This window comes from Acidovorax sp. LjRoot66 (assembly GCF_964253305.1).
In the GTDB taxonomy this organism is placed as follows: Bacteria; Pseudomonadota; Gammaproteobacteria; order Burkholderiales; family Burkholderiaceae_C; genus Acidovorax.
This window is the reverse complement of sequence record NZ_CAXUQU020000002.1, coordinates 337,435-394,960: the sequence shown is the minus strand read 5'-3', so window position 1 is coordinate 394,960 and position 57,526 is coordinate 337,435. Positions and strand designations below refer to the sequence as shown.

Genomic DNA, 57,526 nt, shown 5'->3' with positions numbered 1-57,526 from the left:
TCACCTTCGATGGTGCCGAGCGCGACGCAATCAATGCACGCCGAGGTGATTCCCACAAGCTTGGTCTGGCGCTCCATATTGGTTTCCTGCGCATGAGTGGGCGTTTGCTCGGTGCCTTTCGGGTAATTCCAGTAGCCTTGTGGCGCCACCTTGGCAACGAGCTTGGCATTGCAGCACCAGAAGTCGCCTCGCTGAGAGCCATGTATGAACGCGGGCGCACGCTATTCGATCACCAACAAGTAGCCTGCACGGTCCTTGGATTCCAGTGGATGAGCGAGCACCAGCGCCGCTCACTGGTACGTGAACTGCGCGACGAAGTGGCGCGCTGCGCCGACCGCGATCAGCTACTCGTGCGGGCGCGTCAATGGCTGTACAAGAACAAGCTGGTGATCGTGCACGAGCGGGCAATTCGGACACTGATTGCGGCGGCACTTGCCCAGCTTGAAGTTGAAACAGGCACCGCCATCGCCGCCAGCGTTGATCCAGCAACACTTGATCGCTGGCGAGCCTCAGTTTCAGAGCTGCGCCCAGATGGACAAACCCAGCAGAGTTGGCTATGGGCTGCACCGGCGAAACACTCAACCCGCCAAATCAGCGAGGTACTGGAGCGCATCGACCTGCTTTACACGCTGGACGTTCATAAGCACCTGGCAGACATCCCCGATCTCATCTTGCGCCGCTACGCGCGCCGACTTGTCTCCAGGCCGCCCTCAGCCGGAGCCAAGATCAAAGAGCCAGCGCGCACCGTGGAGGTCGCATGCTTTCTTCGGTATTGCCTGTTCACCACCACAGACCAGTTGATCCTTATGGTGCAGCGCCGGATCGCCGATCTGTGGCGTCAGGCTGCCGCCGATGTCCCCGCTACCGTCAATTGGGCCGCAATGTACAAAACGCTGCTCGGCGAACTTGTTGCCTTGAGCGCGCAAGGTGCGGTGCCAGATGCTGAGTTGCGTGCCCGTCTTGAAGCCTTGATCACCGAAACCCAGAAACGCAAACCACCGAGCAGGGCCTCCCTGGTCCGCGAGGGATTGATTGATGGAATTCGCCCCGTGCGGTCGTTGCTCGTCGCCATTGCAAAGCTGCCCTGGCAGGCCACCGGCGAGCATCCTGCCATCGAGTACCTTGCCAAGCTGCAAGCTTTATATCTCAAAGGATCCAGAAAGCTGCCAGTTGAAGTGGTGGCACCAAGTCTGGGAATGATCTGGCAGGTTTCGATCTCCAGCCCAGACCGGGAACGGGCGTTTCAGGCGTTGGAGGTGGCCACCCTGTTTGCCCTGCGCCGCGCGGTGCGCAATGGCTCGGTCTGGATTGAGCACAGCCTGAGCTTTCGGGGTCGTGCGCGCTTGTTCTTCACGGACGAGCGTTGGCAGGCAGAGTCCAAGAAACACTATGCCCGTCTATCGTTACCCAGCAAGGCTGCCACTTTCTTGAAGCCTTTGCTGGCCAGAGTAACTGCCGGTGTCGATGCGGTGGCCGCTGCAGCCCGCAGTGGCGTACTGCGCGTGGATGATGAACTCCATTTGTCGCCATTGCCCGCAGAGGACGAAGACCCAGAAGTGACCAAGCTGCGCGCGGCTTTGGATCACCGCATCGGTGAGGTTCAATTGCCGGAAGTGATTCTGGCCGTTGACGCCCAGGTGCGCTTTAGCTGGATCATGCTCGGACGTGAGCCGCGCTCTACCGACGAGCTGCTGATGGTCTATGCCGGCATCATGGCCCACGGCACCAGTCTGACTGCGGTCGAATGCGCGCGCATGATTCCGCAATTGTCTGCCACCAGCATTCGCCAGGCCATGCGCTGGGCGCGGGACGAACGGCGTCTGAGCCAGGCCTGCCAGGCTGTGCTGGAATTCATGCAGCGACACCCGATTGCCGCCACCTGGGGGCGGTCCGATTTGGCATCTTCTGACATGATGAGCATGGAGACCACCAAACGGGTGTGGCAAGCCCGGCTTGATCCTCGGCGCAACACACCTTCCATTGGAATCTACTCCCATGTAAAAGACCGGTGGGGCATCTTCCATGCGCAGCCCTTTGTGCTCAATGAGCGCCAGGCGGGCGTGGCCATTGAAGGTGTCATCCGCCAAGAAAAGCTGGAGACCAGCCAGCTTGCTGTGGATACCCATGGCTACACCGACTTTGCCATGTCACATGCCCGTTTGCTTGGTTTTGATCTTTGCCCGCGGTTGAAGGAACTCAAACAGCGCCACCTCTTTGTGCCACGCGGCACCAAAGTGCCCGCAGAAATCGCTGCGGTGTGCGAAGCCAATGTCGACGTCGCTTTGATCGAAAAGCATTGGGATAGTCTGGTGCACCTGGCAGCCTCGGTCATGAGCGGACATGCCAGTGCGGTGGCAGCTCTTGCGCGGTTCGGTTCTGCCGCCCAGGGCGATCCAATCTATGAGGCTGGCGTGCAATTGGGGCGGTTGCTGCGTACGGCGTTTTTGGCTGACTACTTTGTCAAGGACGCTTTCAGGAACGAGTTGCGCCGGGTGCTCAATCGGGGCGAGGCTGTTAACGCCCTCAAGCGCGCCATTTATACCGGCCGGATCAGCCCGGCGCAGGCCAAACGTGTCGATGAAATGCAGGCTGTGGCCGATGCGTTGAGCCTGATGGCCAACATCGTGATGGCGTGGAATACCTCACAGATGCAGGCGGTCCTGGATCGCTGGTCGAACCGCCGCCAGGTCATTCCACCGGAACTGATCGAGAAGATTGCGCCCACCAGGCTGGAGAGCATCAACTTGCGGGGTGTGTTTCGCTTCCCGGTTGACCGCTATGCTGACCAAATCCTGCCTTCGCGGCCAAATGCATCGATAACTGGCACCAATGGATGAAACCGACCACGGTTTGACGCCACGAATCGCAGATTTGAAAGTGAACAGGAAAGTCAATGAAATCAACGATCTACCAACACCACCTCCGCGCCAGTGCTAGCTTTTCGTACCGTCACTTATTGCACTGAAAACGAGGAGACCCCATCGATGGCCTCCTGCTCGGTCTTGAAACGGAACACCGGGGCAAACGGCCCGAAGGTCTCCTCGCGCGCGCACAGCATGTCGGGTGTGGCGTTGGCCACCACCGTGGGCTCGAAGAACTGGCCCGAGCCCAGGGTTTTGAGGCGCTGGCCACCGGCCAGCACCTTGCCACCCTTGGCCACGGCATCGTCGAGATGGCGTTGCACCTTCTCCAGCGCCGCTTCCTCGATCAGTGGCCCCTGGTTCACCCCCTCCTCGAAGCCATTGCCCACCTTGGCCGTCCGGACCTTGGCAGCGAACTTCTGCACGAACTGGTCGTACACCCCGTCCTGCACATAGAAACGGTTGGTGCACACGCAGGTCTGGCCGGCGTTGCGGTACTTGCTGGCAAAGGCCCCTTCGACGGCCGAATCGATGTCGGCATCGTCAAACACGATGAAGGGCGCATTGCCGCCGAGTTCGAGCGACATCTTCTTGATCGTGGGCGCACTCTGCGCCATGAGGATGCGGCCCACCTCCGTGCTGCCGGTGAAGCTGATGTGGCGCACCACATCGCTGGCGCACAGCACCTTGCCGATGGCAATCGAATTGGCGGCATCGGCCGAGAGGATGTTGAGCACGCCGGCCGGAATGCCCGCGCGCACCGCCAGCTCGGCGGCGGCCAGGGCCGTGAGCGGCGTCAGCTCGGCCGGCTTGATGACCACCGGGCAACCGGCGGCCAGGGCCGGGGCCACCTTGCGCGTGATCATGGCCAGGGGGAAGTTCCAGGGCGTGATGGCCGCGCACACGCCGATGGGCTGCTTGAGCACCAAGAGGCGCCGGTTGTTGTCGAACTGCGGCAGGGTCTCGCCATTGACGCGCTTGGCCTCTTCGGCGAACCACTCGACAAAGCTGGCGCCATAGGCGACCTCGCCCTTGGCCTCAGGGAACGGCTTGCCCTGCTCGGCGGTCATGATGCGCCCCAGGTCGTCCTGGTTCGCCATGAGCAGGTCATACCACTTGCGCAGGATGATGGAACGCTCCTTGGCCGTCTTGGAGCGCCAGGCGGGCCAGGCGGCGTTGGCGGCGGAAATGGCGGCCTGGGCATCCTGGGGGCCCAGGTTGGCGACCTCGGCCAGAAGCTGGCCGGTGGCCGGGTCGTGCACTGCGAAGCGGCTGGCGCCGCTGATCCATTGGCCGTCGATCAGTGCGTCGGTCTTGAGCAGGCTCGGGTCTTTGAGCTGGGCGAGGGGGCTGTGGGCTTGGGAGGTGGGCATGGGGGCTCCGACGGTGCGAATGGAACAGAAAACAGGAACTTACCGCAAATGGCAAAGGGCGAAGTAAACACAGGTGACGCTGGCCCTGTGTCGAAAAGGACCTTCTACAGGAACTCGATTTCGATGAAGGCCACTTCCTGGCCCGTGGGGTTGATGACGTTGTGAGCCGTGCCCACGGGGCGGGTGTACGACTGGCCGGGCGCAAGCGGCACGCGCCGCTCGCCTTCGGGCGTCTCCAGCAGCAGCTCGCCGCCGGTGGTGGGCACCACCACGTAGTCGTGGCCGTGGGTGTGCCAGCCGGTTTCGGCGCCCGGCGGAAAGCGCCATTCGGTCACCACGGTACGGGCGTTGCGGATCTGCTCGGTGGCGATGGCGGCGGGGCGCGAAGGGGTGGCAGTCATAAAATGCTATTGAAAATGTAGCTATTGGCGCTTGATGGATGGGCTCTGCATGCCGTTTTGGCTGATAACCAGCGAATTCACTTGCTCCGCCCGCGCAGCCATTCGAGCGTCATCATCAGCGCCGTGGTGAACAGCGTCAGCAGCGTGGCCACGGCGGCGATCACGGGCGAGATGTTCTCGCGGATGCCGGTGAACATCTGGCGTGGCAGCGTGACCTGCTCGGGGCCGGCGAGGAACAGCGTGACCACGACTTCGTCGAATGAGGCGGCGAAGGCGAACAGCGCGCCCGAGATCACTCCCGGAGCGATCACCGGCAGGGTGATCTTGAAGAAAGTGCGCACCGGCCCGGCTCCCAGGCTCAGGCTGGCCTTGACCAGGTTCTGGTTGAAGCCCTGCAGCGTGGCCAGCACCGTGGTCACCACGAAGGGCGCGCCCAGCGCGGCGTGCACCAGCACCAGGCCGAGGTAGGTCTCGGACAGGCCGATGCGCGCGAAGAACAGGTACGTGCTGACAGCCACCACGACGATGGGCACCACCATGGGCGAGATCAGCAGTCCGCTGATGAGCCCCTTGCCCACGAAGCGTGTGCGCGCCAGCCCCATGGCCGCGAGCGTGCCCAGGGCGGTGGCCAGCACCGTGGCCAGCGGCGCGACGATGAAGCTGTTGCGCGTGGCGCGCGCCCACTCGGCCGAGGCAAACAGTTCCTCGTACCACTGCAGCGACCAGCCCGGCAGCGGGTACGACAGGAAGGAACCGCTGGAGAACGACAGCGGAACGATGACGATGATCGGCAGCAGCAGGAACAGCAGCACGCCGATGCAGAAGGCGCGCAGCGCCAGCCAGCCGAGCTTGTCGCTCAGTTGGTAATGCGCGGGGAAGTAGGCGGTTTTCATGGTAGGTAGTCCGCGCAAGGTTTAGCCGAGGTTGAGTTCAGCCTTGCCGAACTTGCGGTAGATGGCATAGAGCACCAGCGTGGTCACCAGCAGCACCGAGCCGAGCGCGGCCGCCATGCCCCAGTTGACCTCGACGTTGGTGTACTGCGCCACGTAGTAGCTCAGCATCTGGTCGCTCGGGCCGCCCAGCAGGGCGGGCGTGACGTAGTAGCCGATGGCGGTGATGAACACCAGCAGGCCGCCGGCGGCCACGCCGGGGTAGGTCTGCGGCACGTAGACACGAAAGAACGCGGCCAGCGGCGTGCTGCCCAGCGAAACGGCGGCGCGCAGGTAGTTGGGCGGGATGGACTTCATCACGCTGTAGAGCGGCAGGATCAGGAAGGGCAGCAGGATGTGCACCATGGCGATGACCACGCCGAGCCGGTTGAACAGCAGCGGCACGGGGGTGTCGGTCAGGCCCAGGGACATCAGGAAGCGGTTGACCAGGCCGTTGCTTTGCAGCAGCACGATCCAGGCAGCGATGCGCACCAGCACCGAAGTCCAGAACGGCACCAGCACCAGGATCATCATCAGGTTGGCGCGGCGCTCGCTCAAGGTGCTGAGCCAGTAGGACAGCGGGTAGCCGATGAGGATGGCCAGCAGCGTCACCGTGGCGCTCATCTCGAAGGTGCGTACCAGGATGTCGCGGAACGCGGCCGCTTCGGCGGGCACCTGGGTGATCCGCCCCTCGGGCGTGCGCTGCAGATCCACGGCGGCCAGCAGGTAGTCCGGCGTCCAGCGCGAGGCGTTCTTGGCGATGGCCTGCCAGTACGGCAGTTCGCCCCAGCGGGCGTCGAGCGCCAGCATCTGTTCACGGGTCTGGGTATCGGTCAGTCCGGTGCCCAGCGGCAGGGCGCGGTAGGTGCCCATGATGAGCGAGCGCGCGCCGCTGACCTCGCTGTTCAGACGCCGCGCCAGCGCACCGGCCTGCGCCGTCTCCTGCAGTGCCGAGAGGTCCCGCACCAGCGCGGCATAGGCCGCGTCGGGCGGGGCGCTCTGGCGGTCCCAGCCTTTCAGCGCCGGGCCGGTATGCACCAGGGTGTCGGCCACCTCGGGGTTTTCCACGGCGCGGATCAGCAGGCCCGCCAAAGGCACCATGAACACCACCAGCAAAAAGGCCAGCAGGGGCAGGGTCAGTGCCATGGAGCGCAGGCGGCGCCTGCGCTCGGCGGTGCGCAACTGGCGCCCCAGATCGGGGGGCGCGTCCTGGTCCTGGGGGACTGCCATGGTGGCGGTGCTCATGCGGGGGCCTTCATGCGGGTGGGTGTTTGGCGGTGTGTATTCCGTGTCCGAATCATGCGTGTCCAGGCGCGAAGCCGCAGGCAGTGCTGTGGCACGACAAGGCTGAGCAACAACGACACGCGTGATTCAGACAGGGAATCATTGGGCGGCCCAGGCGGCGAAGCGTTTTTCGAGCGCCTCGCCCTGGTCGGCCCAGAAGGCCACGTCGAAGCGCAGCGCATCCTTGCTGTTGGCGGGCGAGGTGGGCAGCAGGGCCTGCGTCTTGGCGTCGATCTTGGCCATGGCCTTGTTGTTGGTCGGGCCGTAGGAGATGTGGCGTGCGTACTCGGCCTGGGCGTCGGCGCTGCTGGCCAGGGCGATGAACTTCATGGCCGCTTCCTTGTTGGCGCCGCCCTTGGGCATGACCCAGAAGTCCAGGTCGTAGATGCCGCCGGTCCAGGTGATCTTGAGGTTCTGGCCTTCGCGCTGCGCGGCGTCGATACGGCCGCTGAAGGCGCTGGTCATGGCCACGTCGCCGGCCACCAGGAACTGCGGGGGCAGCGCGCCGGCTTCCCACCACTGGATGTGAGGCTTGAGTTCGCCCAGTTTCTTGAAGGCGCGGTCGGCGCCATCCTTGGTGCCCAGCACCTTGTACACGTCGGCAGCCTTCACGCCGTCGGCCATGAGCGCGAATTCGAGGTTGTAGCGCGCGCCTTTGCGCAGGCCGCGTTTGCCGGGGAATTTCTTCACGTCCCAGAAATCGGCCCAGCCGGTGGGGGCGGTCTTGAGCTTGTCGCCGTTGTAGGCCAGCACGGTGGACCAGACAAAGGCGCCCACGCCGCATTCATGCACGGCGGCGGGCAGGTAGTCGGATTTGCTGCCGAGCTTGCTCCAGTCCATGCGCTCGAACAGGCCTTCGTCGCAGCCACGGCTGATGTCCGGACCCTCGACCTCGACCACGTCCCAGGTCACCTTCTTGGCTTCGACCATGGCCTTGATGCGGGCCTGTTCGCCGTTGTATTCCACCTGGGTGATCTTGCCGCCCGTGGCCTTTTCGTAGGCCTCGAAATAGGCCTTCTTCTGCGCGGCTCCGTTGGCGCCGCCGAAGTTCACGACGGTGATGTTGTGCTGCGCCAGGGCGGGCAGGGCCAGGGCCGCGGCGGCGGCCAGCAGCAGGGGTTGGAAAAGCTTCTTGTGGTTCATGGTTGTCTCCTCGGGGTTGGGTGTGGAAGGAAAGGGGGAATCAGAGGCTGAGAGCATTTCGGCCGTGCCCGAAAGGCGCGCCAAAACGCGCCGGATCGAGGCGCAAAACGCAGCCATAGCTCGGGCTATGGCGAGTATTTGCAACGACGAGCCGGTGCGTTTTGGCGTGCAAGGCGGGCATGGATGAAAGACTCTCAGCCTCTTACAGGTACACGCGCATGTGCTGCGCCGGTGCATGCAGCTGGACGGTGTGGCCGGGCGTCGGAACGGCATGGTGGTTGAGCGAGAGCTTGACCATGACCTCGGCCTCGCTGGCCATCTTGCAGCGCAGGCGCAGGTGGTCGCCGAAATAGATCACGTCCATCACGGTGCCGCTCAGGGTGTTGCCACTCTCGCCATCGGCCAGCTGGATGCGCTCGGGGCGCACGCTGCACTGCACCGCATCGCCCACCGTGGCGCGGTTGACATTGAGGCCACGCAGGCGGGTGCCGTCCTTCAGTGCCACCACGCACTCCTCGCCGTCGGTGGCGTGGACCTTGGCTTCGAGCACGGCGTTGTCGCCGACGAAGTTGGCAACGAAACGGTTGGTCGGGGTCTCGTAGAGCCGGTCCACACGGTCGATCTGCTGGATGCGGCCGTCGTTGAATACCGCCACGCGGTCGGACATGGTCAGTGCCTCGGACTGGTCGTGCGTCACGTACACAAACGTCACGCCCAGGCGGCGGTGCAGCGCCTTGAGCTCGATCTGCATGTGCTCGCGCAGCTGCTTGTCGAGCGCGCCCAGCGGCTCGTCCATCAGCACCAGCTGCGGATCAAACACCAGGGCACGTGCCAGCGCCACGCGCTGTTGCTGGCCGCCCGACATCTGCGCCGGGTAGCGCATGCCCATGGTGTCCATCTGCACCATCTCCAGCGCGCGCGCCACCTTGGCCTCGCGCTCGGCCTGGGGGAGCTTGCGCACGCGCAGCGGGTAGGCGATGTTCTCGGCCACCGTCATATGCGGGAACAGGGCGTAGTTCTGGAAAACCATGCCGAAATTGCGCTTGTGCGGCGGAGTGCGTGTGATGGGCACGCCGTTGAGACTGATCTCACCGGCCGTGGGGGACTCGAACCCGGCGAGCATCATCAGCGTGGTGGTCTTGCCTGAACCCGAGGGGCCCAGCAGCGACAGGAATTCGCCGCGCTGGATGTCCAGGTTCAGGTCACGCACCACCAGGCTGGTGCCGTCGTAGGTCTTTTGCACCCCTCGGAACGTTACGAGTGCGTCGCTTGCGGTCATGGCAGGAGTCGGGTTGTGGATGCGATGGCGTGAACTGTAGGACGTTCACACGCCCGCCGACATATCACATTGACCATCGTGGTTTTGCCGGCCCCGTTGGGGCCGATCAGGCCCAGCACCCTGCCGCGTTCGAGCGACAGGCTCACGGACTTGAGCGCGCGCACCCCCGAGAAGGTGAGGCTGACCGCTTCGGCGCGCAGCTGCGCATGCAAGCTTCTAAATTTCGAACCCTCGGGGCTCCGATACCGGCCCCCGATCCGGTCCCTTGTTTATCCAGTTGCAGGAGATTTCGCTTATGTCCACCCGGAACGTTGATCCGATCACACTCGCCGTTGTGCGAGGAGCCCTGGAAACGACGCAGAGAGAGATGACGCTGACGCTCGAGAAGACGGCGCGCTCCAGCGTGTTCAATGTGGCGCACGACTACAGCAACGCGCTGTTCAACCACCGCGCCGAGATGATCCTGCAGGGCCAGGACATCCCTATTCACCTTGGCGGGCTGATGCCTGCCATGAAGGCCGTGGCCAACTACTTCGGCGACGACATCCACGAGGGCGATGTCATCTACCACAACGACCCCGTCATGATGGGCAGCCACATCCTCGACTGCTGCATGTACAAGCCCATCTTCTACAAAGGCAAGCTCGTGTTCTGGAGCGTATCCAAGGGACATGTGACCGACATCGGCGGCCCGGTACCGGCCGGCTATAACCCGGATGCCAAAGATCTGTACGCCGAAGGCCTGCGCATCCCGCCGGTAAAGCTGTGGGACCGTGGCCAGCCGCGCAAGGACGTGATCAACTTCATGCTCACGAACGTGCGCTCCCGGCGCGACTGGGAGGGCGACCTGTACGCGCAGCTCGGCGCCGTATCGATCGGCGAGCGCAATCTGCTCGCCCTGCTCGACAAGTACGGTGTCGAGGAAGTCCAGAACTGCGTGGACGAACTGCTGGACATGGCCGACAAGTCGATGCGCTCGCTGATGGCCAGCGTGCCGGACGGCACGTATGAAGCGACGGCCGTTCTCGAAGACAACGGCCACGGTCTCGGCGAGCTGGCCATCAAGGCCACCGTCACCATCGCCGGCGACGACTGCCACATCCGCATCGACAGCCCGCCGCAGGTCCCCTACTTCATCAACAGCTACGAGGGCAACTCGCATTCGGGGGTCTACCTCGGCGTGATGATGTTCGCGCGCGTCCCGCCGCCGTACAACGAGGGCCTGTACCGCTGCGTGAAGCTCGACCTGGGGCCCAAGGGAACGCTGTGCAATGCACAGGAGCCTGCGCCCCACGTCAACTGCACGACCACGCCCATGGAGACTCTGGCCGACGCAGTGCGCCTGGCACTGGAGAAGGCCCTCCCGGAACGCGCGGTCGGCTCCTGGGGCCATACCAGCGGCCTCAACATCGCCGGCAAGGACACGCGCAACAACGAAGACTACGTGACCATGGTGCTGGCCACCCTGATCAGCGGCGGTGGTGCAACGGCCAAACTGGACGGCTGGAACTCGGTCGGGCCGCAATGCTGCTTCGGTGCGCTGACCTCTGGCGACATCGAGATCCTGGAGTACTCCTATCCGATCGTGATCCACCGTTACGGCCTGGTGACGGACAGCGGCGGCGCCGGCAAGAACCGCGGTGGCTGCGCCACGGTCTGGGAGGTCGAGCCCATCGACCACGAGATGACGGTGGTGAGCTTCGGCGAGGGCCGCCAGTACCCCGCGCTCGGCGCGCAAGAGGCGGAGAACGCAAGGCCTGAGCTGAAGATCGGGCGGGTGGAGCGCACCGAGGGCGGCAAGATCCTGGAGACGATGGACAAGAACGCGATCCAGACGATTCGGCCGGGCCAGCGCGTGTCCTCGTTCAATCCAGGCGGCGGCGGCTGGGGCAGCCCGCTCGACCGCGACATCGCCAAGGTCGTCCACGACGTACGCAACCGCTATGTGTCCGTGGACGCCGCCAAGGACGAATACGGCGTGCTGGTCGACACCGCCAACTGGCAGGGACGTCCGACCGCGGCCCGCGGCTGACCGCGCTCGCTTCCACCCGTCCTGTACCTCTCGCTCGCGGCGCGCGCGAGGGGACACCCTCAACCTTTTTTTAATCCACACCCATCATGAAATACCGACTTGGAGTCGATGCTGGCGGCACGTTCACGGACTTCGTGCTCGCAGACAGCGAAGGAAACGTACACCTCTTCAAGGCCACCTCGACGCCCGAAGATGGAACGCGGGCGATCGCCGACGGCTTCGGCCAGATCGCCGAAAAGCTCAGAATCCCGATGTCCGACATCCTGGCGAACACGGAACTGTGCGTGAACGGCACGACCGTCGGCCTGAACGCGCTGATCCAGCACAAGGGCGTCAAGACCGGCCTGCTGTGCACTGAGGGCCACGAGGACTCCCTGGAGATCCGGCTGGGCCACAAGGAAGAAGGCTACCGCTACGACGATGCCTACCCGCCTGCCAAGATCCTCGTCGAGCGCCACCTGCGCGTTCCCGTGCGCGAGCGGACCCTCTCCGACGGCACGGTGCGCACGCCGATGGACGAGCAGCAGATCCGCGATGCCTGCACGCTGTTCAAGCGCGAGGGCGTGCAGGCCGTCGCCATCTCGTTCCTGTGGAGCGTTGCCAACGACCGCCACGAACGCCGCGCGGCGGAGATCGTGCGCGAGCTGATGCCGGACGCCTATGTGTCGGTGGGCGTGGAGGTGCTGCCGCAGTTGCGCGAATACACCCGGACCTCGACGGCCGTGGTCAACGCCTACCTGGGCCCGGTGCTCAACGCCTATGTCACGCGCATTGACAACTTCTACAAAGAGTGCGGCACGCGCATCCCCGTACGCTACTTCCAGTCGAATGGCGGCATGGCGTCGCGCAGCGTCATGGTGTCGCGCGCGGTCAACGCCATCAACTCCGGGCCGGCTTCCGCGCCGATGGCCGGCCGCCACGTCGCGCACCCGCTGGGCTTCGAGAACTTCATCACGGTGGACATGGGTGGCACCTCGTTCGACATCACGCTCACCCACCAGGGCAAAACGAACGTCACCAAGGACCAGGACTTCCTGCGCTACCGCATCGGCACGCCGATGATCCAGGTGGAGACGCTGGGCGCCGGCGGTGGCTCCATCGGATGGATCGACGGTATGGGCGTGATGAACGTCGGCCCGCAGTCGGCCGGCGCCAGCCCCGGCCCGGCCTGCTACATGCGCGGCGGCACGCAGCCGACCGTCACCGACGCCAACGTGGCGCTGGGCTACCTGAACCCCGTCTCCCTGCTCGGCGGGCGCCTGCCGATCGACGCCAAGGCCTCGCGCAGCGCCATCGAGAAGCAACTTGCTGAGCCGCTGAAGATCTCCGTAGAGAAGGCCGCACTGGGCATCTTCAACATCGTCAACAACAACATGGTCAACGGCATCCGCCGTGTATCCATCGAACGCGGCTACGATCCACGCGATTTCGCGCTGATCGGCGCTGGCGGGGCCACCGCGCTGCACATCACCGCCCTGGCCAGCGAGATCGGGATCCGTACCGTGCTGGTGCCGAAGCTGGCGTCGGGTCTGTGCGCGCTCGGCCAGGTGCTGTCCGATGTGAAGTACAACTACATGGCAGCGACACCCTTGCGACTGGATGCGGGCGCGGACTTGGCCAAGTTGGAGCAGCGCTTCACGGAACTGCAGCGCGAAGGCGAGGCAGCGCTGAAAGAAGAAGGCATCGCGGCATCGCGCATCTCGTTCAAGCGCAGCATCGACATGCGCTACATCGGGCAGGTCCATGAATGCTCGGTCGACATCGGCGAGACCGTGGTGAGCGCCGTAACGATCGAGGAGATCAAGCAGGCTTTCCACAAGCTGCACAAGCAGCTGTTCACCTACGACCAACCCGAGAACCTCATCGAGATCGTCAACATCGAGATGACAGTTCTCGGCAAGACCGGCGCGCTGGAGACGGCTCCGCTGCCGAAGGGAGGCGACGTGGCGGCCGCCATCCACACTCGGCGCCCGATGTTCTTCGGTCGCAGCACGGAGCCAGTGGACACGCCGGTTTACGACGGTACCAAGCTGGGTGCGGAGTCTGTCGTGCACGGTCCCGCGGTGATCGACGAACCCACCACGACCATCGTGGTGCAGCCGGGCTGGAGCGCCCGCCTGGACGCCACCGCCTGCTACGTGATCACGTCACAGGACTGACAGACCACGCCGTGGAACCGCGCACCGCGGCAGGTGCGCATCCACAAGCTCGACCGCGCACGCCGCCTTCGCGAGAAGGCGGCGTGCGGTCATTCTGGCGCTAGAAAGCCGGCGCTGCTGCGCATCGCGCCAAGCCCCACCTCGGCCCCGAATATGTGTCATTGCCGGCAGGACATTATCTCCAGCGGCTAGGAGTCATTTCCGACAGCCGCTGAATATTCAGGAGTCCAATCTGATCTAGCTGGCGGTCGCAGTCGCATCTCGGCGCCCTCCCAGCGATCCATAAGCTTGGCTCTTCCATTGATAAGCGCGACATGCACCAAACCGATGCACGCGCGCAGTTTACCGCTGTTCCACGCACCGGCTAGGGGTATTTCCGGAGGCTCCACGCGGGCACGAACCATGCATAACTGGGAAAATCTTAGGTGGGCTGCACGCAGTGCGGCGGCTCATGCATCGACGAGGCAAGCATGGACAAGTCCTTTTCTACGATCGAACAGCGTCACGACTCGACATTCTCCTACTGGAACAAAGCAGTCGCGGATACTTATTTTGATATGCAGTTGTGCTATCAGAATGACGACATTTTCAACGGGCAGTTGGAATCTTGGGATTTGTCCACAGTCCAGCTGTCGCGCATGGCTTCCGACGGCGCGATCTATAAACGCTTGCAAAAAGATTGCAGTACGAACGAGCGCCAGGTATTGGTCACGGCACCGGTGATCAGCGAGTTCGAATTCAGTCAGATGGGCCGCACCACGCGCTGCGAACCGGGTCAGTTTCTGCTGGAGCTTAGCGAAGAACCATTCGTGTTTGGTCACAGCAAACACAACGAGGTCTGGGTTCTGAAGATTCCGGTCACGGCCCTTCGCGCGCGGATCGGTGAGCCGAAACGGTTTTGCGCACGCTCATATGGCGCCCAGGAAGGCGTGGGGGGACTTCTCGGCGATTATTTCCGCCTGATGATGCGGCACCGCGACATGGCGCATGACGCCAATGTGCGCGCGCTGATGGGCACCCATTTCGTCGATCTGCTGGCGATGAGCCTGCAGAACCATCCTGACGCACTGCAGTCCTCCCAATCGGCGGTGCGTGACGCCCATTTGGCACGCATCGAGGAGTATGTACGGCTGCATTTGTGCGACCCGGATCTCTCGCCAGATCACATTGCACAGGCTTGCGGAATTTCATTGCGCTATCTGCACCTGCTGTTCAAAGGCGCAGAAGCTTCGGTTTGCCAATGGATACGCGAGAAACGCTTGCAATCGGCGCATGAAATGCTCCGGAGCGCCACTCAGCGCACGTCCATCGCACAGATTGCCTACGCGGTGGGTTTCAGCGACCACGCGCAGTTCTCCAATGCGTTTCGCAAGCGTTTCGGCCATGCGCCCAGCGAGATTCGACCGGCCCGCAGCTCAGAGGCTTCAGTACCCTTCATGGGAGTTGATGGAATCGATATCGAGAAAGCACGCTCGAACCGGCGGCTTCACCATTGAGCAGGGGTGCGCCTCCTGTCACAGGCGGAGCGCCACCCCAAAAAAAAAGAAGCCGGGCATCCAACCCGGCCTCTTCGCCATCAATGAAACAGTCGTTTAGTGAATCTCGCGTTCGAAACGATCCAATGCGCGATCGAATCGTGAGAACAGTTCATCCACCTGCTTCGGCTCGATGATCAACGGCGGGCAGAACGCAACGGCATCGCCCAGCGCGCGAACGATCAAGCCTTCTTCCTGCGCGTACTGCGCCACTGTGACACCTGACTTGCGATCGGTAAACCCGACCTTTTTCTCTTTGTCCTGCACCAGTTCGATGGCGCCGATCAAGCCGATGGTGCGCACCTCCCCGACGTGTCGGCGCTGCGCGAGGCGGCGCAGGGCTCCACCGAACTGTGGAGCCAAGTCCCGCGTCCGCGCGACGATGTTGTCCTCCTCGTAGACCTTGAGGACTTCCAGTGCCACCGCGGCGGCGACCGGATGGCCCGAGTACGTGTAGCCGTGGCCGAAGCTGCCGTGGCGGGCGCTGTTCTGGGCGATGGCCTCGTAAACCTGCGCGCTCACCATCACCGCCGAGATCGGCATGTAGGCCGACGACAGGCCTTTGGCGCAGGTCAGGATGTCGGGCTGGATGTTGAATGTCGTCGAACCGAACATGTTGCCAGTGCGCCCGAAACCGCAGATCACCTCGTCGGCAATCATCAGCACGTTGTACTTGCGGAGCACGGCCTGCACCTTCTCGAAATACCCCGCCGGCGGAACGATGACGCCACCGGCCCCCATTACCGGCTCGGCGATGAATGCCGCGACCGTCTCGGGCCCCTCCTGCAGGATCTGCTGCTCCAGTAGCCCGGCCAGGCGCGTCGCGAAGGCTTCTTCCGTTTCCCCCGGCAGCCCATTGCGATACAGGTGCGGACATTCGGTGTGCAAGAACCGGGTGGAAATGGGCAAATCGAAGTCATTGTGGTTGCTTGCCAAACCGCCCATGCTAGCCGCCACTGCCGTGACGCCATGGTAGGCATTGCGTCGGGCAATGATTTTCTTCTTCTGCGGCTTTCCAATGGCATTGTGGTAATACCACACCATCTTCGCCGCGCTGTCGTTCGCTTCGGATCCTGAATTGGCGAAGAATACCTTGCCCATCGGAGCGGGCGCAACGGCCAACAAGCGCTCGGCAAGTTCGGCCACTGCATTGTTCGTCCGGTGATAGAACGTGTGGTAGTACGGCAGCGTATTCAAGGCCTGCGTCGCCGCCGCAATCAGCCGCGGGTGGTTGAATCCCAGGGACGCGCACCACAGACCGGACATGCCCTCCAGATAGCGGCGACCCCTATCGTCGACGACATGGATGCCATCGCCCTGAACGATGACCAGGGGCTCGACCTGACCGGCCTGAGCCAGGTTGGTGTAGGAATGCAGATGGGCTGCGACATCCTTTTGCGCAATGCTGCTGTTCATGGTGTCTCTTTCAAAATGGTCATGAGTTCGGATCAACGGAGCACATCGCCCACGCAGATGTATTTCATCTCCAGGTACTCGTCCATGCCGTGGCGCGAGCCTTCGCGACCTAGCCCGGATTGCTTCACACCGCCGAACGGCACGTGCTCGGTGGCGATCACCCCGGCATTGACGCCCAGAATCCCGCACTCCAGCGCTTCGGCCACCCGGGTAATGCGGCCGATGTCGCGGCTGTAGAAGTAGCTGGCGAGCCCGAACTCGGTGCTGTTGGCAGCAGCGATAGCATCAGCCTCGGTCTTGAACCTGAAAATTGGCGCCAGCGGGCCGAAGGTTTCTTCGCTCGCGCACAGCATGTCGGCCCTGGCCTCGGCCAGCACGGTCGGCTGGAAGAACTGCCCCTGCAAGCGGCTTCCGCCGACCGTGACGCGCGCGCCCTTGGCCTTCGCGTCGTCCAGGTGACGCTGGACCTTGTCCACTGCCGCCGGCTCGATCAGCGGCCCCTGGACCACCCCCTCGTCGAAGCCGTTACCAATCTTGAACGCGCTGACCTTGGCGCTGAACTTCTCGACGAAGGCGTCGTACACCGCCTCCTGCACGTAGATCCGGTTCGCGCACACGCAGGTCTGACCCGCATTGCGGTACTTGCTGGCGATGGCTCCCTCCACTGCGGATTCGAGGTCTGCGTCATCGAACACGATGAACGGGGCGTTGCCGCCGAGCTCCAGAGCCAGCTTCTTGATGGTCGGTGCACTCTGCGCCATCAGGATCCGCCCCACCTCGGTCGAGCCGGTGAAGCTGATGTGGCGCACGGTGTCGCTCGCGCAGAACACCTTGCCGGCCTGGACACTGTTGTCGGCATCCGCCGTCAGCACGTTCAGCACGCCGGCAGGAATGCCTGCGCGCACGGCCAGTTCCGCCGCGGCCAGCGCCGTCAACGGCGTGAACTCGGCCGGCTTGATCACCACGGTGCAGCCTGCCGCAAGGGCCGGCGCGACCTTGCGCGTGATCATGGCCAGCGGAAAGTTCCAGGGCGTGATCGCGGCACACACGCCGATCGGCTGGCGCAGCACCGACAGCCTGCGGTTGTTGTCGAAGTGCGGCAGGACTTCGCCGGACACGCGCTTGGCCTCTTCGGCGAACCATTCGACGAAGCTGGCGCCGTAGATGACTTCGCCCCTGGCTTCCGCGAAAGGCTTGCCTTGCTCGGCCGTCAGGATGCGGGCCAGGTCGTCCACGTTGGCCATCAGTAGGTCGTACCAGCGCCGCAGGACGTTGCTGCGCTCTTTGGCCGTGGTCGTCTTCCATGCTGCCAGTGCCGCGTCGGCCGCTGCGATCGCAGCCTCGGCGTCAGCGGGCCCCAGGTTGGCGACATCGGCCAGCTTTTGACCTGTTGCAGGGTCGGTCACGGCAAACCGGGCGGTCCCGGACAGCCACTGGCCGTTGATCAGCGCCGAGGTGCGCAGCAGCTTGGCGTCCTTGAGTTGGAGAAGGGGTGAATGGGCGGTGGTCATGCAGATGAATCCGATAGCAGAATGGCCGAAGCACGGACGCCGCATGCGACGTCATCGATCCGGCAGGCGAAGGTGCAGAGCACGTATGTCTGGGGGTCAGCGCTTGAGCAGGACGGGCAGAGGCACCGGGTTGGAAATCGTCCACTCGTCCACGATGCCGGGTTTACCCGCCCTGACTTCCGAGATCAGCAGGCGAGCCTGGTTCTGGTGGTGGATGTCCTTGCTGAAGGTGCGCGGGCCGACCAGCGTGGGCTCGCCGCGCATCTTTTCCAGTTCGGCGGTGACCTTGTCGGCGTCCAGGCTCTGGGCTCGTTGCACGGCCTTGGCCCAGACTTCGATCAGCACATAGCCGGGGTAGGCGAAGGTGTTGGACGGGCGGGCGCCGTAGCGTGTGGCGAAGGTCTTGTTGAAGGCCTCGACCTGGGGATTGGGGTCATCGCCATACACCGAGCCCTGCACCGGGACGGCGAAGTTCGACAGCCCTGGCACCGAGTCCAGCCAGTAGCTGCCGTCGACAGCGGCGCCGTTGAGGATCAGCGACTGGATGCCCGCCGCGCGCAACTGGCGCACGGCGCTGGCGGCGCCCGGAATGTAGGAGCACAGCATGATCGCGTCGGGCTCCCTGGGCAGCGCCTTGATGCGCGAGATCTGCGCGGCGATCGAGGCGTCGCCGTTCTTGAAGTTGTCGCGCCCGACGATGGTTACACCCTTGAGCTGCGGCGCCATCCAGTCGAAGCCGGTGCAGAGGCCCTTGTTGTACTCGATGGTGGTGTCCAGCAGCACATAGGCCTGGCGCATGTTGCGCTTGTGGTAGGCCCATTCGGCCATGGTGGCCCCCTGTACGGCACCCAGGACGGAAGAGCTGAAGGCGTATTTGCCCACGCCTTGCACCCCCGCCTTGATGTCTTCGGCGCAGAGGAAAAAGGACACCTTGCCCTTCTTCTGCGCTTCCAGGGCTGCCGGCGCGCCGAAGTCGTAGTCGCAGCTCACCACCAGCAGCTCGGCGCCCTGGTCCAGCGCCTCGAGGCCCGCCTTGGCGCTTTGCGCGCGGTCGGACTTGGTGTCGGTCTCGACGACCTTGAGCTTGCGTCCCAGCAGGCCGCCGGCGGCATTGATTTCGTCGATGCGGATCAGTGCAGCACGGCGCGCCGGTGTGTCGTAGGCTTCCAGCCAGCCGGATTTGGCATTGGCGAAGCCGACGACGATGTCCTTGCCGGCCTGTGCGCAGGCCAGACCGCTGGCCAGCAGGCCGGCGCACAGGGCAGGCAGCGCGCGGCCCAGGGGGGATGGAAAATGGGTTCTTGGCATGGAGGGTCTCCTGGTGGTTGTTGTGGAAAAGGGTGCGGAGTGCTCAGCGGGGCTGCATCTCCAGGGAAGCGGCGGGCAGGGGTGCTGATGGGTGGGTCAGGCGCGGCCACTGCCATTCGCGCCCCTGCATGAGTCCGGCGGGTCGCCGGATCAGTGTCAGCACCATGACGAGGCCAGTCACGACTTCCTGGCTGCCACTGGGCAGCTGAATGGCCATGCCGCCGAGCGAAACGCCGGTTTCCAGGCGGATCAGCAGCTCCATCAGCGCCGACAGCACCAGCACGCCGGTGACGGCGCCGCTCAGGCTCGCGCTGCCGCCGATCACCAGCATGGTCAGACAGGTGAAGGTGCGGCCGAGGTAGTACGCATCGGGGTTGACCACGCCAAGGAACTGCGCGTCCAGTGCGCCGCCCAGGCCGCAGACGAGCGCGCTGAGCACAAAGGCCACGAGCAACTGACGCCAGGCGTTGATGCCGCAGCTGCGCGCGGCCACGGGTTCCTCGCGCACGGCGCGCAGGGCTAGCCCGAAGCGCGAGATGCCGTGCCAGTGCGCCAGCGCGATGGCCCCGGCGGCAAAAAGGAATGCCTGCCAGACACCCACCGGCGTGGGAATGCCGACGATGGAGCTGGAGCCGGCGGTGACGCTGTCCCAGTTGGAATACACCACGTTGAAGATGGCCAGCAGCGAAAACGTGGCGATGGAGGCGGCAATGCCGCCCAGCCGCAGGATCACCGCGCCCGCCAGCAGCGCCACGGCGGCCGCCAGCAGGCCGGCCAGCAGCGAGGCGGGCACCCAGGGCATGCTGCTGTGCAGCAGGAGGTCGGGCAGGCCCGTCAGCACGTACTGCTTGATGGACGGCTCCATGGTGGTCCAGGCCACGCCATAGGCGCCGATGCCGACGAAGGCCATGTGGCCGAAGCTGATCAGCCCCGAGTGGCCGATGAAGATGAACATGCCCACCACCATCACGACGCGGATCAGCACCTCGGTGGTGGTGCGCTGCAAGCTGTTCGATCCGGCCAGGGACAGCACGGCCAGCAGCGCCAGGGCCAGGCACAGCAGCACGGGGGTTTCAAGGCGGTGGCGCAGCAGGAAGTTTTTCATGGCGGGTCGGTGAAGGATCGGGAGGAAAGGGTCAGACACGCTGGCGCGAGGCTCCGGTGATGAAGAGGCCGTTGGGCCGCCAAAGCAGCAGGGCGATGACGCCGAGGTAGACGAAGGCGTCGCGGAAGGCGCGGGCATCGAGCGGCAGCCAGGCCTGCAGGGCCGTGCTGACGAAACCGATGAGGAAGCCGCCGAGCACGGCGCCCATCAGGCTGCCCAGGCCGCCGATGACGGTGGAGACGAAGGCCACGAGCATCATGGGCGCGCCCATGCGGATGTCCACCAGCCCGGTCTGGTTCACCATGAACAGGCCGATGAGCGCGGCCAGCGCGCCGCTCATGCCGAAGGCCACGAGGATGACGCGGTTGGCCTTCACGCCCAGCATGCGTGCCATGTCGAAGTCCTCGGCGGCGGCGCGCATCTCCAGCCCGGCGCGGGTGTGCCGCAGCATCCAGGCCAGGCCCAGCAGCAGGGCCATGGTGATGCCGATCATCAGCATCTGCAGTGCTGGCACGCGCGCCCCCCACAGGTCCACCGGCAGGTTGAGCTGCGGCCACAGGTTCACGGCCTTGGCGCGGCTGCTGTGCAGCACGAGCAAGGTGTTCTGGATGACGAAGCCCAGGGCGAACGCGGCCATCATGGTGGTGGCGGGCGTGGCGTGGCGCAGGTGGCGGAAGACGGCCAGCTCGGCCAGCACCGCCAGGGCCGCGCCCACGCCCAGCACGGTGAGCACGATCAGCGGCGTGGCCCAGGCGCCCACCCACAGGGGGGCCACGGCTTCGGTGGTGGGCGCGATCAGCACGAAGATGGCGAAGGTCATCACATCGCCATGGGCGAAATTGACCAGGCGCATCACGCCGAAGATCAGCGCGATGCCCAGTGCGCCCAGCGCGTAGAGGCTGCCCAGGCTCAGGGCGTCGAACAGGTATTGGAGTGCGGCGGTCATGGTAGGGTGCGGCGTGGGGTGGGGAACGTCAGGCGTGCATGGCCGCTGGCGCGGCGTCGTAGCCGAAATAGGCCTGCTGCATCTGCTGCGCCGTGATCTGGCGCGGATCGCCTTCGAGGACGATGCCGCCCTCGCGCAGCATCACCATGCGGCCGCCGGTCAGGAGGGCGCGGCTGGCGCTCTGTTCGACGATCAGCAGTGTCAGGTCGCGCTCGGCGCGCAGGCGCAGCAGGGCCTCGTATACTTGGTCGGTCACGCGCGGCGCCAGGCCGAGCGAAGGCTCGTCGATGGCCAGCAGGCGCGGCGCGGCCATGAGGGCGCGGGCGATCACCAGCATCTGCTGCTGTCCGCCCGAGAGCAGCCCGGCCTGCCCGTGGGCGCGTTCGCGCAGCAGCGGGAACACGTCGAGCAGGTATTCCAGGTCGGCGGCCACGGCCAGGGCGTTGCGGCGCAGGCCGGTGCCGATGCGCAGGTTCTCCAGCACGGTCATCGAGCCGAAGACCTGCCGGCCCTCGGGTACCAGCGAGAAGCCGCTCGCGGCCACGGTCTCGGGCGCGCGGCCGGTGGTCAGCTGGCCGTCGAAGACGATGCGGCCCTGGCGCGGCTTGACCAGGCCGGCGATGGCCTTCATCAGCGTGGACTTGCCCGCGCCGTTGGGGCCGGTGACCATGACGGTCTCGCCAGCATGGATGGTGAGGTCGAGGCCGCGCAGCGCGGCGATGCCGCCGTAGCGCACGTGCAGGTCCTGGATGCTCAGCAGGGGGGTGGTCATGCGCAGGCCTCCTCGGTGGTGGGTGCTGGCAGCGCGGCGTCGCCGCCATCGGCCGTGCCCATGTAGGCGTGGCGCACGCGCTCGCTGCCACGGATGGCGTCCGGGTCGCCCTGGACGATCACTTCGCCCGCGTCCATCACCACGATGTGGCTGCAGATGCTCAGCACCAGGCGCACGTTGTGCTCGATCAGCAGCACGCCGCAACCGATGTGCTCGACGAGCTGGGCGATGGTGGCGCGCAGGTCGCTGGCCTCGTGGTCGTTCATGCCGGCGGCCGGTTCGTCCAGCAGCAGGAAGGCCGGGCCGCCGACCACGGCGCGGGCGATGCCCACGCGGCGCTCGTCGGTATAGGGCAGGGCGCTGGCGGGCATGCTTGCCAGGTGCGCCAGCCCCAGCCAGTGCAGGATGCGCCGCGCCTCTACGCCGGCGTCGCGGCGCGACATGCCCAGGCCGACGCCGGCCGCCTCCAGGTTGTCCTGCACCGACAGGTCGCGAAACAGCCGACCGCCCTGGAAGGTGCGGGCCACGCCGATGCGCCGGAAACGGTCAGCACCCAGGCCTTGCAGCGGGCGGTCGTCCAGCAGCACCCGGCCCGCGCCGGGCGTGTTGAAGCCGCTGAGCACATTGACCATCGTGGTCTTGCCGGCCCCGTTGGGGCCGATCAGGCCCAGCACCCTGCCGCGTTCGAGCGACAGGCTCACGGACTTGAGCGCGCGCACCCCCGAGAAGGTGAGGCTGACCGCTTCGGCGCGCAACTGCCGGGGCAGGGCGGATGGGGCGTGGGCGTTTGGCATCAGAGGGCGTTCCGGGTGATGACGTAGGTGCCGCTCTCGTCGAGCCGTGCCGTCCATCCGGGCGAGATGACCACGGTGGTGGTGGGCTCCTCGATCACGGCCGGGCCCTCGACGACGTCGTCAGCCCCCAGCTTCTCGCCGTCGTACACGGGGGTCAGGACGGTGCTGCCCTCGGCGCTGAAGATCATCTGCCGGCGCGTGCGGACGGCTTCCTGTGCCTTGCCGCCGGCTGGCATCCGGGGCGGGGGCAGCAGCGCGCTCTTGCCGAACACGGTGGACTCGATGTTCACCACTTCGACCAGGCTGTCGGGCTCGTTGTAGGTGAACAGCTGCTTGTGCAGGTCGTGGAACAGCTGCTTGATGTACGGCAGGTTGGCGGCGTTCACCGGGGTGTTACCGATGTCCACCGTGCACTCGTGCACCTGGCCGACATAGCGCATGTCGATGCTGCGACGGAAGGCGATGCGGCTCAGCGGAATGCCCTCGGCCTGCATGACGGTGATGCCGTCATGCTCCAGCGAGCGGAAGCGGTTTTCCAGGTCCGCCAGCGGGGCGCGGTCGTCCAGCCGCATGGGGGTGGCCGCCATGTAGTTGTATTTGATGTCAGACAGCAACTGGCCGAAGGCGCACAGGCCCGAGGCCAGCTTGGGCACCAGCACCGTGCGGCAGCCGATCTCCTGGGCCAGCGCCGTCAGGTGCAGGCCGGTGGCGCCGCCCGCGCCGATGAGGGCGAAGTCGCGCGGGTCGTAGCCGCGCTCGATGGACACGCGGCGGATGCCGTTGACCATGTTGTTGTTGACGATGCTGAAAATGCCGTAGGCGGCCTTTTCCACGCTGATGTACAGGGGCTCGGCCAGATGGTGCGAAATGGCCTGGCGCGACGCGGCCGCGTCGATGGGCAGGCGACCGCCCAGCAGCGATTCCGGGTTCAGGTAGCCCAGGACAACGTTGGCGTCGGTCACCGTGGGCTGCGTGCCGCCGCGCTGGTAGCAGGCCGGCCCGGGCATGGCGCCGGCGGACTGCGGGCCGACGTTGAGCACGCCCATCTGGTCGATCCAGGCGATGGAACCACCGCCCGCGCCCAGCGTCTCCACCTGGATCATCGGGGAGCCGATGCGGTAGCGCAGGAAGTCGATGTCCTTGTCGATGTTGGTCTTGTCCTCGTGCGTGAGCGTGATGTCGAACGAGGTTCCGCCCATGTCCACGGTGATGAAGTTGCGGATGTCCAGCGGCCGCGTGATGTAGCGCCCGGCCATGGGGGCCGATGCCGGGCCGGAGTTGATGGCGTTGACGGCGCGCGAGACCATCACGTCGCGCGCGGCCATGCCGCCGTTGGACTGGAAGTAGCGCACGGGCACCTGGGTGCCCTGTTCGCGGTAAAAGGTGTCGATGCGCTCGACGTAGTTCTTCAGCACCGGCCCCAGGTAAGCGTTGACCACGGCGGTGGAGGTGCGCGTGTATTCGCGCATCTGCGGGAACACCTCGATGCCGACCGAGACGTACACATCGGGCAGCAGCTCGCGCACGATCTGCGCGGCGCGCCGCTCATGGGCGTCGTTCGATACCGACCACAGGAAGGAGATGGCCACGGCCTGCACGCCTTCCCGGCGGAACAGCTCGCAGGCGGCGCGCACGTCTTCCTCGTGCAGCGGGGTGCGGATGCTGCCGTCGGCCAGCACGCGCTCGCGCACCGGCACGCGCAGGTGGCGCTCCACCAGCTGGCGCGCCGGCGGGTACTCGGCGTCGTAGCGGTAGCCTTCCTCCTTGTGGCCGAGGCGGATTTCCAGCGAGTCCTCGTGCCCGGCCGTGCAGATCAGCCCGGTCTTGACGCCCTTGTGCTGGATCAGCGCGTTCAGCGCCACGGTGGTGCCGTTGACGCACAGGTCGGTGCGCGCGAGGATCTCGTGCATCGGCTTGCCGAGCTTTTCCGAGATCTGCGCGAAGCCGTCGGCGATGGCGCGGGTGCCGTCCTCGGGGGTCGAGGTGGCCTTGAAGAGGTGGGTGTTGCCCTGGTCATCGGCCAGGACGAAGTCGGTGAAGGTGCCGCCAGCGTCCACGCCCAGTCGGTAGGTAGTCATGTGTGTCTCTCAGTCGTTCGTGTCGGTTCAGGGGCGGGCTCAGGCCTTGGCGAGGCGCGCGCCGCAGGCGGTGCCGGTCCAGGTGGCGGTGTCCACCGCAACGCCGTATTCGCGTGCCGCTGCCTCCAGCGACACATAGCCGTTGCGTACGTCGTGGACCACGCGCGAGATTTCGCGTTCGAAGGCGTTGCCCCAGCCCCCGCCGCCCGGATTGATGGTGGCCACGCGCTCGCCGGGCTGCACGGTCAGGATGGCGTTGCTGCGCATCACCTCGGTGATTTCCTCGCCCTGCTTGCGCTCGACGCGCCCGAGCTTGAGGTCCGGACAGGCGCTCTGCGCGCCGTTGGCGCCCAGGGCCGGGTACAGGCGCCCTTCGCCGAAGCTGATGGCGGTCATTTCGTGGTCCAGGGGCTCGACCTCCCACACCGTGGCGCAGCCGCCGCGGTGGTAGCCGGCGCCGCCGCTGTCGGGCACCAGCCCGTAGCGGTGGATCTGGATGGGGTAGGAGTACTCCATGATCTCGATGTCGCCCGAGCTGAGCGCGCCGAAGCTGCACTGCGGGCCCACCGAGTTCCAGCCGTCGAGGTGCGCCGTGGCGCCCGCGCCGCCGATCAGCGAGGCCAGGATCATGGTCACGTAGGGCTCTCCGGTGCGCTGGTCGTGGCCGGCGATGTTGATGCCGCTGGCATGGCACCAGGAGCCCACGGCGCGCTCGGGCGCGGCCTGCTCCAGCGCCAGGCGCACGGCGTCCGCCAGCGTTTCCATGGGCGTGGTGGTGCAGTTGACGTGCGGCGCCGGTTCGGCCGCGTTGCACAGCGTGCCCTTGGGGCCCATGTCCACCGTCACGCAGCGGTACAGCCCTTCGTTGTACGGGGGAGGCACCTTGGCGAACATCATCAGTCCCAGGTACACGCCCGAGTAGGAATTGCCTTCATAGGAGTTGATGAAGTAGGGCACCTGGGGCGGGCTGTCGATGCGCACATGGCAGGTGTCGCCGGCGATCGTCACCGTGGCCTTGATGGTCAGCTCACCCAGGCCGTGGCCGGCATCTTCGAGAACGGCGCTGGCTTCGTAGGTGCCATCCTTGGTGCTGGCGAACAGGTTGCGCATGGAGCGATCGGCCATGTCCATCAGCTCGTCGATGCAGGCCTGGACTTCCTCGACGCCGTATTTGTCGAGTAGCGCGAGCAGGTTGCGCTCGCCGATCTGCACAGCACCGTATTGCGCGCGCAGGTCGCCTTCCCAGTCGCGGCGCGCGCGCACGTTGGAGAGGATGAAGTTGATGACATCCTCGCGTGGCCGGCCCTTGTCCCACAGCTTCACGGGCGGGATGCGCAGGCCTTCGGCGTAGATTTCCTTGGCATCGGGGTTGTAGCCCGCCGGCACGGGGCCGCCGATGTCGGTCACATGGCCCTTGCACACGCTCCAGAACACCAGCTTGCCCTGGTGGAACACGGGCTTGTACATGCAGCAGTCCAGGATGTGGCTGCCCATCATCACGGGGTCGTTGTGGTAGATCACATCGCCTTCGTGGATGTCGTCCCCGAAGTACTTCGCCACCGCCTTCATTGCGGGCATCAGGCCGCCGAGGTGGACCGGGATGTCCTGGCCCTGCAGGATCATCTCGGCGCGGTGGTTGAACAGCGCGTTGCTGTAGTCGTGCGCCACGTTGAAGACGCTGGAGCGTGCCGTCTTCTCCAGGGTCAGGGTCATCTCGCGCTGCGTCGTCTCCAGTGCGCCGCGCACCACGGCCAGCGTGATCGGGTCAACTTTTCTCGGGTTTTTCATCGGTTCTCTCCTGTGCGCGCCGCGAGCCAACGGCGAGCGATCCATGGGTCGTTTCAAGGGACTGAAACGAAGCTCGGTACAGGAGAAATTCTGGGTTTTGAACCCGTTTCTGGCTTGTGTTTGCGTGCACCACGGCTTGTGGCTGCGTGCACTGCGCGTCGGGACTTTCCCTATGAGCGCACGCTTGGCGGCATGTCTGCAGGAGGATTGACCGGCGTTTGGCAGTCAAGCGCGTCGCTGCGCGCTCCCGGAGCTGGGCGGATCCGTGCATCAATGAGATGCATGCCGCCCGGGTGATGGCACCAGGGGTGTTGAACCTGGAGGCGGCTACCCACCGCCCCGGGATGCCTGTATGGCTTTGCGCCCTGACTACTGGCGCCGCTTCAGCACTTCGCTGGGTGTTTCGCCATAGCGCCGCTTGAAGGCGTGGCTGAACTGGGTCTGGTCGTTGAAGCCGCAGGCATAGGCGATCTGGGCGACCGAGCTGCCCGTGGGCGCCTGGGAGAGCTGTTCGTAGGCCGATTGCAGGCGCAGGTCGCGGATCCACTGCGATACGGTCTGGCCTGTGTCCTTGAACAGGTCGTGCAGGTAGCGCAGCGAGATGCCGCTTTCGCGGGCGATGGCTTCTGGGTCCAGGTGCGGATCGGCCAGCTGCTGCCGGGTGTAGGCCTCGATGCGTGCCAGGTGGGCCGTGCGCACGATGGAGAGCGAGGACTGCAGCACCGAGGGCGCTTCCTTGAGCGCGACGCCGAGCAGTTCGATCAGCTGCATGCCCATGAGCGCGAGGGCGCCCTGGCTTTGCTGGGGAGTGCAGTGCCGTGTGATCAGCTGCAGATAGTCGCTGAAGAGCTTGCCCATGCCCGTGGTGGTGTCGAAGTGCTGCGCGCAGAAACGGTTGGTGTTGCCCACGCGCGCCTTGAGGGCAGTGTCCGGCAGCTTGAGCACCCACATGTCGTTGTGCGCCGCGTGGCTGAATTCATAGGGTTCGTCGCTGTGTTCCAGAATGAATTGCCCGGGCGCGCAGCGCGTTTGACGCCCCAACTGGGAAAACTCTACCTCGCTGCGCAGGGGGACGGTGACCAGAATTTGCGGCGCGGCGGCCCGGCAATGCTGGTTCAGCCGCTGGTATTGCAGAGCGTTGCAATCGAGCCGCGACAGGGATACCAGCCCCAGATCCCAGGACTCCAGGGTGCCGCTGAACCGGTGCTGGTCGCGGAAGTTGAGCTGGAGATGGAAGTACGCATTGGCAATGACATCGCGCCAGAAACCGAATTCATGGTTTCGTGGGACATCGGCCGTGGAAAAGCGCTGGTACATGGCGCGTGCCTCAGGAGTGACGTACAGCCTGTCTGCCGGGCATCTGCTTCGATGTGCGGTCCGAACCTTGCCGTTGGGTAGGGGCGACTCTAAAGGCGGAAGAATTTCGGGGCATTGGGTTTTCTACCTATTCACTGGAGCCGCTGATACGGCCGGCGTCGGCGCATCGAAACGGCCGCAGCCCGATGCGGCGCAGGCTGCATCGGGCTGACGGCGGCCTGGCGGGCAGGCCGGGATCGGGGCAGGTTCAGCGTGGGGCGATGGCGGCCTCCAGGGATGCTCCGATGATGGCCAGGCCTTCGTCGAGCAGCGCGTCGCTGGCCGTCAGCGGCACCAGGATGCGGATCACGTTGCCATAGGTGCCGCAGGTCAGCAGGATCAGGCCGCGTTTCGTGGCCTCGGCACGCAGACCTTGACGGCGAGAACGGTGTGCAAGGATGAAGGGATCAGCAAGCCAGCCCCACCACACCTGCAGGCGTGAAACAGGCAAGCGCAGCGCGCAGGCCGGGACGGCCGGAGCGTCAGGGATCGAAGCCGCATGGCCGCGACCCGGTACGGGGCGCGGGGCGAAGCCCGCAGAGCCCGACGGCGGTACGCCGGGACGCGTCAGCGAACTTCCGAGGACTCAACGAGAATCATGTTGTCGTGAACGTCGAGGCACACAGCCCTCAAAAAGCCCGGGACACCCCTGACCTCATCGAAGTTTTCTGTCCGCGTGCAAAACACCATGAAAATTCTCTTCTCCCCTTTCTCCCCCTTTGTTCGCAAGTGCCTGATCACAGGCCTGTCGCTGGGCTTGAATGAACGCATCACGCTGCTGCCCTGCAGTGCTCACCCGATCAACCGAGACCAGGACATCATCGTGTCCAATCCGCTGGGAAAGGTGCCCACCTTTTTCACCGACGAAGGACAGGTCCTGTACGACAGCCGGGTGATCTGCGAATACCTCAACGATCTGGCACACGGATCACTGATCCCTGCAACAGGCCTGGCACGCTGGGAGACGCTCACCTTGCAGTCATTGGCCGACGGTATGCTGGACGCAGCCGTGCTGGCGCGCTACGAAGACGCCGCACGTCCAGAGGCGTTTCGCTGGGCCGAGTGGAAGGCGGCGCAACTGGACAAGGTGGAAACGTCGCTAGCGGCGCTCAATGATGACCCGCAAAAGCTGGCCGACCGTGTGGACATTGGGACGATCGCTGTGGGCTGTGCATTGTGGTACCTGGATCTTCGCTTCGCTGACTTGGGCTGGCGTGAGCGACACCCCTATGTGGCTTCCTGGTATGCGGGATACAGCCAGCGCCCGGAGATGGCGGCCACCTGGTCGCTGGACTGAGTGATCTCTCCCACATGCAAAGCGGGCGCCTGCAAGGCGCCCGCTTTTTATTCATATTCAGGGTACTTACAGCGCACCCGCTAGTTCCGGCACAGCGGTGAACAAGTCGGCCTCCAAGCCGTAGTCGGCCACCGAGAAGATCGGTGCCTCGGGGTCCTTGTTGATCGCCACGATCACCTTGCTGTCCTTCATGCCGGCCAGGTGCTGGATGGCACCCGAGATGCCACAGGCCACATACAGCTGCGGCGCCACGATCTTGCCGGTCTGGCCGACCTGCCAGTCGTTGGGCGCATAGCCCGCGTCCACCGCAGCACGGCTCGCGCCGAGTGCCGCACCGAGCTTGTCGGCCAGCGGCGTCATGACCTCGTTGAACTTCTCGGCGCTGCCCAGGGCACGGCCGCCGCTGACGATGATCTTGGCGGCGGTGAGTTCGGGGCGGTCGCTCTTGGCGATTTCGCTGCCCAGGAAGGTGCTCTTGCCGCTGTCGGCCAGAGCGGCGGTGGTTTCCACCGCGGCGCTGCCACCGGATGCTGCTGCCGGGTCGAAACCGGTGGTGCGCACGGTGATGACGTGGGTGGCGTCCATGCTCTGAACCGTGGCCACGGCATTGCCAGCGTAGATGGGGCGTTCAAACGTGTCGGCGGCGATCACCTTGGTGATGTCGCTGATCTGGCCGACGTCGAGCTTGGCGGCCACTCGCGGGGCGATGTTCTTGCCACTGGCCGTGGCCGGGAACAGGAGGTGGCTGTAGTTCGATGCGATGGCCAGCACCTGGGCGGCCATGTTCTCGGACAGGCCGTGCGCCAGGTACTCGGCGTCGGCGTGGATGACTTTGGCGACGCCGGCGATCTGGGCCGCGGCTGCGGCGGCCGGGCCGGCGTTGTGGCCGGCGATGAGCACGTGCACCTCACCCCCGCACTGGGCGGCGGCGGTGACGGTGTTGAGCGTGGCGCCTTTGATGCTGGCGTTGTCGTGTTCGGCAATGACGAGTGCGGTCATGACTTGAATTCCTTAAACAGTGTTCGATGAGCGAGGTGTCTTGATTCCAGGCGCCCGTGGAACCGGCTTTGCCGGGCCACCAGGCGCGCCCCCTGGGGGGTGACGCCGCAGGCGACGCGGGGGGGTCAAATCACCTTCGCTTCGTTTTTCAGCTTGTCGACGAGTGCGGCGACATCGGCCACCTTGATGCCCGCACCGCGTTTGGGCGGCTCGCAGACCTTCAGGGTCTTCAGGCGCGGGCTCACGTCCACACCGAGGTCTTCGGGCTTGACGATGTCCATCTGCTTTTTCTTGGCCTTCATGATGTTGGGCAACGTCACATAACGCGGCTCGTTCAGGCGCAGGTCGGTGGTGACGATGGCCGGCAGCGTGAGGCTCAGGACTTCCAGGCCACCGTCGACTTCACGGGTCACATTGACTTTCCCGTCCACCACTTCGACCTTGGACGCAAAAGTGCCCTGCGGCAGGTCGGCCAGCGCGGCGAGCATCTGGCCGGTCTGGTTGCAGTCGTCGTCGATCGCCTGCTTGCCCAGGATCACCAGGCCGGGCTGTTCCTTGTCCATCAGGGCCTTGAGCAGCTTGGCCACGGCCAGCGGCTGCAGTTCTTCAGCCGTTTCCACCAGGATGGCGCGGTCGGCGCCGATGGCCATGGCGGTGCGCAGGGTTTCCTGGCACTGCGTGACGCCGCAGGAGACGGCGATGACTTCGGTGACGACACCCTTTTCTTTCAGGCGCACGGCTTCTTCGACCGCGATCTCGTCAAACGGGTTCATGCTCATCTTGACGTTGGCCAGGTCCATGCCGGACTGGTCGGCCTTGACGCGCACCTTGACGTTGTAGTCCACCACGCGTTTGACGGGGACGATGACCTTCATGGTGTTGATTCCCTTCAGATGCGTTCGATGATCAATGCAATGCCCTGCCCCACCCCGATGCACATGGTGCACAGCGCGTAGCGACCGCCGGTGGCGTGCAGGCGGTTGACCGCCGTGGTGGCCAGGCGCGCGCCGCTGGCGCCCAGCGGGTGACCCAGCGCGATGGCGCCGCCCCAGGCGTTCACGCGCTCATCGTCGTCTTTCAACCCCAAGGTGCGCAGCACCGCCAGGCCTTGCGCGGCGAAGGCTTCGTTGAGTTCGATCACGTCCAGCTGTTCGAGCGTCAGACCGGTGAGCGCCAGCACCTTCTGCGTCGCGGGCGCCGGGCCGATGCCCATGATGCGCGGTGCCACCCCCGCCGTGGCCATGCCCACGATGCGGGCCCTGGGGGTCAATCCGTTCTTCGCGGCGGTGGCTTCGTCGGCCAGCAGCAGCGCGCAGGCGCCGTCGTTCACGCCGCTGGCGTTGCCCGCCGTCACGGTGCCGTCGGGCCGCACCACACCTTTCAGTTTGGCCAGCGTTTCCAGGCTGGTTTCGCGCGGGTGTTCGTCGGTGTCCACGATCAGGGCGTCGCCCTTCTTCTGCGGGATGCTCACAGCACAGATCTCGCGCGCCAGGTGCCCGGCCTTGATCGCGGCCACGGCCTTCATCTGGCTGGCTAGGGCCATGCGGTCCTGGGCTTCGCGCTCGATCTTGAAATCGGTCGCCACGTTCTCGGCCGTCTCGGGCATGGAGTCCACACCGTACTGGGCTTTCATGAGCTTGTTGACGAAGCGCCAGCCGATGGTGGTGTCGTAGACGGCGTTGTTGCGACTGAAGGCGCTCTCGGCTTTGGGCATCACGAAGGGCGCGCGGCTCATGCTTTCCACCCCGCCCGCGATCATCAGGCCGGCTTCACCGGCCTTGATGGCGCGTGCAGCTGTGCCGATGGCGTCCAGCCCCGAACCACACAGGCGGTTGACGGTACCGCCGGGTACTTCCAGCGGCAGACCTGCGAGCAGGCTGCTCATACGGGCGACGTTGCGGTTGTCTTCGCCGGCCTGGTTGGCACAGCCGTAGATCACATCCACAACAGACGCCCAGTCCACGTTCGGGTTGCGGACCATCAGTGCTCGCAAGGGGATGGCGCCCAGGTCGTCGGCTCGCACAGAAGACAGTGCACCACCGTAGCGACCGAAAGGGGTGCGGATGGCGTCGCAGATGAAGGCTTGGGAAGTGGTCATGACAGAAATCAAGTGAAGAGAAAAGACAAGAAAAAAAAGTGCGCGGTTCAGCCGAGCAGACGGTCCAGCATGGCCGGCGTGGCGCGCGCCGCGCCAAAACCGTTCGCTGCGATGAGCCGATCCAGTTCCTGATCCAGACGGGCGCGGGGCTCGGTCCGGGCCCAGTGCACGGGGCCGCCCACCCAGGATGGGAAGCCGTAGCCGTTGACCAGCACCACATCGATGTCGCCCGCGCGGTGCGCCACCCCTTCGCTGAACAGCAGCGCGGCTTCGTTCACCATGGCCAGCAGGGCTCGGCGCTGGATGGTCTCGGCCGACAGTGGCGAGCGCTCAATGCCGCGCGCTGCAGAGGCCTGCGCGATGACGCCACGCACCACCTCGTCGGTGGCGGGGCTGGCCTTGCCGTCGGTGTAGGTGTAGTAGCCCGCCTGGGTCTTGCGCCCCATGCGGCCCATCTCGCACAAACGGTCGAGGATGTGCACATAGCGTTCCCGCGGGTCGCGGGTGGCGGCGCCGGCCTGCCGCATGCGCCAGGCGATGTCCAGACCCGAGAGATCGGCCACGGCGAACGGTCCCATGGCGAAACCGAAGTCGGTCAGGGCCCGGTCGACGTCCTCGGGCCAGGCCCCGTCTTCCAGCATGAACTCGCACTGCTTGCGGTAGGCGTTGTAGATGCGGTTGCCGATGAAACCGAAGGCGTTGCCACAGAGAATGGGAATCTTCTTCAGCTGTTTGCCCAGGGCCATGGCCGTGGCCATCGCATCCGCGGCACTGTCCTTGCCTTGAACCACTTCCAGCAGCTTCATGACATTGGCCGGACTGAAGAAGTGCAGACCCAGAACATCCTGCGGTCGGGACGTCACCGACGCGATCGCATCGGTGTCCAGGTAAGAGGTGTTGGTGGCCAGGACAGCGCCCACCCGGGCGTGCTGGTCGATCAGGCGAAACACCGATTGTTTGACCGCCAGGTCCTCGAACACGGCCTCGATCACCACGTCTGCTGCCTGCAACGAAGGCCAGTCCAGCGTCGCCGTCAGCAGGCCCAGCAGGCGTTCGGCCGTGGCCGCATCGACCTTGCCAGCCTTCACCCGTGACGCAAAGTGCTCGGCGATGCGGGACGAACCTCGCTCCAACGCATCCGCCGACTGCTCCAGCAAGCTGACCTGCAGCCCGGCTTCCAGGGCGGCAATGGCGATACCCGTTCCCATGGTGCCGGCGCCGATCACGGCGACATGGTCGAAAGCACGCGGTGTTGCTGAAAGGTTGGTCGGCAGCTTGGCCGACTCCCGCTGCACCCGGAACTGGTAGCGCAAGGCGGCCGCTTCGCTGCTTTGCATCAGCGACAGGAACAGCTCGCGCTCACGCAGCATGCCCTCGTCAAACGGCAGCGCGCTGGCCCTGACAGCGTCCATCAGGGCCAGGTAGGCCGGCTGTGCGCGCTGGCGTTTGTTGAACCGCGCAGACGCTTTTTCAGCCGCCTGATCGACGGTGGCGGCATCGACGGTCTGGTCGCGTGCGCGCGGCAACGGCAGGGCTTGCTCTGCGAGTTCTAGGGCCAGGGTCGAGGCTGCGGCCCACAGGTCTTGCCGCACCACCAGGTCCAGCAGTCCCGAATCCGACAGCTGTTCTGCGGTCTGGGCCTGCCCCGAGCTCATCATCGCGAGCGCACGATCAGCGCCCATCAACCGAGGCAGTTTCTGGGTGGCGCCCGAGCCGGGGATCAGGCCCAGCTGAATTTCAGGCGTGCCCAGGCGGGCGGAGGCCAATGCCACCCGCGCATGGCATCCCAGCGCCAGCTCCAGGCCACCGCCCAGGGCCACGCCGGAGAGGGCCGCAACCACCGGCTTCTGGCAGGCTTCGATGGCCGCGATGACGTCGCGCAACATGGGCGCTTCAAACTGCAGGGCCGTGCCGAACTCGGCCACGTCGGCGCCGGCCGAAAAGGCCTTGTCCGTGCCGATGAGCACGATCGCCGCCACTTGCGGATCGGCTTCGGCTGCGCGGATCGATTCAACGATGTGCTTGCGCAGCGTGATGCCCAGGCTGTTGACGGGAGGGGCGTTGAGTTCAACACGTGCTACACGTTGAGCTGTCAGTGGTGGTTGGGTCATGGGGTAGGTCAGGGATTCAGATGATCTGGCGATTCTTCAGCGTGTCCAGTTCGTCGTCGGACAAGGCGGCCAGCGACTGGAGGACTTCGTGCGTGTGTTGGCCCAGCAGGGGTGGCGCTCTGCGGTAGCTCACCGGCGTGGCCGAGAGCTTCAGGGCGCTGCCGGGAACACTGACCTGGTCGGCCGTGGGATGGGGCAGCTCTTGGCGCATGCCCCGTGCGAGCACTTGTGGGTCCTTGAACACATCGGCCATGTCGTTGATGGGACCGCAAGGCACACCCACAGCCTCCAGCAGCCGGATCCATTCGTCGCGCTCGCGCTGGAGCATCAGCGCCTCCAGCAAGGGCACCAGTTGATCCCGGTGCCGCACGCGAGCGGGATTGCTGGCAAAGCGCGGATCGTCGGCCAGTTCGGGCTGACCTGCGACCTGTGTCAATTTGCGGAACTGCCCGTCGTTGCCACAAGCCACGATGACCCAGCCATCCGCCACCTTGAACACCTGGTAAGGCACGATGTTGGGGTGCGCATTGCCCCAGCGCACCGGCGGCGATCCCGTGGCCAGGTAGTTCGTCGCCATATTCGCCATCATGGCCACCTGCGTGTCCAGCAAGCAGATGTCCAGGTGCTGGCCTTCTCCGGTGCGCTCCTTGTGGTTCAGCGCGGCCAGGATCGCAATGGTGGCGTGCGCGCCAGTGAACAGGTCGGCGATCGCGACCCCGGCCTTCTGGGGCGAAGCGCCGGGCAGGCCGTCACGCTCACCGGTGACGCTCATGAATCCACCCATGCCCTGCACAATGAAGTCGTAGCCCGCACGTGGCGCGTACGGACCGGTCTGCCCGAAGCCCGTGATCGAACAATAGATGAGGCCCGGGTGTTCGCTGCGCAGGCTCTCGTGGTCAAGCCCGTAGCGCTGCATGTCACCCACCTTGAAGTTCTCGACCAGCACATCGCATTCGGCCAACAGGCGCCGGATCAGGCCTTGGCCTTCCGCTGTGGAGATGTCGAGCGTGACCGATCGCTTGTTGCGGTTGACCGCTAGGTAGTAAGCGGCTTCGGTCGTGTCTTGCCCCGAAGCATCGCGCGCATACGGCGGGCCCCATTGCCGCGTGTCGTCGCCCTGGCCGGGGCGTTCGATCTTGATCACATCCGCGCCCAGATCGGCCAGCGTCTGCGTGCACCAGGGGCCGGCCAGTATCCGCGTCAGGTCCAGGACCCGCACATGACTGAGAGCGCCCATGTGTTCAGTCCAGTTGAACGTTGGCTGTCTGAACGACCTTCGACCATTTGGCGGCCTCGGTCTGGATGAAGGCGGCAAACTGCGCCGCACTGTCTGGTGCGGCTTCCGCACCCTGCTCCTTGAGCGTTTGCTTGACATCGGGCTGCGCCAGGATCTGCCTGATTTCTTCATTGAGGCGGCTGACCAGGCTGGCCGGCGTCGACGCCGGAGCCCACATCCCAAACCACGAGCTGGCGTCGTATCCCGCAACGCCGGACTCTGCAATCGTGGGCACATCCGGCAGCGCTGCGGAACGCTTGGCCGTTGTCACCGCAACCGCACGCAGTGCACCAGACTTGATGTGAGGCATGGCCGATGGCAGGTTGTCGAACATGCAAGTGGTTTGGTTACCCAGCAAATCCGTGATCGCCGGTGCACTGCCGCGATAAGGCACGTGCGCCATGGAAACCTGGGCCATCTGCTCGAACATGGCTCCGCACAAATGAATCGAGGTTCCGTTGCCGGCTGACGCGTAGGTCAGCTTGCCGGGTGCGGCCTTGGCGGCCGCTATCAGGTCCTTGACCGTCTTGATCGGCTGGGACGGGTTCACGACCAACACGTTCGGGACCATGGCGACCAGACCGATCGGTGCGAAATCCTTGAAAGGATCGTAGGCCAGCTTCTTGTAGAGGTACTGGTTGATGGAATGCGTTCCGATCGTTCCCATCAGCAGCGTGTGACCATCACCGACTGCCTTGGCCACCATCGCGGAACCGATGGCGCCGCCCGCACCGGGCTTGTTGTCCACCACCACGGTCCCACCCAAACGGGTGGCCAGATGACGTCCCACCAGACGACCAAGAATGTCGGTGGTACCGCCTGCGGGGAAAGGCACCAGGATCGTGATCGGTTTGCTCGGATAGCCGGACTGTGCCCACGCAGGCAGCACGATGGTCAGTGCGCTCATGGACAAGAGTTGGCGACGGTTCATGAATGGGGATGGGTTTTTTGACATGGCGCTGTTCCGAGGGTTGGGACGTGGATGATGGGTGGAGGCTGTTCAGTCTTGGCGCATGAGGTGTTTGCCGATGATCAGTTGCTGGATCTGCGTCGTGCCCTCGTACAGGCGCAACAGGCGCACATCGCGGTAAAAGCGCTCGACCTTGTATTCGTTGATGTAGCCCGCGCCACCATGAACCTGCACGCCGCGGTCCGCCACACGGCCGACCATCTCGGTCGTGAAAAGCTTGGTGCACGAGGCCTGCATGCTCACCTCGGGGTCGGTCACACCAAACGGCTTGGCGTCGTACCGCTGCGCCACGGCCTTCACCATGGACCACCCGGCCAGCAGCTCGGCCTGGCTATCGGCCAGCATGGCCTGCACCAGCTGAAAGTCTCCGATGCGTTGTCCAAACTGCTTGCGTTCCTGGGCATAGGCAATCGACTCTTGCAGGATGCGTTGCGCCATGCCGCAGGCCAGCGCGGAAACGTGGAGACGGCCGCGGTCCAGCACCTTCATGGCCGTCTTGAAACCTTTGCCCGGCACACCGCCAATGATGTTGGCCGCCGGCACACGCACGTTGTCCAGGTTCACGTCGCAGGTCTTGGTGCCGCGCTGACCCATCTTCTTGTCCGGCTTGCCCAGGGTGATGCCGGGCAAGTGCGAGGGAACAATGAAGGCCGAGATACCGCCCGCGCCAGGGCCGTCGGTGCGCGCCATCAGCGTGAAGGCGCCAGCACGTGGCGCGTTGGTGATGTAGCGTTTGCTGCCACTGAGCAGGTAGTCGTCACCGTCCCGGACGCCGCGGGTCTGCAGCGCCGCGGCATCCGACCCGGCGTTGGGCTCGGTGAGGGCAAAGGAGATGATCAGTTCGCCACTGGCGATGCGGGGCAGGTACTCAGCTTTCTGTTCGACGGTGCCGTCCATCAGGATGCCCTGGGACCCAATGCCGATGTTGGTGCCCACGACGGAACGGAAAGCTAGCGCGGTCTGCCCCAGCTCGTAAGCCACTTCGCATTCCTGTGCCATTGACAGGCCGATGCCGCCAAACTCCTCGGGAATCGACAGGCCAAACAGCCCCAGTTCCTTCATGTCATCGACGATGTCCGAGGGGACGTCGTCCAGTTCTTCCACGCTGTTTTCGGCGGGGACCAGACGCTCGCGGATGAAGCGTTGCACGCTGTCCTTGAGCAGAGAAAAGGTTTCTGAGTCGAGAGCCATGTCGTTCGAAGTTCCAGGGTTGTGCCCTTGAGACGGGGCTTTGTAGGGGTCAGGGGGATTGTGTGGTTCGCGGATTGGTTTGACAATCAGGCCAATCTTTAACACTCTGTCAAATCATGTTTGACAATCAATCCATGGACCTGACCGGACTGGTGCTGCTGGTGGACATCCTGGATGCCGGCAACCTGAGCAGTGCTGCGCGCAAACTGAAAGTCAGCCGCGCCAACGTCAGCTACCACCTGCAGCAGCTGGAGAAGTCGGTGGGCGTGCAACTGGTGCGCAGAACGACCCGGCGCATCGAACCCACCGAAATCGGCCAGACGCTCTACCGGCATGGCTGCGCCATCCGGGACGAACTCGCCGCAGCCAGGGAGGCCATCACCATGCTGGGGCGTGGTCTCCATGGGGCCGTCCGGGTCAGCGTGCCCACCGGCTTCGGGCAACTGGTCATGACCGACTGGCTGCTGGAGTTCAAGCGCCAGTATCCCGAGATCAGCCTGGAGCTGCTGTTTGAAAACCGTGTGGACGACTTGCTGCGCGACGAGGTGGACGTCGCCATCCGCGTCATGTCAGAGCCGCCGGAGGCCTTGGTGGCCCGAGAGCTGGCGCAGGTGCGCTACGTGGCCTGTGCTTCGACCGGGTTTGCCCGGACGACAGGTCTGCCTGAAGATCTGGAAGCCCTGCGGCGCCTGCCGCTCATCACATCGTCGGTGGTGGGGCGTGAACTGCGCCTGGCGGCCTACAGGGATGAAGTGCGCCAGGAGGTCACGCTGAACCCGACGCTGGCGTCCGAGAACTTTCAGTTCCTGCGCGAGGCGATTCTGTCGGGACTGGGTATCGGTCTGGTCCCCAGCTATGTCGTTCAGGAAGACGTGAGAACGGGACGCGTGGTCACCGCGCTGGATCCATGGCGCCTCAGTATTTTTGGCACCCGGCTATTCCTGTTGCGGATGCCGGGGCGGTATCAAACACTGGCGGTGCGCACCTTCATCGACTTCATCATCAACAAGGCTGCCCGCTGGTCGTGATGCTGGGCCCAAGCGCCTCAAGTGCTGGCGCAAGACCGCCTGAACTCGGCAGGGGTCACGTTGAGAACACGTCTAAAAACGCGGGTCATGTGGCTCTGATCTGAAAACCCGCAGTTGGCGGCCACCACCTTGAGCGGAACGTCCGGACGCGCCAGTTGTCGCTGGGCGTGCTTGACCCGTTGATCCAGTACATAGGCGTGTGGAGCACACTGAAACTCGGCTCGAAACTTACGCATGAAAGCGAAGACGCTCAACTGGGCCAGTCCTGCCAGATCCTGCAGTGAAATATTCTGATCAAGGTGTTCTTCTATGTACTGCACCACCAGCCGACACTGCGCCGGAGACAGTCGGCCATAAGAGCGGTATTCCCGAAAAACGACCTTGGCGTATTGGCGCAACATGTGAATGCACAGTTGAGCCTTCAAGGCGTCCACATAGAGTTGGCCGCCCAGCATGCCGCAGTTGAGTTCGTTCTCAAACAAGGTGATCAAGGCAGGCAAAACAGGATCTTCGGCCCGGATCATGTCCTGCATCTCCACATCCCTGATGTCTTTGTCGAAGACTTCGCCAGCGACACGCGCAACGGCGCTTTGGGAAAGGTATAGATGGGACACATCGATCGCCTTGTCCCATCGCCACCGAGACTGTTCTGCGCGGGTCAAGATGGAAACAACACCCGGCTCGACCCTTGCCGACTGCCAAGGACCACCGCTTCGTCGGCTCATTTCTGCCACACCACCCCGATAGACGACGATCATGAAATCGCGCATCGTGGGTATTTCGACATCGAGACTGTCGTAGCGATAGCCCTTCAGAACGGTTTCTTCCCACCCCAGAGGCGTGCTATCCAGAGTGAGTCGGCCGGGGATCCAACGCGGCACTTCGTCGGGCGTGATCAAGGCGTTCATGAAACAAGCTCCGAAAACTAACCAATCAATTTACAGCTTCCCAGCGATGGCGTTTATAGGGTTTGCCCAGACGGGTGCGTTCAGCGCCGAGCGATGCGTTGGCAGGGAAGAAACACGTACCTGCTGCTCGCGATGCGAGTAACGGGAAAGGTGCTTTGCCACGCATGCGCCAATGGTGTTCTGACAACCTTTGGCCATCGGTCCTACCGGACCGATGGCCAGTTGTCGGCCACCGAATCAGAATACCTTGAGCATCCTGACGTTCAGACGACTGGATTCCTTGAATCCGTTGTCGACCTTCAAATCGCGACCGACAGACACCAACACTTGTAGGGAGGGACTGACAAAAGTCGATGCTGTCAGGGCCATTTTCGTGGTGGCCATCTCGTTGTTCAAGGACACGCCGTTTACCGTCTGAACGCCGCCAAAGGTGTGTGACAGGCCCACTGCAAACAAGGTACCCGGGCTTTGATGCCAGTTCAGCGAACCCTGCAGTTGGTAGAGCGGTTTTTGTTGAAGCGTGTCCGCACCCGAGGCCCCAAAATCCTTATTCTTCCCGAACAGGGTTGCGTCGATAGCCCCTTCTGCATCAATCTGCTTGCTCAGTTGATACGTACCACCGAACTGGAAAATAGCTTTCCATCGGTTCTCACCAATGTTGAGTGTCTGACCCTTGTCGTAATCACCGGTTGGCAGGACCAGGTAGGGAGCAAACGAGAAAGAGTTCCGCGACGCCGTGCCCGCCTTGGCAAACCAGATCGGGCTGGCCAAGATCAAGTCACCGGTACTCGACGCATTGCCAAGCCCTGCGACCACGCCACCTGTGCGCAAACGCGCCCAAGGCAGCAACACCTGAGGTGCAACGATCAGGCCCGAGACATCAACTGGACGAACATACCGAAGAATGGCCACGTCCGAGCCAAGTTTTGCGTTAGGGGTTTGTTGCCCGTTGGTGTAGAGAGCGTTCCTGTTGGCGTGCTGCGCGTAGAGAAGAAACAGGTTGGTGCCTGGTGGCGGGGCGGTCCAATCCCCTGGATCGGTGTCGATGGCATGGACCGAGCTCACCACGGATGCAGTAAGAACCATCGCAAACACAGAACGCAGCCCGGCCAAGCTGCGGAAGCACTGAATATTCATCTTGTCTCCTGGAAAATATTTTTGAATCACATACTCAAGGACACGTTGGACCAAGAGCGTTCGGCACAGTCATGGGCAAAAATATGAACTCATCGGGTGTCGATGTTTCTCCTTTTTCGTTCACGTACTCAACGAACCAAGCGGCTGGGTTCAGCAGCCGCGGTCATCGAGAACGTCAGTTGAGTTGGGATATGAATTTGGTGGTCAGGTAGCCATCGAACGTTTCGCTACCGCCTTCGCTGCCGTAGCCGCTCTCCTTGAGGCCCCCAAACGGTGTCTCGGCCAGCGCCAATCCGATGTGGTTGATCGACACCATGCCGGCCTCCAGCCCACGAGAGATGGCATGCGCGTTTTTGGCTGACCTTGTGAAGGCATAGGAAGCCAAGCCAAAGGGCAGTCGGTTGGCGCGCTGCAACGCATCCTCCAAGTTCCCGAAGCGCACAATTCCAGCCATCGGACCGAACGGCTCTTCATTCAAGAAGCGGGCGTCTTCAGGCAAGTCCGTGATGACGGTGGGCGCATAAAAATTTCCCTCGCCTGGCAATGCATGACCACCTGTCCGGATGTTGGCACCACGCTGACGCGCATCGTCAACAAATCTATCCATGGCTGCGATGCGGCGACGCGGGGTCTCCTCGTTTTCAGTGCAATAAGTGACGGTACGCAAAGCTAGCACTGGCGCGGGGGTGGTCTGGGTAGACCGTTGATTTCATTGACTTTCCTGTTCGCTTTGTAAACGGGTATGGTGGCCTCCCACTTTTGAGGTTCACGATGCAGGGTTGGCACACAACGTTTTTGGGGATGCGTGGGCTCCCCCGCGATATCAGCGACTTCGAGATGAAGGCATTTTTCACCTTCGATGGTGCCGAGCGCGACGCAATCAATGCACGCCGAGGTGATTCCCACAAGCTTGGTCTGGCGCTCCATATTGGTTTCCTGCGCATGAGTGGGCGTTTGCTCGGTGCCTTTCGGGTAATTCCAGTAGCCTTGTGGCGCCACCTTGGCAACGAGCTTGGCATTGCAGCACCAGAAGTCGCCTCGCTGAGAGCCATGTATGAACGCGGGCGCACGCTATTCGATCACCAACAAGTAGCCTGCACGGTCCTTGGATTCCAGTGGATGAGCGAGCACCAGCGCCGCTCACTGGTACGTGAACTGCGCGACGAAGTGGCGCGCTGCGCCGACCGCGATCAGCTACTCGTGCGGGCGCGTCAATGGCTGTACAAGAACAAGCTGGTGATCGTGCACGAGCGGGCAATTCGGACACTGATTGCGGCGGCACTTGCCCAGCTTGAAGTTGAAACAGGCACCGCCATCGCCGCCAGCGTTGATCCAGCAACACTTGATCGCTGGCGAGCCTCAGTTTCAGAGCTGCGCCCAGATGGACAAACCCAGCAGAGTTGGCTATGGGCTGCACCGGCGAAACACTCAACCCGCCAAATCAGCGAGGTACTGGAGCGCATCGACCTGCTTTACACGCTGGACGTTCATAAGCACCTGGCAGACATCCCCGATCTCATCTTGCGCCGCTACGCGCGCCGACTTGTCTCCAGGCCGCCCTCAGCCGGAGCCAAGATCAAAGAGCCAGCGCGCACCGTGGAGGTCGCATGCTTTCTTCGGTATTGCCTGTTCACCACCACAGACCAGTTGATCCTTATGGTGCAGCGCCGGATCGCCGATCTGTGGCGTCAGGCTGCCGCCGATGTCCCCGCTACCGTCAATTGGGCCGCAATGTACAAAACGCTGCTCGGCGAACTTGTTGCCTTGAGCGCGCAAGGTGCGGTGCCAGATGCTGAGTTGCGTGCCCGTCTTGAAGCCTTGATCACCGAAACCCAGAAACGCAAACCACCGAGCAGGGCCTCCCTGGTCCGCGAGGGATTGATTGATGGAATTCGCCCCGTGCGGTCGTTGCTCGTCGCCATTGCAAAGCTGCCCTGGCAGGCCACCGGCGAGCATCCTGCCATCGAGTACCTTGCCAAGCTGCAAGCTTTATATCTCAAAGGATCCAGAAAGCTGCCAGTTGAAGTGGTGGCACCAAGTCTGGGAATGATCTGGCAGGTTTCGATCTCCAGCCCAGACCGGGAACGGGCGTTTCAGGCGTTGGAGGTGGCCACCCTGTTTGCCCTGCGCCGCGCGGTGCGCAATGGCTCGGTCTGGATTGAGCACAGCCTGAGCTTTCGGGGTCGTGCGCGCTTGTTCTTCACGGACGAGCGTTGGCAGGCAGAGTCCAAGAAACACTATGCCCGTCTATCGTTACCCAGCAAGGCTGCCACTTTCTTGAAGCCTTTGCTGGCCAGAGTAACTGCCGGTGTCGATGCGGTGGCCGCTGCAGCCCGCAGTGGCGTACTGCGCGTGGATGATGAACTCCATTTGTCGCCATTGCCCGCAGAGGACGAAGACCCAGAAGTGACCAAGCTGCGCGCGGCTTTGGATCACCGCATCGGTGAGGTTCAATTGCCGGAAGTGATTCTGGCCGTTGACGCCCAGGTGCGCTTTAGCTGGATCATGCTCGGACGTGAGCCGCGCTCTACCGACGAGCTGCTGATGGTCTATGCCGGCATCATGGCCCACGGCACCAGTCTGACTGCGGTCGAATGCGCGCGCATGATTCCGCAATTGTCTGCCACCAGCATTCGCCAGGCCATGCGCTGGGCGCGGGACGAACGGCGTCTGAGCCAGGCCTGCCAGGCTGTGCTGGAATTCATGCAGCGACACCCGATTGCCGCCACCTGGGGGCGGTCCGATTTGGCATCTTCTGACATGATGAGCATGGAGACCACCAAACGGGTGTGGCAAGCCCGGCTTGATCCTCGGCGCAACACACCTTCCATTGGAATCTACTCCCATGTAAAAGACCGGTGGGGCATCTTCCATGCGCAGCCCTTTGTGCTCAATGAGCGCCAGGCGGGCGTGGCCATTGAAGGTGTCATCCGCCAAGAAAAGCTGGAGACCAGCCAGCTTGCTGTGGATACCCATGGCTACACCGACTTTGCCATGTCACATGCCCGTTTGCTTGGTTTTGATCTTTGCCCGCGGTTGAAGGAACTCAAACAGCGCCACCTCTTTGTGCCACGCGGCACCAAAGTGCCCGCAGAAATCGCTGCGGTGTGCGAAGCCAATGTCGACGTCGCTTTGATCGAAAAGCATTGGGATAGTCTGGTGCACCTGGCAGCCTCGGTCATGAGCGGACATGCCAGTGCGGTGGCAGCTCTTGCGCGGTTCGGTTCTGCCGCCCAGGGCGATCCAATCTATGAGGCTGGCGTGCAATTGGGGCGGTTGCTGCGTACGGCGTTTTTGGCTGACTACTTTGTCAAGGACGCTTTCAGGAACGAGTTGCGCCGGGTGCTCAATCGGGGCGAGGCTGTTAACGCCCTCAAGCGCGCCATTTATACCGGCCGGATCAGCCCGGCGCAGGCCAAACGTGTCGATGAAATGCAGGCTGTGGCCGATGCGTTGAGCCTGATGGCCAACATCGTGATGGCGTGGAATACCTCACAGATGCAGGCGGTCCTGGATCGCTGGTCGAACCGCCGCCAGGTCATTCCACCGGAACTGATCGAGAAGATTGCGCCCACCAGGCTGGAGAGCATCAACTTGCGGGGTGTGTTTCGCTTCCCGGTTGACCGCTATGCTGACCAAATCCTGCCTTCGCGGCCAAATGCATCGATAACTGGCACCAATGGATGAAACCGACCACGGTTTGACGCCACGAATCGCAGATTTGAAAGTGAACAGGAAAGTCAATGAAATCAACGATCTACCAACACCACCTCCGCGCCAGTGCTAGCTTTTCGTACCGTCACTTATTGCACTGAAAACGAGGAGACCCCGAGAAACCGGGGGAATCCCACCCCGGATACTTGGCGGCACGGCTTATCGGAACCATTGCGAAGAGCATCCGCAGTTGGCCCGCGGGTCCGAAACACGTAGCCAAGGTCTTCTCAAAGAATTAGATCGGCCAGAACCATAGAACGTCCAAAAGCATTCTCTGGTGTGGTGACCTCATGGCTGCACCGAGCAGTGCGAAGCTGCCACATGAGCCGCTCGGTGCGATGCCTCGTAGTGTGCAAGCGGCTCATTACCATTTAACGCAACGAGCAAATTTTCAGCAGCCTGCAACTCGATGGCTCGGCGAACCTTCTTCACCGCCGAACCAATGTGGGGTGTGAAAACCGTGGAGGGGTGTTGCAAGAGTTCCGGATGAATCTGGCGTGGACGGTCTGCCAGCAGCCAGTCTTCCATCTCGTACACATCGGCGGCGTAGGCACCCAGGCGCTCGTCCTTGAGCGCCCGTGCCACGGCAGCCTCGTCCACAACCGAGCCTCGCCCAATGTTGACCAGGATCTGCCCCCGCCGAACACCTTCAAGCATGGTGTCATTGACGAGGTGACGCGTTACGTCCAGCAGCGGAACGGCCAGAATGACATAGTCGGATTGCGACAGGGCCTCACCCAGGCTCACCATGGTCAGGCGTTCGTCATCACCATGCGGGTCCACGCCCAGCAGTTGAGCGCACCCGAAGCCACAGAGACGGTCCACAATGGCCCGCCCAACGGCGCCAAGTCCGACGACCGCCACTATCGAGCCGTGCAACCCCATTCCGTACAGCTGGGGACGCCATCCTGCGTAGCTCTTGCGAACACTGACGTCACCTGCCAGCACATGGCGCGCGGCGGCGATGGCCAGCCCAATGGCGAGTTCTGCCGTGGGTTCTGTGAGCAGGTCAGGAACGAAGCTCACGCTGACACCGGCTTGCGCACATGCCTTGAGGTCAAAGTTGTCATACCCCTTCAGGGCGCAAGCGATGGTCTTGAGCCTGGGAGCGTGCAACAGGGTTCGCTGATCTACCCGGTCAGGCATGAACGCCATCATGGCGTCGGCGTCCTTCAGGTGGAGGTAAAGCTCTTCCTCGCTCCAGGGCTCAGGCCCTTGATTCATCACTACATCACCGGCGGATCGAAGACGCGCCAGAACTGCTTCATGGATGGGCTGCGTCACCACAATTTTCGGCATCATTACCTTCCTCTCTCTTTCTATTTCAGATGTTTGCGAAGCGCCGACCCAATGCCGTCGACCACGAGCACGCATATGAGGATGGACAGCAAAATGGCGGAGACTTCGTCGTACTTGATCAGGCGCAGAGCCGCCATGAGTTCAAAGCCAATGCCGCCCGCACCCACGATGCCCATCACTGCCGATGCGCGAAAGTGATATTCCCATCGGTAGATGGTGATGTCCGCCAACTGGGGCAAAACCTGCGGTAACACAGCATGGGTGATGACCTGAAACCGGCTTGCGCCCGCGGCCTTAGCGGCCTCCAGAGGTTTCGGGTCCACGTGCTCTATGGCTTCGGCGTAGAACTTGGCCACCATGCCCGTGGAATGCAGGGCCAACGCCAGCACACCAGGCAATGCCCCAAAGCCCACGGCCGCGACGAACAGAATGCCCAGGATGATTTCAGGCACAGACCGAAATGCAGCCAAGATGGTTCTGACGATTCGCCCAACCACCGCATTCGGCGCGGTGTTGGGCGCCGCCACCAGGGCCAGCGGCAACGACGCCAGAACGGTCAGCGCCGTGCCTGCGATCGACATGGCTAAGGTGTCACGCAATGGAATGACCCAGTGCTCCCAGCGCTCGAAATTCGGCGGCACCATCTCAGAGGCCAACTGCTGAATGGCAGGAGCCCCTTCGATGAAACGCTGCGCGTCAAAGAAACCGGTGACAAACAATGCCAGCGTGCAAACGAGCAGGACTACGCAGGCTGCGCCCAGCCGTCTGAGTCGCCGCTGTCCGTCAATGGCAATGATGGATTCCAAGGCTACCGATGTCATTTCATGCGTCCCAGATCAAGCTTGAGAATCTGTGCTGTGTCGCGAAGAATGTCGTAGGCCTTGTCATCGGTAGCGGCAAAGGCCTCGATACGGAATGATTTGAGAATCTCGGCGTCCTTCATCTGAAGAAAGGCGGCTCGGATGGCTTCCTTGAGCTCCGGCGTGAGATTACCTTGCATCGCAATGGGATAGTTCGGAATGGGTGCCGACAGTTCAAGTTGCACAATCTTGTTGGCATCCACCATGCCCTTTGCGATGAGGTTGTCCAGAATGGTTTTTGACAGAGCGCCGGCGGGAACCTGCCCTGCCTGAACAGCTCGGGCCACGGCATCGTGCGTGCCCAGGTGAACGGGGCGGTAGTCAGTCTCGCCGTTCAGTTGGTGGTTTTTAAGCAAGTGCGCGCGCGGTGCAAGGTGACTGGACGTCGAAGCCTGATCGCCAAAGCCAAAAGGCTTTCCACGAACGTCAGCCAGGGTCTTGACCGGGCCGCCTGCCGTGGCGATGAGAACCGACTGGTAGGTCGGCGAGCCGCGCTCCACGCCAACGGCAAATGGCTCAATGTTGGGCGCCTTGGACTTGGCAAGCACGTAAGAGAACGGTCCAAAGTAGGCGACCTCGATGCGGCCGAAGCGCATGGCTTCAATCATCGACGAGTAGTCCGTGGTCACCGTGACCTCGATTTCCTTCTTCAGGGTCTGCTCCAGATACCGCTTCAGAGGCTGTGCGTTCTGAATGATGGTGGCGGCGTTTTCGTCCGGCAACAGTGCAACGCGAAGCTTGGAAGGATTTTTGCCCTCGGCATGGGCGCCAAGTGGCAACAGGGCGGCCAAAGTGACGGCAGCGATAAATTGGAAACGGCGACGATTCAGCACGGTAAAAACTCCTTGGATTGAGAGGGGGAATCAAATTGACTGCCCATGTTGGCAGGTGACGACTTCGCGTACAGGGCAGACTGGGCTTCTTCCGTCAACTGCGCTGCTGTCCCGTCGAACACCACCTGGCCCTGGCGAAGGCCCACAATGCGGTCGGCGAACATGCGCGCGAGGTTGACTTGATGCAGACTCACGATGGCCGTGAGTCGGTCTTTCTTGCAGATGTCGTGAAGCAGGGTCAACACACTCTGCGCGGTCGCCGGGTCGAGGCTGGCCACCGGCTCATCGGCCAGCAGCAGGCGGGGCTTTTGCACCAAGGCACGCGCAATGCCAATGCGTTGTTGTTGCCCACCAGACAAGGTGTCTGCCCGTGCTAGGGCTTTCTCAAGCAGGCCTACGCGGTCAATGGCCGCCAGCGCCTCCAGCTTGTCAGCCTTGCTCCAAGGCCACAACGACGCCAGAGATCCGCGGGTGGCGAGCTTGCCCATCAACACATTGGCCAGCACGCTTTGCCGCCCGATCAGGTGGTGCTGCTGGAACACCATGCCGCAGTGGCGCCGATGCTCAAGAAGGTTGCGTTTTGAGACGGTGCCGCCCGGCAGATCGGCCACCGACACCTCTCCGTCTGTGGGGCTAACCAAGCCATTGATGCTGCGCAGCAGCGTTGACTTTCCCGCGCCCGACGCGCCCAGCAGCACAAGGAACCCGCCATGCTGTACCTCCAGCGAGGTGGGCGCAAGCGCTGTGTGACCATCGGCATAGGTCACCGTGATACCCCGCAAGCTCAGATGGCTCTCGCGAATTGCAGTTTTCATAGCTCGGTTTCATTTGTTGTGGTGCGCTAGACGCACACCAGGACTCAAGTGGTCAGAGGTATCTCTCGGGAAAGAGGAGGTTCTGGAAGAAACAGCTTCAGTGGAAGCACAGCTCAAGTCTGGGTGACCAAGGTGTCATGAATATGAAACTTTCATCCCTAAAAATGAGGACACCCATAGATCACATCAATGTCTGGACTCAGCCTCCTCGCAGCCTTGAAGGCCTTTGACGCAACGGCCCGAGCCGGCAGCATGACCGCTGCCGCGAGAGTGCTCGCTATTCAACAACCGACTGTTTCTTCACACATACAGCGCCTGGAGGTCGACTTCGGCGTAGAGTTGTTTCATCGGCGCGGGCGGCGGCTTGAACTCACGTCCTTTGGACGCACTCTGTTGAACTACACCCGGCGTACCTTCAGTGGCGAGGAAGATGCGCACGCACTGCTCGCTGCTGCGAAAAATCAATACGTAGGGCGACTGGTCATCCATGCCATCGGGCCGCACAACGTGCTGCCCGTGTTGAAGCTGTTCATGAAACAGTTCCCCCAGGTCAACGTGGCTGTTGGCGTAGGCGACTCGCGAACCATCACCGAAAAGATTCTTGACTACCAGGGAGACGTGGGCATGGTGCTCAATCACGTCGCTCACCCAGATCTATTTGGCGCGGCTTACCGTACCCAGCGATTGGTGATATTCGGCAACACCCAACACTCACTCGCGCAACGGGCCACTCTCAAACTGCGTGATCTGCAGGGTCAGAGGTTCGTCATCCGAGAGGAAGGATCGACGACCAGACGCGTGTTTGAACAAGAACTAAAGGAGCGAGGCGTCGAGGTGCAGGTGGCTCTGGAGATGGGCAGCCGCGAGTCCGTTCGAGAGGCGGTGGCGGAGGGGCTGGGCCTAGGCGTCGTGGCGGAAACAGCCTACAGGCCAGATCCTCGCCTTGTTAAGTTAACTATTTCAGACACCAGCATGGCGACACAGGTGCACTTCATCTGTAGAAAGGAGCGGCATCAAGCTCCTCTGATCTCGACCTTCCTGGGTTTGGCGCATAGCGTAAGTCAGAAAATTGCCTAGGTATGGAACTTGGATTCCATGCAGCCGTGGGGCATGGGACCGAGGGGCAACTGTTCGCCTGTAGGCCGACTTAAGTTAAGGGTTGTAGGACGCCCGTAATCGCGCGGCGATCCCATCTTGACTGCGGGGCGCGGTCGTGTATCTGAATATGCGCTGTCAGGCTGACTGCCAGCGGTATGGCAGCAGCTCGCCGATCTGGGTGGCGGGCTGCATGGGCAGGCGTGCCATGACATCGCGCAGGTAGGCGTAGGGTCGTGCCCGTTCATGGGGAGACGTGTGCTAGACCATGACTGCAGCTCCCTCGATACCGGTCATCGATGCTGCCGCGCTGCTGGGTGAGCCAATGACAGCTTTGTGCCAGGCACCGTGAACTCAGGTCACGGCCGCGACCGACAGCAACCGCTGCAAAGCCGCCACTGAGCGGTAGCGTGCGCAAGGACAGCCTCGGCCGATAGCGGGAGTCTAGCTGGTCGCGCGAGTGTCCTGTATCACCCAAGAAGGCGACTCGGCGAAGCTGCTCATCGGCGACGACCTGGGCATGGCCACTAGAGCCGTTCTCGGTGTCCAGTTCCCGCCGTTGCGGCTGTCCAACTCAATTCGCCCCCGCTGACCAGCAGCGACCGAAATACGCAGCAAGCCACAACGCCGGCTACCAAAATGCGCGTTGGTCGATGCGTGAAAGAAGCGAGGCGAGCACAACCAGCGACTGGCCGTCAATGTTCATCGGGGTGCTGCCTGCCCCCATCGGAACCGCGCCTTTGGAGTGCTCCATGGCTCGCGCCATCACCTGGTCGACCAAGCTGATCCTGGGCACCAGAACGTACCGCACGTCGCAGTTCAACCCATCTGCAATCTTGGCCAGGGTGTTGAGAGAAATTGAGCCATCAGCTTCCGACTTTTCAAGCTGCCTGACTCCTTGCGGAGAGATGCCGATGCGTCGACCCAAGGTCTCAGAGTTCATCCCCAGAGCCAGGCGCACAGTCTTCACCCACCCGCTCCTGGGCGTGCCTGGACCCTGCAGCTTCGCTAGTTCGCGAAACTGGCTGTCGAGTTCAACCAAGCGGGAAAGATCCAATCGATTTTTAAAGGGTGAGTGGTAGCGAAAGTTCAAAACAACACTCTGATTGCGCAGATGTCTTCGCAAGGCAAGTGGGAGCTTTCCATTTGCGCTGGACCGCCTTGAAACGGGTTTTGCGCGGAGAAAGTTCAGCTATCTTCGCACGCTCAGTCCCAAACAGGACCAACTAGTCCCCTAAATATTTGACGAGTATGTTGCAGTTAGACAAAGAACAGATCGGCCATTTCAGCGAGATGGACCTGGAAGAAATCCTTCAAACCGGTGGCTTTGACGCGATCCTGCCGAGAAGCCTTAGCGACGGCCAATTGGTGAGTGTTTCCGATCAACTTCGGGCCATGCTGTGGGGAGAAGGCACACGAGGGCCCGACGGCGAACCCAATGCAGCGATTGCGATGGCGTTGCTGTTGATAGCAAAGGCACATCCGTCGCCTCCCGTAAATGGCGAACTCATTTTTGAAGGCAGCCTGGAGCAGTTACGCGACGTGATGATGGTGCTCAGCATGGCCGCAGACCGCGAGATCGTGAACAGACTGCTTAATCGCCCAAACGACGACGAATCGTTGTCCATGCTGACTGGAATTGAAGCCATCATGGTCGGAGAAAGTTCTCCATCGCAGCCAAGAAGGGCTAAGCGACGTCCTCAGGCAGCAGTGTAGAGAGATCGGTTCGGACGGACTTCAGCACCTTCTCAATCGATGCTGCATCGAATCTGCGCGCGTATGCCACCGCAAGGAGAGTCATTGGATGAACCTGCAGGCCTTCAGCGAGGTGCTCCACCATGCCAATGCTGGGGAGCTGCTCGCCCTGCTCGAGACGCCCAATGTGCCGCCGGCTGATCGCCGGTGTCAGATCCTCCTGCGTGAAGCCGCGTGCGGTGCGCAGCTCCTTGAGCGCGCGACCGACAGCAGCTTTCGGTGGATCTGACTTTCGAGTTGGCATTCACTCGATTTCCGCCGATGGAGACTTAAAAGACCACGTCTAACTAGTCGCATTCTGGTGGAAATTTGATGATTCCCACTTCCGAATGGCTGCCGCAGAGTCCTCAAGCCAGTGTCTGCTCAACCTTGGCCTGATCCTCGATCTGGACAAGCACGTCTACATCGCACTGCAGCGAATCCACCGCAAACGGGACCCCGAGCCTGTTTGCCCTTCTGACCAAAAACAAGGTCCTACATCGTGCAGATTCAATTTCTCAATGAGCGTCCTGCCCCCGATGTTCAAGTTCAGCCCGAGGTCCAACTGGACCATTGGAGAATCCTTCAACGTGGAACCGGGACGCTGCACATCGTCGCGATGCTGGGCCCCATGACACTCCGAGTTACTTCGGCCTTGGCTGCCATCGATCTTGCGAGCGCAATGGTCAAGACGGAATCGGGTCGCAATTATCACCTCGCAGCACCTCCCGAAGAAGACGAGGACCTGCGGATGTTGATGGAGCTGCGTGGCAAGCTTGCCATCGGGAAGGTTTCGGCTGATGTGAGCGATGGCGTCTGGCACGCGGTATCTGTCGGCTCGTGGCCAGACCATGGTGTCGGGTTGCTGCCCCCCTGGTAATAGTTCCGTTTCCTAGCTACGCACTATGCATTTCAACGACGCACTGAACCTATTTCAGCGCACGCTGGCCACGGAGCGATCCCGGCCGGATGTGCACGCAGCGATGCTGGACCTGGCCAGGCCCGACACCATCAACGAGGCCAGCTCTCAGGTCGTGAATGCCCTGACCCGCGGTGAGCGGGTATGGATGACGTCGGATTTGCACCTGGGCCACACCAATGTGATCGAGTACCGCAAGAGCCCCTTTTTTGACGTCATGCAGATGAATGATTACCTCGTCACCCAGATCCAGAAGGTCAAGGACGACGAATGGCTGTTGATTCTCGGCGACCTCGCCATGGGCGACCACGACGAGGCCATGGAATGGATCCGGCGCCTCCCGGGTCGCAAGGTCCTGGTGCTTGGAAACCATGACCTCAAGCGCAATGGCAAATGCCTTTACGCCAGGGAGCGCGCACCGCACGGACGGCAGCCGCTGTTCGAAGCAGTGGTCCCCTTTCTGTTCTGGCGGGACATGCTGGGCCGGACCGTGTTTGCGAGCCACTACCCGGCGACCGTGGACCACCCCTTTCGGCGGCTCGTGAACTACCACGGCCACTTGCACCGCGACGTGCTGGCGCCCACCGAAATCACCCATTTCGTAAACGTGGGTTGGGATGTCACCCAAGGATTGCTATGCCTTTGAACCCTCAATCCGTCGGTAAGCGATTCGAGCCCGAGCGCAGAGCGCAAATCGACAGTCGCAACCGCATACCCTTGCCGCCGGGCATGGGTTGGAAGGTGGGAGCCCGCGTGTACTTCTCGCTGGCCAGGAGTAGCGCTGACGGGGACGAACCACCAGAGTTCGTGATCACAACCAAACCAAGGATGCTGCTGAAAGGGAGATTGGTTTCCGCACGCATTCAGCGCGCTGGCTTCGCGCCGACGGCCAGGGCGCGCAAGAAGCCTCGCCGCAGTTGGCCATGAGTCCGCGCAACGCCTACACGGAGCCTCCATGAAACTGCTCGTTTACTCGGACCTGCACCTGGACCTGTGTCCCTTCAAGCTGCAGCTGGACCCGGACTTTCTCAAAACCGTCGACGTGGTCGTGCTGGCAGGTGACACAACCGAAGGCACGGGCGGGCTTCGCTGGGCGCGTGAGGCCTTTCCGGACAAGCCCATCATCTACGTGGACGGCAACCATGAGTTCTACAGCCAACATTGGGATAAGCACATTGATGTGATGCGCAAGCTGGCCCAGGATCACGAAGTCCACTACCTGGAGAACGATGCCGCTTTGATCGGCGGTGTGCGGTTTCTGGGGTGCACGCTCTGGACGGACTACGCGCTGCACGGCGCCGATGAAAAGCTGATGGCGATGAGTACGGCGCGCCAGCGCATGAGCGACTATCCGCAAATCAAGATCACTCGGCCGCCGGAGATGTACTGGCAGGAGCGCAAACACCGTCTGTTTCCGGCGATGGCTGCGCGGCGGCACGATGCGAGCCGACAGTGGCTGGAGGAGCAACTGGGCCTGGGTGATCCAGAGAACACGGTGGTGGTCACCCACCATGCACCGCATCCGCGATCAATCCCGCAGGAGTTTGAAGGGCACCCGCTGTCACCTTGTTACGCGAGCGACCTGGAAGCGCTGATGGGAAAGGCCAGCACCTGGATCCATGGGCACGTCCATGAGAGCCTGGACTACCAAGTGCGGGGGACCCGGATCGTCACCAACCCCAGGGGGTACAGGCTCCGGGGCGGTGGCATGCAGAACCCGGAGTTCCGGGCAGATTTCTGTGTGGATGTGGACTGAACGCGGCTGCTACGCGTCTGAAAACCCGCGGGTGGCCACTTACCGATGGCATGCTCGCCGGCGCCACGTGCGCAATCGCAAAGAGATTTTTTTGGAGGATCACCGACATGAGCACCAAGCCAATCATCGCCCTGGATGCGGATGGGGTGCTGCTCGACTATGGCCTGGCCTATGCCTCGGTCTGGGAGCGTGCGTTTGGCCAGCGGCCCGTCGAGGGGGACAAGGACGCGTACTTTCCGTATCACCGCTGGGCGGTCGAGTTTCTGGACGGGGATCGCCTGGCGGCATTGCGGGCCTGCATGGACGAGCAGTTCTGGTCTTGCGTGCCACCACTGGAGCGGGCTGTCGAAGCCTGCCATCGGCTTCACGATGCGGGCTACGAGCTGGTCTGTGTCTCGGCTCTGGACCCAAAGTTTGAAGCGGCGCGCTTGAGGAATCTGCGGGATGCGGGGTTTCCGATCGAGCGTGTGATCGCCACGGGAGTCGCTGCAGGGGCGCGAAGCCCGAAGGCTGATGCGATTGAACAACTTGGGCCAGTGGCGTTCGTTGATGACTTCCTGCCGTACTTTCGTGGGATCGCTCTGCGCGTCCATCGCGCACTGATCTGCCGCGGTCCGAACGGAAGCCCCAACGTCGGACCGGAGCTCGACCAGATCCATTCCTTGCACGCTAATCTGTGGGAGTTCAGCGAGTGGATGCGGGTCCATGGAAGCTTACTGCCGTCGAGGGCGGTGTAGATCCCTGTGGTAGGCCGATTAACTAGCGCTTAAAGGCACGAGGCCACAAGGGCAATCGGCTTCAGGCAGCTGACGCCGAATTTCACCGGGCGTACGCAAGGTTGGCTTGTCTGCTGGTGTTTGCACGTGCCTGCATGCTGGTGCGCAAGGCCCCTATTTCTTCCAAGACCGCAACGTCAGGGCGTTGGTCACAACACTCACACTGCTCAACGCCATGGCAGCCCCAGCCACCATCGGGTTCAGCAAGCCAAACGCTGCCAATGGGATACCCACCACGTTGTAGGCAAACGCCCAGAACAGGTTCTGCCGGATCTTGGCGTACGTGCGCCGGGAGATATCAATGGCATCCGCGATCAGTGCCGGGTCGCCGCGCATCAGAGTGATCCCCGCTGCGTGCATTGCCACGTCCGTGCCGGTGGACATGGCGATCCCCACGTCTGCAGCTGCCAGCGCCGGGGCGTCGTTGATGCCGTCGCCCACCATGGCGACGACCCTGCCTCCTCCCTTGAGTTGCGCAACGATTGCGGCCTTGCCCTCTGGCAAAACATCAGCACGAACCTGGTCGATACCTAAAGCGCCCGCCACCATCGCTGCGCTACCCTGGTTGTCGCCAGTCACCAGGACGGTCTTGATGCCCAGCGCTTGCAATTGGGCAATGGCCTGTTGGGAGGTTGCCTTGACGGTGTCACCGAACGCCAACATCCCGAGTACCTCTGGCGAATCGGTCACATCGGCCAGCCATGACACGGTACGACCTTGCTGCTGCATTTGCGCAGCGGCTACCGCCAGGCTTTCCGTGTCGACCCCCAACTCATTCATGTACCGGGTACTGCCCAAGCGAATCTGACGCCCCTTGATCACAGCGGACATCCCTCGGCCAGCCACTGCGGTTACTTCTGTGGCCCGGGGCACCACGATCCCCTGGTTGCGCGCGGCGTCCATCACGGCCTTGGCCAAGGGATGCTCGCTGCCGTTTTGGATGGCCGCAGCAAACGGCAGCAGGTGCTCCTTGCCGCCTTCGGCAGGGACTGCGGCCGCCAGAGTCGGCTTCCCCTCGGTCAGCGTACCGGTCTTGTCGAATGCCACGGTGTCGATACGGTGCGCCGTTTCAAGTGCTTCGGCATCCTTGATCAGAATGCCATGGCGCGCCGCTACACCAGTGCCAGCCATGATCGCGGTGGGGGTCGCCAACCCCAGGGCACAAGGACATGCGATGACGAGCACTGCTACGGCATTGAGGATCGCTTGTTCCCAGTTGCCAGTGGCAACACCCCAGCCCATCAGCGTGAGCACGGCAAGGCCAAGTACCACAGGAACGAACACGGCACTGACTTTGTCCACCATGCGCTGGATCGGTGCCTTCTTGGCCTGTGCCGACTCGACCATGCGCACGATGCGCGACAGCGTTGACTCGGCGCCGATGGCGGTCGTCTGGACCAGCAGCAAGCCTTCCGCGTTCACGGCACCTCCCGTCACCTTGTCTCCTACATGCTTCGCGACAGGAAGGCTCTCACCGGTGATCAGCGATTCATCCACCTGGCTGGAGCCTTCGACCACCGTGCCGTCCACCGGAACTCTTTCCCCTGGGCGAACGACCACCGTGTCGCCCACTCTCACCCGCGCGAGCGGCTGGTCGATGTCGCCCTCTGGTGTGCGCACACGCGCCACTTCGGGCCGCAGAGCATGCAGCGCCCGGATGGCCGCCGTGGTTTGCCTCTTGGCCCTTGCCTCCAGCCACTTTCCCAGAAGAACAAGCGTGACGATGACGGCGGAAGCCTCGAAGTACAGGTGGGGCGTTCCATGCTCGGCATGCTTGAAGAGCAAATACAGGCTCAGGCCGTAGCCCGCCGAGGTACCCAGCGCCACCAGCAAGTCCATGTTTCCCGCGCCTGCGCGCAGCGCCTTCCAGCCTGCCCGGTAAAACCGCGCACCCAGCCAGAACTGCACCGGCGTAGCCAAAGCCAGCTGAATCCATCCGCTCAGACTCCAGTCCTGACCAAATACCATGCCCAGCATGGGGAGCACCAGTGGCACAGACAGGAATGCGGCGAGCGCGACGGGCCACCAGGGCTCTGCATGGGTCTTGTGGTCCGCAGGCGCATTCGCGTCCACCACCTCGGCCTGGTAGCCAGCCTTCTCGATGGCTGCTACCAGTCGATCAATCGTCAATCCCGCAGCAAAGCGGACTTGCGCGCGCTCGGTGGCCAGATTGACTTCGGCATGCGTCACACCGGGCACGGCCTTCAGGGCTTTTTCGACGCGACTGACGCAGGAAGCGCACGTCATGCCACCGACGGACAGCTCCACTGACTCATCGGCCACCGAGTAGCCCGCCTTGTGCACCGCTGCGGCCAGAGTGGAAGCCGCAACAGATGCCGCGGCCACCACGCTGGCCCGCTCGGTAGCGATGTTCACAGTTACATCCTGGACGCCAGGCACGCCTTTGAGGGCCTTCTCGACCCGCCCCACGCAGGAGGCGCAGGTCATGCCGAGGATAGGCAGGTCCAGGAGTGCTGTTGGTAGGGATGCAGCTAGCGTCGCGTCATGGGCAGCGGAATTCATGGCAGTCTCCAAGTGAAGTTCAAACCCGGCGTTGGCCGGCACAGGGCGAACTTTCAGGGTTGACACGGGGGCAGACACAAGCGGGCCAGTTGCGCGTAGCGTAGACCGTGCAATGCC

The 57,526-nt window shown here is 63.1% G+C and carries 46 protein-coding genes and 3 pseudogenes (1 of these 49 cut by a window edge); 13 read left to right on the top strand and 36 right to left on the bottom strand.

Annotated elements, in window-relative coordinates:
- Positions 1-2,837: the 3' portion of a Tn3-like element IS1071 family transposase gene (locus ACSQ3Y_RS34180; RefSeq protein WP_015061186.1), read on the top strand. The gene continues 79 nt to the left of window position 1, outside the view; 2,837 of the gene's 2,916 nt are visible here — the last part of the coding sequence; its start codon lies off the left edge, out of view; the stop codon is at positions 2,835-2,837.
- Positions 2,838-2,953: 116 nt separating this feature from the next.
- Here ACSQ3Y_RS34180 and ACSQ3Y_RS34175 read toward each other — a convergent pair whose 3' ends face one another.
- The 7 genes from ACSQ3Y_RS34175 to ACSQ3Y_RS34145 form a co-directional block, all read right to left on the bottom strand.
- Positions 2,954-4,234 (bottom strand): NAD-dependent succinate-semialdehyde dehydrogenase, encoded by a 1,281-nt coding sequence (locus ACSQ3Y_RS34175; protein WP_436180435.1) that lies wholly within the window; start codon positions 4,232-4,234, stop codon positions 2,954-2,956.
- Between the two features lie 104 nt (positions 4,235-4,338).
- Positions 4,339-4,635, bottom strand: a complete 297-nt coding sequence (locus tag ACSQ3Y_RS34170) for a cupin domain-containing protein (RefSeq protein WP_436180434.1) — start codon at positions 4,633-4,635, stop codon at positions 4,339-4,341.
- Between the two features lie 77 nt (positions 4,636-4,712).
- On the bottom strand, positions 4,713-5,528 hold the full coding sequence (locus tag ACSQ3Y_RS34165) for an ABC transporter permease (RefSeq protein ID WP_436180433.1): 816 nt from the start codon (positions 5,526-5,528) through the stop codon (positions 4,713-4,715).
- A 21-nt stretch (positions 5,529-5,549) separates the two neighbouring features.
- On the bottom strand, positions 5,550-6,809 hold the full coding sequence (locus tag ACSQ3Y_RS34160; RefSeq protein WP_436180432.1) for an ABC transporter permease: 1,260 nt from the start codon (positions 6,807-6,809) through the stop codon (positions 5,550-5,552).
- Positions 6,810-6,947: 138 nt separating this feature from the next.
- Complete coding sequence (locus ACSQ3Y_RS34155; protein WP_436180431.1) at positions 6,948-7,991, bottom strand: ABC transporter substrate-binding protein; 1,044 nt, start codon at positions 7,989-7,991, stop codon at positions 6,948-6,950.
- A 202-nt stretch (positions 7,992-8,193) separates the two neighbouring features.
- Complete coding sequence (locus ACSQ3Y_RS34150; RefSeq protein WP_436180430.1) at positions 8,194-9,270, bottom strand: ABC transporter ATP-binding protein; 1,077 nt, start codon at positions 9,268-9,270, stop codon at positions 8,194-8,196.
- Entirely contained in the window at positions 9,267-9,416 is a 150-nt protein-coding gene (locus ACSQ3Y_RS34145; protein ID WP_436180492.1) for an ATP-binding cassette domain-containing protein, read from the bottom strand. Before ACSQ3Y_RS34145 ends, ACSQ3Y_RS34150 begins: the two co-directional genes overlap by 4 nt.
- Before the next feature lie 149 nt (positions 9,417-9,565).
- On the opposite strand from ACSQ3Y_RS34145, the gene capB (ACSQ3Y_RS34140) reads away from it, so the two are divergent.
- From capB (ACSQ3Y_RS34140) to ACSQ3Y_RS34130, 3 genes are all read left to right on the top strand, one after another.
- Positions 9,566-11,302, top strand: coding sequence for a caprolactamase subunit beta (gene capB / locus ACSQ3Y_RS34140; RefSeq protein WP_436180429.1), 1,737 nt, complete (start codon positions 9,566-9,568; stop codon positions 11,300-11,302).
- 86 nt (positions 11,303-11,388) lie between these two features.
- Complete coding sequence (gene capA / locus ACSQ3Y_RS34135; protein WP_436180428.1) at positions 11,389-13,461, top strand: caprolactamase subunit alpha; 2,073 nt, start codon at positions 11,389-11,391, stop codon at positions 13,459-13,461.
- Positions 13,462-13,931: 470 nt separating this feature from the next.
- Positions 13,932-14,957, top strand: a complete 1,026-nt coding sequence (locus tag ACSQ3Y_RS34130; protein WP_436180427.1) for a helix-turn-helix domain-containing protein — start codon at positions 13,932-13,934, stop codon at positions 14,955-14,957.
- 96 nt (positions 14,958-15,053) lie between these two features.
- On the opposite strand, the gene ACSQ3Y_RS34125 is transcribed toward ACSQ3Y_RS34130, so the two are convergent.
- The 11 genes and pseudogenes from ACSQ3Y_RS34125 to ACSQ3Y_RS34075 all read right to left on the bottom strand — a co-directional run.
- Entirely contained in the window at positions 15,054-16,412 is a 1,359-nt protein-coding gene (locus tag ACSQ3Y_RS34125; protein WP_436180426.1) for an aminotransferase, read from the bottom strand.
- 32 nt (positions 16,413-16,444) lie between these two features.
- Positions 16,445-17,923, bottom strand: a complete 1,479-nt coding sequence (locus ACSQ3Y_RS34120; RefSeq protein WP_436180425.1) for an NAD-dependent succinate-semialdehyde dehydrogenase — start codon at positions 17,921-17,923, stop codon at positions 16,445-16,447.
- Between the two features lie 96 nt (positions 17,924-18,019).
- Complete coding sequence (locus ACSQ3Y_RS34115) at positions 18,020-19,231, bottom strand: ABC transporter substrate-binding protein (RefSeq protein ID WP_436180424.1); 1,212 nt, start codon at positions 19,229-19,231, stop codon at positions 18,020-18,022.
- Between the two features lie 43 nt (positions 19,232-19,274).
- A complete protein-coding gene (locus ACSQ3Y_RS34110; RefSeq protein WP_436180423.1) occupies positions 19,275-20,336 on the bottom strand; it encodes a branched-chain amino acid ABC transporter permease in 1,062 nt (353 codons plus the stop codon).
- Positions 20,337-20,367: 31 nt separating this feature from the next.
- Positions 20,368-21,282 carry a branched-chain amino acid ABC transporter permease gene (locus ACSQ3Y_RS34105; protein ID WP_436180422.1) on the bottom strand — a complete coding sequence of 305 codons (915 nt, stop codon included), beginning with the start codon at positions 21,280-21,282 and terminating at the stop codon, positions 20,368-20,370.
- Positions 21,283-21,310: 28 nt separating this feature from the next.
- A complete protein-coding gene (locus ACSQ3Y_RS34100; protein WP_436180421.1) occupies positions 21,311-22,054 on the bottom strand; it encodes an ABC transporter ATP-binding protein in 744 nt (247 codons plus the stop codon).
- Entirely contained in the window at positions 22,051-22,848 is a 798-nt protein-coding gene (locus ACSQ3Y_RS34095) for an ABC transporter ATP-binding protein (RefSeq protein WP_436180420.1), read from the bottom strand. The genes ACSQ3Y_RS34100 and ACSQ3Y_RS34095 overlap by 4 nt, the downstream gene beginning before the upstream one ends.
- Positions 22,848-24,926: a caprolactamase subunit alpha gene (capA, locus tag ACSQ3Y_RS34090; protein WP_436180419.1), complete on the bottom strand. Its 2,079-nt coding sequence runs from the start codon at positions 24,924-24,926 to the stop codon at positions 22,848-22,850. Before capA (ACSQ3Y_RS34090) ends, ACSQ3Y_RS34095 begins: the two co-directional genes overlap by 1 nt.
- 39 nt (positions 24,927-24,965) lie before the next feature.
- Positions 24,966-26,714 carry a caprolactamase subunit beta gene (capB, locus tag ACSQ3Y_RS34085; RefSeq protein WP_436180418.1) on the bottom strand — a complete coding sequence of 583 codons (1,749 nt, stop codon included), beginning with the start codon at positions 26,712-26,714 and terminating at the stop codon, positions 24,966-24,968.
- 369 nt (positions 26,715-27,083) lie between these two features.
- Positions 27,084-28,031 carry a helix-turn-helix domain-containing protein gene (locus ACSQ3Y_RS34080; protein ID WP_436180417.1) on the bottom strand — a complete coding sequence of 316 codons (948 nt, stop codon included), beginning with the start codon at positions 28,029-28,031 and terminating at the stop codon, positions 27,084-27,086.
- Between the two features lie 247 nt (positions 28,032-28,278).
- Positions 28,279-28,437, bottom strand: a pseudogene (locus ACSQ3Y_RS34075) (4-aminobutyrate--2-oxoglutarate transaminase); the annotation flags it as partial.
- A gap of 321 nt (positions 28,438-28,758) precedes the next feature.
- Between ACSQ3Y_RS34075 and ACSQ3Y_RS34070 the strand changes: the two are divergent.
- Positions 28,759-29,367: a glutathione S-transferase N-terminal domain-containing protein gene (locus ACSQ3Y_RS34070; protein ID WP_373715357.1), complete on the top strand. Its 609-nt coding sequence runs from the start codon at positions 28,759-28,761 to the stop codon at positions 29,365-29,367.
- 66 nt (positions 29,368-29,433) lie between these two features.
- Here the strand turns inward: ACSQ3Y_RS34070 and ACSQ3Y_RS34065 are convergent, their stop codons facing one another.
- From ACSQ3Y_RS34065 to ACSQ3Y_RS34035, 7 genes are all read right to left on the bottom strand, one after another.
- A complete protein-coding gene (locus tag ACSQ3Y_RS34065) occupies positions 29,434-30,366 on the bottom strand; it encodes an electron transfer flavoprotein subunit alpha/FixB family protein (protein WP_301159125.1) in 933 nt (310 codons plus the stop codon).
- Between the two features lie 125 nt (positions 30,367-30,491).
- A complete protein-coding gene (locus tag ACSQ3Y_RS34060) occupies positions 30,492-31,241 on the bottom strand; it encodes an electron transfer flavoprotein subunit beta/FixA family protein (protein WP_301159124.1) in 750 nt (249 codons plus the stop codon).
- 14 nt (positions 31,242-31,255) lie between these two features.
- Entirely contained in the window at positions 31,256-32,464 is a 1,209-nt protein-coding gene (gene pcaF / locus ACSQ3Y_RS34055; protein WP_301159123.1) for a 3-oxoadipyl-CoA thiolase, read from the bottom strand.
- 47 nt (positions 32,465-32,511) lie between these two features.
- Positions 32,512-34,575, bottom strand: coding sequence for a 3-hydroxyacyl-CoA dehydrogenase NAD-binding domain-containing protein (locus tag ACSQ3Y_RS34050; protein WP_301159122.1), 2,064 nt, complete (start codon positions 34,573-34,575; stop codon positions 32,512-32,514).
- 16 nt (positions 34,576-34,591) lie between these two features.
- Positions 34,592-35,812: a CaiB/BaiF CoA transferase family protein gene (locus tag ACSQ3Y_RS34045; protein WP_301159121.1), complete on the bottom strand. Its 1,221-nt coding sequence runs from the start codon at positions 35,810-35,812 to the stop codon at positions 34,592-34,594.
- 4 nt (positions 35,813-35,816) lie between these two features.
- Complete coding sequence (locus tag ACSQ3Y_RS34040) at positions 35,817-36,758, bottom strand: Bug family tripartite tricarboxylate transporter substrate binding protein (protein ID WP_301159120.1); 942 nt, start codon at positions 36,756-36,758, stop codon at positions 35,817-35,819.
- Positions 36,759-36,851: 93 nt separating this feature from the next.
- Positions 36,852-38,012, bottom strand: coding sequence for an acyl-CoA dehydrogenase family protein (locus ACSQ3Y_RS34035; protein WP_301159119.1), 1,161 nt, complete (start codon positions 38,010-38,012; stop codon positions 36,852-36,854).
- 134 nt (positions 38,013-38,146) lie between these two features.
- On the opposite strand from ACSQ3Y_RS34035, the gene ACSQ3Y_RS34030 reads away from it, so the two are divergent.
- Positions 38,147-39,040 (top strand): LysR family transcriptional regulator, encoded by an 894-nt coding sequence (locus tag ACSQ3Y_RS34030; protein ID WP_301159126.1) that lies wholly within the window; start codon positions 38,147-38,149, stop codon positions 39,038-39,040.
- Positions 39,041-39,057: 17 nt separating this feature from the next.
- Here the strand turns inward: ACSQ3Y_RS34030 and ACSQ3Y_RS34025 are convergent, their stop codons facing one another.
- The 3 genes and pseudogenes from ACSQ3Y_RS34025 to ACSQ3Y_RS34015 form a co-directional block, all read right to left on the bottom strand.
- Entirely contained in the window at positions 39,058-39,948 is an 891-nt protein-coding gene (locus ACSQ3Y_RS34025; protein WP_436180416.1) for a helix-turn-helix domain-containing protein, read from the bottom strand.
- Between the two features lie 237 nt (positions 39,949-40,185).
- Positions 40,186-41,085: a transporter gene (locus tag ACSQ3Y_RS34020; RefSeq protein WP_436180415.1), complete on the bottom strand. Its 900-nt coding sequence runs from the start codon at positions 41,083-41,085 to the stop codon at positions 40,186-40,188.
- Positions 41,086-41,260: 175 nt separating this feature from the next.
- Positions 41,261-41,707 (bottom strand): annotated as a pseudogene (locus ACSQ3Y_RS34015) (aldehyde dehydrogenase family protein); the annotation flags it as partial.
- Between the two features lie 149 nt (positions 41,708-41,856).
- Between ACSQ3Y_RS34015 and ACSQ3Y_RS34010 the strand changes: the two are divergent.
- Positions 41,857-44,772: a Tn3-like element IS1071 family transposase gene (locus tag ACSQ3Y_RS34010; protein WP_015061186.1), complete on the top strand. Its 2,916-nt coding sequence runs from the start codon at positions 41,857-41,859 to the stop codon at positions 44,770-44,772.
- Positions 44,773-45,087: 315 nt separating this feature from the next.
- Here the strand turns inward: ACSQ3Y_RS34010 and ACSQ3Y_RS34005 are convergent, their stop codons facing one another.
- Genes ACSQ3Y_RS34005 through phnC form a run of 4 tightly spaced genes read right to left on the bottom strand, consistent with a single transcriptional unit; the run spans position 45,088 to position 48,606 of the window.
- A complete protein-coding gene (locus ACSQ3Y_RS34005) occupies positions 45,088-46,101 on the bottom strand; it encodes a phosphonate dehydrogenase (RefSeq protein WP_086926348.1) in 1,014 nt (337 codons plus the stop codon).
- Between the two features lie 17 nt (positions 46,102-46,118).
- Positions 46,119-46,919, bottom strand: coding sequence for a phosphonate ABC transporter, permease protein PhnE (gene phnE, locus ACSQ3Y_RS34000; RefSeq protein ID WP_161124580.1), 801 nt, complete (start codon positions 46,917-46,919; stop codon positions 46,119-46,121).
- The gene (phnD, locus tag ACSQ3Y_RS33995) at positions 46,916-47,791 is read right to left on the bottom strand and encodes a phosphate/phosphite/phosphonate ABC transporter substrate-binding protein (protein WP_024815577.1); all 876 of its coding nucleotides are present in this window, start codon (positions 47,789-47,791) and stop codon (positions 46,916-46,918) included. Before phnD ends, phnE begins: the two co-directional genes overlap by 4 nt.
- Positions 47,785-48,606 carry a phosphonate ABC transporter ATP-binding protein gene (phnC, locus tag ACSQ3Y_RS33990; RefSeq protein ID WP_035242057.1) on the bottom strand — a complete coding sequence of 274 codons (822 nt, stop codon included), beginning with the start codon at positions 48,604-48,606 and terminating at the stop codon, positions 47,785-47,787. The genes phnD and phnC overlap by 7 nt, the downstream gene beginning before the upstream one ends.
- Before the next feature lie 189 nt (positions 48,607-48,795).
- Between phnC and ACSQ3Y_RS33985 the strand changes: the two genes are divergently transcribed.
- Positions 48,796-49,683 carry a LysR substrate-binding domain-containing protein gene (locus ACSQ3Y_RS33985; protein WP_086926349.1) on the top strand — a complete coding sequence of 296 codons (888 nt, stop codon included), beginning with the start codon at positions 48,796-48,798 and terminating at the stop codon, positions 49,681-49,683.
- A gap of 156 nt (positions 49,684-49,839) precedes the next feature.
- On the opposite strand, the pseudogene ACSQ3Y_RS33980 reads toward ACSQ3Y_RS33985, so the two are convergent.
- Positions 49,840-49,949, bottom strand: a pseudogene (locus tag ACSQ3Y_RS33980) (transposase domain-containing protein); the annotation flags it as partial.
- A gap of 383 nt (positions 49,950-50,332) precedes the next feature.
- Positions 50,333-50,794, bottom strand: a complete 462-nt coding sequence (locus ACSQ3Y_RS33975; RefSeq protein WP_436180414.1) for a helix-turn-helix domain-containing protein — start codon at positions 50,792-50,794, stop codon at positions 50,333-50,335.
- A 158-nt stretch (positions 50,795-50,952) separates the two neighbouring features.
- Here ACSQ3Y_RS33975 and ACSQ3Y_RS33970 point away from each other — a divergent pair, with 158 nt between their 5' ends.
- Entirely contained in the window at positions 50,953-51,417 is a 465-nt protein-coding gene (locus ACSQ3Y_RS33970) for a hypothetical protein (protein WP_436180413.1), read from the top strand.
- On the opposite strand, the gene ACSQ3Y_RS33965 is transcribed toward ACSQ3Y_RS33970, so the two are convergent.
- Positions 51,389-51,700 carry a helix-turn-helix domain-containing protein gene (locus tag ACSQ3Y_RS33965; RefSeq protein ID WP_082608092.1) on the bottom strand — a complete coding sequence of 104 codons (312 nt, stop codon included), beginning with the start codon at positions 51,698-51,700 and terminating at the stop codon, positions 51,389-51,391. The two genes, ACSQ3Y_RS33970 and ACSQ3Y_RS33965, sit on opposite strands and share 29 nt — an antisense overlap.
- 237 nt (positions 51,701-51,937) lie before the next feature.
- Between ACSQ3Y_RS33965 and ACSQ3Y_RS33960 the strand changes: the two genes are divergently transcribed.
- The 4 genes from ACSQ3Y_RS33960 (at position 51,938) to ACSQ3Y_RS33945 (ending at position 54,847) form a co-directional block, all read left to right on the top strand.
- Positions 51,938-52,315 (top strand): hypothetical protein, encoded by a 378-nt coding sequence (locus ACSQ3Y_RS33960; RefSeq protein WP_436180412.1) that lies wholly within the window; start codon positions 51,938-51,940, stop codon positions 52,313-52,315.
- Positions 52,316-52,340: 25 nt separating this feature from the next.
- Positions 52,341-53,000: a metallophosphoesterase gene (locus ACSQ3Y_RS33955; RefSeq protein WP_436180411.1), complete on the top strand. Its 660-nt coding sequence runs from the start codon at positions 52,341-52,343 to the stop codon at positions 52,998-53,000.
- Between the two features lie 309 nt (positions 53,001-53,309).
- Positions 53,310-54,110: a metallophosphoesterase gene (locus ACSQ3Y_RS33950; RefSeq protein WP_436180410.1), complete on the top strand. Its 801-nt coding sequence runs from the start codon at positions 53,310-53,312 to the stop codon at positions 54,108-54,110.
- Positions 54,111-54,217: 107 nt separating this feature from the next.
- Positions 54,218-54,847 (top strand): HAD family hydrolase, encoded by a 630-nt coding sequence (locus ACSQ3Y_RS33945; protein ID WP_436180409.1) that lies wholly within the window; start codon positions 54,218-54,220, stop codon positions 54,845-54,847.
- A 153-nt stretch (positions 54,848-55,000) separates the two neighbouring features.
- Here ACSQ3Y_RS33945 and ACSQ3Y_RS33940 read toward each other — a convergent pair whose 3' ends face one another.
- Positions 55,001-57,409, bottom strand: a complete 2,409-nt coding sequence (locus ACSQ3Y_RS33940) for a heavy metal translocating P-type ATPase (protein ID WP_436180408.1) — start codon at positions 57,407-57,409, stop codon at positions 55,001-55,003.
- Positions 57,410-57,526 lie beyond the last annotated feature (117 nt).

Bases quoted from the DNA above. Each gene is read 5' to 3' on its own strand.
- capB (WP_436180429.1), top strand. From the start codon at position 9,566: ATGTCCACCCGGAACGTTGATCCGATCACACTCGCCGTTGTGCGAGGA.
- ACSQ3Y_RS33945 (WP_436180409.1), top strand. From the start codon at position 54,218: ATGAGCACCAAGCCAATCATCGCCCTGGATGCGGATGGGGTGCTGCTC.
- ACSQ3Y_RS34025 (WP_436180416.1), bottom strand. From the start codon at position 39,948: ATGAACGCCTTGATCACGCCCGACGAAGTGCCGCGTTGGATCCCCGGC.
- ACSQ3Y_RS34010 (WP_015061186.1), top strand. From the start codon at position 41,857: ATGCAGGGTTGGCACACAACGTTTTTGGGGATGCGTGGGCTCCCCCGC.
- ACSQ3Y_RS34175 (WP_436180435.1), bottom strand. From the start codon at position 4,234: ATGCCCACCTCCCAAGCCCACAGCCCCCTCGCCCAGCTCAAAGACCCG.
- ACSQ3Y_RS34120 (WP_436180425.1), bottom strand. From the start codon at position 17,923: ATGACCACCGCCCATTCACCCCTTCTCCAACTCAAGGACGCCAAGCTG.
- ACSQ3Y_RS34060 (WP_301159124.1), bottom strand. From the start codon at position 31,241: ATGAAGGTCATCGTCCCCGTCAAACGCGTGGTGGACTACAACGTCAAG.
- ACSQ3Y_RS34050 (WP_301159122.1), bottom strand. From the start codon at position 34,575: ATGACCCAACCACCACTGACAGCTCAACGTGTAGCACGTGTTGAACTC.
- ACSQ3Y_RS34155 (WP_436180431.1), bottom strand. From the start codon at position 7,991: ATGAACCACAAGAAGCTTTTCCAACCCCTGCTGCTGGCCGCCGCCGCG.
- ACSQ3Y_RS33970 (WP_436180413.1), top strand. From the start codon at position 50,953: ATGTTGCAGTTAGACAAAGAACAGATCGGCCATTTCAGCGAGATGGAC.
- ACSQ3Y_RS34035 (WP_301159119.1), bottom strand. From the start codon at position 38,012: ATGGCTCTCGACTCAGAAACCTTTTCTCTGCTCAAGGACAGCGTGCAA.
- ACSQ3Y_RS34110 (WP_436180423.1), bottom strand. From the start codon at position 20,336: ATGAAAAACTTCCTGCTGCGCCACCGCCTTGAAACCCCCGTGCTGCTG.
- ACSQ3Y_RS34125 (WP_436180426.1), bottom strand. From the start codon at position 16,412: ATGAACAGCAGCATTGCGCAAAAGGATGTCGCAGCCCATCTGCATTCC.
- ACSQ3Y_RS34065 (WP_301159125.1), bottom strand. From the start codon at position 30,366: ATGACCGCACTCGTCATTGCCGAACACGACAACGCCAGCATCAAAGGC.
- capB (WP_436180418.1), bottom strand. From the start codon at position 26,714: ATGAAAAACCCGAGAAAAGTTGACCCGATCACGCTGGCCGTGGTGCGC.
- ACSQ3Y_RS34045 (WP_301159121.1), bottom strand. From the start codon at position 35,812: ATGGGCGCTCTCAGTCATGTGCGGGTCCTGGACCTGACGCGGATACTG.
- ACSQ3Y_RS34040 (WP_301159120.1), bottom strand. From the start codon at position 36,758: ATGAGCGCACTGACCATCGTGCTGCCTGCGTGGGCACAGTCCGGCTAT.
- ACSQ3Y_RS34020 (WP_436180415.1), bottom strand. From the start codon at position 41,085: ATGAATATTCAGTGCTTCCGCAGCTTGGCCGGGCTGCGTTCTGTGTTT.
- phnC (WP_035242057.1), bottom strand. From the start codon at position 48,606: ATGAAAACTGCAATTCGCGAGAGCCATCTGAGCTTGCGGGGTATCACG.
- phnE (WP_161124580.1), bottom strand. From the start codon at position 46,919: ATGACATCGGTAGCCTTGGAATCCATCATTGCCATTGACGGACAGCGG.
- capA (WP_436180419.1), bottom strand. From the start codon at position 24,926: ATGACTACCTACCGACTGGGCGTGGACGCTGGCGGCACCTTCACCGAC.
- ACSQ3Y_RS34080 (WP_436180417.1), bottom strand. From the start codon at position 28,031: ATGTACCAGCGCTTTTCCACGGCCGATGTCCCACGAAACCATGAATTC.
- ACSQ3Y_RS34095 (WP_436180420.1), bottom strand. From the start codon at position 22,848: ATGCCAAACGCCCACGCCCCATCCGCCCTGCCCCGGCAGTTGCGCGCC.
- ACSQ3Y_RS34160 (WP_436180432.1), bottom strand. From the start codon at position 6,809: ATGAGCACCGCCACCATGGCAGTCCCCCAGGACCAGGACGCGCCCCCC.
- ACSQ3Y_RS34005 (WP_086926348.1), bottom strand. From the start codon at position 46,101: ATGATGCCGAAAATTGTGGTGACGCAGCCCATCCATGAAGCAGTTCTG.
- ACSQ3Y_RS34165 (WP_436180433.1), bottom strand. From the start codon at position 5,528: ATGAAAACCGCCTACTTCCCCGCGCATTACCAACTGAGCGACAAGCTC.
- ACSQ3Y_RS34170 (WP_436180434.1), bottom strand. From the start codon at position 4,635: ATGACTGCCACCCCTTCGCGCCCCGCCGCCATCGCCACCGAGCAGATC.
- ACSQ3Y_RS33965 (WP_082608092.1), bottom strand. From the start codon at position 51,700: ATGCCAACTCGAAAGTCAGATCCACCGAAAGCTGCTGTCGGTCGCGCG.
- ACSQ3Y_RS34115 (WP_436180424.1), bottom strand. From the start codon at position 19,231: ATGCCAAGAACCCATTTTCCATCCCCCCTGGGCCGCGCGCTGCCTGCC.
- ACSQ3Y_RS34130 (WP_436180427.1), top strand. From the start codon at position 13,932: ATGGACAAGTCCTTTTCTACGATCGAACAGCGTCACGACTCGACATTC.
- ACSQ3Y_RS33985 (WP_086926349.1), top strand. From the start codon at position 48,796: ATGTCTGGACTCAGCCTCCTCGCAGCCTTGAAGGCCTTTGACGCAACG.
- capA (WP_436180428.1), top strand. From the start codon at position 11,389: ATGAAATACCGACTTGGAGTCGATGCTGGCGGCACGTTCACGGACTTC.
- ACSQ3Y_RS34150 (WP_436180430.1), bottom strand. From the start codon at position 9,270: ATGACCGCAAGCGACGCACTCGTAACGTTCCGAGGGGTGCAAAAGACC.
- ACSQ3Y_RS34030 (WP_301159126.1), top strand. From the start codon at position 38,147: ATGGACCTGACCGGACTGGTGCTGCTGGTGGACATCCTGGATGCCGGC.
- ACSQ3Y_RS33940 (WP_436180408.1), bottom strand. From the start codon at position 57,409: ATGAATTCCGCTGCCCATGACGCGACGCTAGCTGCATCCCTACCAACA.
- pcaF (WP_301159123.1), bottom strand. From the start codon at position 32,464: ATGACCACTTCCCAAGCCTTCATCTGCGACGCCATCCGCACCCCTTTC.
- ACSQ3Y_RS34105 (WP_436180422.1), bottom strand. From the start codon at position 21,282: ATGACCGCCGCACTCCAATACCTGTTCGACGCCCTGAGCCTGGGCAGC.
- ACSQ3Y_RS34100 (WP_436180421.1), bottom strand. From the start codon at position 22,054: ATGACCACCCCCCTGCTGAGCATCCAGGACCTGCACGTGCGCTACGGC.
- ACSQ3Y_RS33955 (WP_436180411.1), top strand. From the start codon at position 52,341: ATGCATTTCAACGACGCACTGAACCTATTTCAGCGCACGCTGGCCACG.
- ACSQ3Y_RS33950 (WP_436180410.1), top strand. From the start codon at position 53,310: ATGAAACTGCTCGTTTACTCGGACCTGCACCTGGACCTGTGTCCCTTC.
- ACSQ3Y_RS34070 (WP_373715357.1), top strand. From the start codon at position 28,759: ATGAAAATTCTCTTCTCCCCTTTCTCCCCCTTTGTTCGCAAGTGCCTG.